This is a genomic window from Micromonospora sp. NPDC049559 (assembly GCF_040676675.1).
Taxonomy (GTDB): Bacteria; Actinomycetota; Actinomycetes; order Mycobacteriales; family Micromonosporaceae; genus JBFAPK01.
This window is the reverse complement of record NZ_JBFAPK010000027.1, coordinates 1-56,032: the sequence shown is the minus strand read 5'-3', so window position 1 is coordinate 56,032 and position 56,032 is coordinate 1. Positions and strand designations below refer to the sequence as shown.

51 protein-coding genes (1 of these 51 cut by a window edge) are annotated in these 56,032 nt (G+C 74.6%); 26 read left to right on the top strand and 25 right to left on the bottom strand.

Annotation, left to right across the window (positions count from 1 at the left end):
• Window positions 1-1,206, top strand: the 3' portion of a protein-coding gene (locus AB0J86_RS25740; protein ID WP_363860168.1) for a D-alanyl-D-alanine carboxypeptidase. It extends 81 nt beyond the left edge of the window; the window shows 1,206 of its 1,287 coding nt (coding positions 82-1,287); its start codon lies off the left edge, out of view; it ends in the stop codon at window positions 1,204-1,206.
• A gap of 13 nt (window positions 1,207-1,219) precedes the next feature.
• Here the strand turns inward: AB0J86_RS25740 and AB0J86_RS25735 are convergent, their stop codons facing one another.
• Complete coding sequence (locus AB0J86_RS25735) at window positions 1,220-2,776, bottom strand: carboxylesterase family protein (protein WP_363860167.1); 1,557 nt, start codon at window positions 2,774-2,776, stop codon at window positions 1,220-1,222.
• A 178-nt stretch (window positions 2,777-2,954) separates the two neighbouring features.
• On the opposite strand from AB0J86_RS25735, the gene AB0J86_RS25730 reads away from it, so the two are divergent.
• The 3 genes from AB0J86_RS25730 to AB0J86_RS25720 all read left to right on the top strand — a co-directional run bounded on the left by AB0J86_RS25730 (window position 2,955) and on the right by AB0J86_RS25720 (window position 5,618).
• Window positions 2,955-3,911 (top strand): ABC transporter ATP-binding protein, encoded by a 957-nt coding sequence (locus AB0J86_RS25730; RefSeq protein ID WP_363860166.1) that lies wholly within the window; start codon window positions 2,955-2,957, stop codon window positions 3,909-3,911.
• Between the two features lie 83 nt (window positions 3,912-3,994).
• Window positions 3,995-4,786 carry an ABC transporter permease gene (locus tag AB0J86_RS25725; protein ID WP_363860165.1) on the top strand — a complete coding sequence of 264 codons (792 nt, stop codon included), beginning with the start codon at window positions 3,995-3,997 and terminating at the stop codon, window positions 4,784-4,786.
• 25 nt (window positions 4,787-4,811) lie between these two features.
• Entirely contained in the window at window positions 4,812-5,618 is an 807-nt protein-coding gene (locus AB0J86_RS25720; protein ID WP_363860164.1) for an ABC transporter permease, read from the top strand.
• Window positions 5,619-5,706: 88 nt separating this feature from the next.
• Here AB0J86_RS25720 and AB0J86_RS25715 read toward each other — a convergent pair whose 3' ends face one another.
• A complete protein-coding gene (locus AB0J86_RS25715) occupies window positions 5,707-6,951 on the bottom strand; it encodes a citrate synthase family protein (protein ID WP_363860163.1) in 1,245 nt (414 codons plus the stop codon).
• A 67-nt stretch (window positions 6,952-7,018) separates the two neighbouring features.
• Here AB0J86_RS25715 and AB0J86_RS25710 point away from each other — a divergent pair, with 67 nt between their 5' ends.
• Together AB0J86_RS25710 and AB0J86_RS25705 are read left to right on the top strand one after the other, a co-directional pair.
• On the top strand, window positions 7,019-8,125 hold the full coding sequence (locus AB0J86_RS25710) for a citrate synthase 2 (protein ID WP_363860162.1): 1,107 nt from the start codon (window positions 7,019-7,021) through the stop codon (window positions 8,123-8,125).
• Window positions 8,126-8,226: 101 nt separating this feature from the next.
• The gene (locus AB0J86_RS25705; protein ID WP_363860161.1) at window positions 8,227-8,880 is read left to right on the top strand and encodes a M23 family metallopeptidase; all 654 of its coding nucleotides are present in this window, start codon (window positions 8,227-8,229) and stop codon (window positions 8,878-8,880) included.
• 41 nt (window positions 8,881-8,921) lie between these two features.
• Here AB0J86_RS25705 and AB0J86_RS25700 read toward each other — a convergent pair whose 3' ends face one another.
• Complete coding sequence (locus AB0J86_RS25700; protein ID WP_363860160.1) at window positions 8,922-9,872, bottom strand: NADP-dependent oxidoreductase; 951 nt, start codon at window positions 9,870-9,872, stop codon at window positions 8,922-8,924.
• Between the two features lie 49 nt (window positions 9,873-9,921).
• Between AB0J86_RS25700 and AB0J86_RS25695 the strand changes: the two genes are divergently transcribed.
• Window positions 9,922-10,548, top strand: coding sequence for a TetR family transcriptional regulator (locus AB0J86_RS25695; protein WP_363860159.1), 627 nt, complete (start codon window positions 9,922-9,924; stop codon window positions 10,546-10,548).
• A 32-nt stretch (window positions 10,549-10,580) separates the two neighbouring features.
• On the opposite strand, the gene AB0J86_RS25690 is transcribed toward AB0J86_RS25695, so the two are convergent.
• Window positions 10,581-11,054 carry a molybdenum cofactor biosysynthesis protein gene (locus tag AB0J86_RS25690; protein ID WP_363860158.1) on the bottom strand — a complete coding sequence of 158 codons (474 nt, stop codon included), beginning with the start codon at window positions 11,052-11,054 and terminating at the stop codon, window positions 10,581-10,583.
• Window positions 11,055-11,199: 145 nt separating this feature from the next.
• Here AB0J86_RS25690 and AB0J86_RS25685 point away from each other — a divergent pair, with 145 nt between their 5' ends.
• Window positions 11,200-11,916 (top strand): hypothetical protein, encoded by a 717-nt coding sequence (locus AB0J86_RS25685; RefSeq protein ID WP_363860157.1) that lies wholly within the window; start codon window positions 11,200-11,202, stop codon window positions 11,914-11,916.
• 158 nt (window positions 11,917-12,074) lie between these two features.
• Here the strand turns inward: AB0J86_RS25685 and AB0J86_RS25680 are convergent, their stop codons facing one another.
• Window positions 12,075-13,502, bottom strand: a complete 1,428-nt coding sequence (locus tag AB0J86_RS25680) for an aldehyde dehydrogenase family protein (RefSeq protein WP_363860156.1) — start codon at window positions 13,500-13,502, stop codon at window positions 12,075-12,077.
• Window positions 13,503-13,735: 233 nt separating this feature from the next.
• Between AB0J86_RS25680 and AB0J86_RS25675 the strand changes: the two genes are divergently transcribed.
• Window positions 13,736-14,569, top strand: coding sequence for a helix-turn-helix transcriptional regulator (locus AB0J86_RS25675; RefSeq protein WP_363860155.1), 834 nt, complete (start codon window positions 13,736-13,738; stop codon window positions 14,567-14,569).
• Window positions 14,570-14,628: 59 nt separating this feature from the next.
• On the opposite strand, the gene AB0J86_RS25670 is transcribed toward AB0J86_RS25675, so the two are convergent.
• On the bottom strand, window positions 14,629-15,732 hold the full coding sequence (locus AB0J86_RS25670; protein WP_363860154.1) for an aldo/keto reductase: 1,104 nt from the start codon (window positions 15,730-15,732) through the stop codon (window positions 14,629-14,631).
• 172 nt (window positions 15,733-15,904) lie between these two features.
• Between AB0J86_RS25670 and AB0J86_RS25665 the strand changes: the two genes are divergently transcribed.
• Entirely contained in the window at window positions 15,905-16,576 is a 672-nt protein-coding gene (locus AB0J86_RS25665; RefSeq protein ID WP_363860153.1) for a TetR/AcrR family transcriptional regulator, read from the top strand.
• Between the two features lie 55 nt (window positions 16,577-16,631).
• Here AB0J86_RS25665 and AB0J86_RS25660 read toward each other — a convergent pair whose 3' ends face one another.
• Window positions 16,632-17,249 carry a TetR/AcrR family transcriptional regulator gene (locus AB0J86_RS25660; RefSeq protein ID WP_363860152.1) on the bottom strand — a complete coding sequence of 206 codons (618 nt, stop codon included), beginning with the start codon at window positions 17,247-17,249 and terminating at the stop codon, window positions 16,632-16,634.
• A gap of 136 nt (window positions 17,250-17,385) precedes the next feature.
• On the opposite strand from AB0J86_RS25660, the gene AB0J86_RS25655 reads away from it, so the two are divergent.
• Both AB0J86_RS25655 and AB0J86_RS25650 read left to right on the top strand, forming a co-directional pair.
• Window positions 17,386-18,099 (top strand): SDR family oxidoreductase, encoded by a 714-nt coding sequence (locus AB0J86_RS25655; RefSeq protein WP_363860151.1) that lies wholly within the window; start codon window positions 17,386-17,388, stop codon window positions 18,097-18,099.
• A gap of 333 nt (window positions 18,100-18,432) precedes the next feature.
• Window positions 18,433-20,112, top strand: a complete 1,680-nt coding sequence (locus AB0J86_RS25650; protein WP_363860150.1) for a cellulose binding domain-containing protein — start codon at window positions 18,433-18,435, stop codon at window positions 20,110-20,112.
• A 61-nt stretch (window positions 20,113-20,173) separates the two neighbouring features.
• On the opposite strand, the gene AB0J86_RS25645 is transcribed toward AB0J86_RS25650, so the two are convergent.
• From AB0J86_RS25645 to AB0J86_RS25600, 10 genes are all read right to left on the bottom strand, one after another.
• Window positions 20,174-21,511, bottom strand: a complete 1,338-nt coding sequence (locus tag AB0J86_RS25645) for an ABC transporter substrate-binding protein (RefSeq protein ID WP_363860149.1) — start codon at window positions 21,509-21,511, stop codon at window positions 20,174-20,176.
• Between the two features lie 51 nt (window positions 21,512-21,562).
• A complete protein-coding gene (locus tag AB0J86_RS25640) occupies window positions 21,563-22,387 on the bottom strand; it encodes a carbohydrate ABC transporter permease (protein ID WP_363860148.1) in 825 nt (274 codons plus the stop codon).
• Entirely contained in the window at window positions 22,384-23,376 is a 993-nt protein-coding gene (locus AB0J86_RS25635) for a sugar ABC transporter permease (protein WP_363860147.1), read from the bottom strand. Before AB0J86_RS25635 ends, AB0J86_RS25640 begins: the two co-directional genes overlap by 4 nt.
• 18 nt (window positions 23,377-23,394) lie before the next feature.
• Window positions 23,395-24,099: a glycerophosphodiester phosphodiesterase family protein gene (locus AB0J86_RS25630; RefSeq protein WP_363860146.1), complete on the bottom strand. Its 705-nt coding sequence runs from the start codon at window positions 24,097-24,099 to the stop codon at window positions 23,395-23,397.
• A gap of 262 nt (window positions 24,100-24,361) precedes the next feature.
• Window positions 24,362-25,210, bottom strand: a complete 849-nt coding sequence (locus tag AB0J86_RS25625; RefSeq protein ID WP_363860145.1) for an inositol monophosphatase family protein — start codon at window positions 25,208-25,210, stop codon at window positions 24,362-24,364.
• On the bottom strand, window positions 25,207-26,211 hold the full coding sequence (locus AB0J86_RS25620; RefSeq protein ID WP_363860144.1) for a 2-hydroxyacid dehydrogenase: 1,005 nt from the start codon (window positions 26,209-26,211) through the stop codon (window positions 25,207-25,209). Before AB0J86_RS25620 ends, AB0J86_RS25625 begins: the two co-directional genes overlap by 4 nt.
• 46 nt (window positions 26,212-26,257) lie before the next feature.
• The gene (locus tag AB0J86_RS25615) at window positions 26,258-27,736 is read right to left on the bottom strand and encodes an FGGY family carbohydrate kinase (RefSeq protein WP_363860143.1); all 1,479 of its coding nucleotides are present in this window, start codon (window positions 27,734-27,736) and stop codon (window positions 26,258-26,260) included.
• Window positions 27,723-28,511 (bottom strand): DeoR/GlpR family DNA-binding transcription regulator, encoded by a 789-nt coding sequence (locus AB0J86_RS25610; protein ID WP_363860142.1) that lies wholly within the window; start codon window positions 28,509-28,511, stop codon window positions 27,723-27,725. Before AB0J86_RS25610 ends, AB0J86_RS25615 begins: the two co-directional genes overlap by 14 nt.
• Window positions 28,508-29,173: a histidine phosphatase family protein gene (locus AB0J86_RS25605; protein WP_363860141.1), complete on the bottom strand. Its 666-nt coding sequence runs from the start codon at window positions 29,171-29,173 to the stop codon at window positions 28,508-28,510. Before AB0J86_RS25605 ends, AB0J86_RS25610 begins: the two co-directional genes overlap by 4 nt.
• A 19-nt stretch (window positions 29,174-29,192) precedes the next feature.
• A complete protein-coding gene (locus tag AB0J86_RS25600; protein WP_363860140.1) occupies window positions 29,193-30,692 on the bottom strand; it encodes an FGGY family carbohydrate kinase in 1,500 nt (499 codons plus the stop codon).
• A 252-nt stretch (window positions 30,693-30,944) separates the two neighbouring features.
• Between AB0J86_RS25600 and AB0J86_RS25595 the strand changes: the two genes are divergently transcribed.
• The 5 genes from AB0J86_RS25595 to AB0J86_RS25575 all read left to right on the top strand — a co-directional run bounded on the left by AB0J86_RS25595 (window position 30,945) and on the right by AB0J86_RS25575 (window position 36,655).
• The gene (locus tag AB0J86_RS25595) at window positions 30,945-31,886 is read left to right on the top strand and encodes an inorganic phosphate transporter (RefSeq protein ID WP_363860226.1); all 942 of its coding nucleotides are present in this window, start codon (window positions 30,945-30,947) and stop codon (window positions 31,884-31,886) included.
• On the top strand, window positions 31,883-32,518 hold the full coding sequence (locus tag AB0J86_RS25590) for a DUF47 family protein (RefSeq protein ID WP_363860139.1): 636 nt from the start codon (window positions 31,883-31,885) through the stop codon (window positions 32,516-32,518). Before AB0J86_RS25595 ends, AB0J86_RS25590 begins: the two co-directional genes overlap by 4 nt.
• Window positions 32,519-32,592: 74 nt before the next feature.
• Window positions 32,593-34,302: a hypothetical protein gene (locus tag AB0J86_RS25585; RefSeq protein WP_363860138.1), complete on the top strand. Its 1,710-nt coding sequence runs from the start codon at window positions 32,593-32,595 to the stop codon at window positions 34,300-34,302.
• A 209-nt stretch (window positions 34,303-34,511) separates the two neighbouring features.
• Window positions 34,512-35,858, top strand: coding sequence for a hypothetical protein (locus AB0J86_RS25580; protein WP_363860137.1), 1,347 nt, complete (start codon window positions 34,512-34,514; stop codon window positions 35,856-35,858).
• A gap of 131 nt (window positions 35,859-35,989) precedes the next feature.
• Window positions 35,990-36,655: a hypothetical protein gene (locus AB0J86_RS25575; protein ID WP_363860136.1), complete on the top strand. Its 666-nt coding sequence runs from the start codon at window positions 35,990-35,992 to the stop codon at window positions 36,653-36,655.
• A 73-nt stretch (window positions 36,656-36,728) separates the two neighbouring features.
• Here AB0J86_RS25575 and AB0J86_RS25570 read toward each other — a convergent pair whose 3' ends face one another.
• Window positions 36,729-38,003 carry a phytase gene (locus AB0J86_RS25570; RefSeq protein ID WP_363860135.1) on the bottom strand — a complete coding sequence of 425 codons (1,275 nt, stop codon included), beginning with the start codon at window positions 38,001-38,003 and terminating at the stop codon, window positions 36,729-36,731.
• Window positions 38,004-38,192: 189 nt separating this feature from the next.
• On the opposite strand from AB0J86_RS25570, the gene AB0J86_RS25565 reads away from it, so the two are divergent.
• The 5 genes from AB0J86_RS25565 to AB0J86_RS25545 all read left to right on the top strand — a co-directional run bounded on the left by AB0J86_RS25565 (window position 38,193) and on the right by AB0J86_RS25545 (window position 43,455).
• Window positions 38,193-38,978, top strand: a complete 786-nt coding sequence (locus AB0J86_RS25565) for a hypothetical protein (RefSeq protein WP_363860134.1) — start codon at window positions 38,193-38,195, stop codon at window positions 38,976-38,978.
• Window positions 38,975-39,670: a DUF4129 domain-containing protein gene (locus AB0J86_RS25560; protein WP_363860133.1), complete on the top strand. Its 696-nt coding sequence runs from the start codon at window positions 38,975-38,977 to the stop codon at window positions 39,668-39,670. Before AB0J86_RS25565 ends, AB0J86_RS25560 begins: the two co-directional genes overlap by 4 nt.
• Window positions 39,667-41,034, top strand: a complete 1,368-nt coding sequence (locus tag AB0J86_RS25555; RefSeq protein ID WP_363860132.1) for a DUF4350 domain-containing protein — start codon at window positions 39,667-39,669, stop codon at window positions 41,032-41,034. The genes AB0J86_RS25560 and AB0J86_RS25555 overlap by 4 nt, the downstream gene beginning before the upstream one ends.
• Before the next feature lie 95 nt (window positions 41,035-41,129).
• Window positions 41,130-42,050 (top strand): MoxR family ATPase, encoded by a 921-nt coding sequence (locus AB0J86_RS25550; protein WP_363860225.1) that lies wholly within the window; start codon window positions 41,130-41,132, stop codon window positions 42,048-42,050.
• A 13-nt stretch (window positions 42,051-42,063) separates the two neighbouring features.
• Entirely contained in the window at window positions 42,064-43,455 is a 1,392-nt protein-coding gene (locus AB0J86_RS25545) for a DUF58 domain-containing protein (protein WP_363860131.1), read from the top strand.
• 46 nt (window positions 43,456-43,501) lie between these two features.
• Here AB0J86_RS25545 and AB0J86_RS25540 read toward each other — a convergent pair whose 3' ends face one another.
• On the bottom strand, window positions 43,502-44,503 hold the full coding sequence (locus tag AB0J86_RS25540) for a stage II sporulation protein M (protein WP_363860130.1): 1,002 nt from the start codon (window positions 44,501-44,503) through the stop codon (window positions 43,502-43,504).
• A 100-nt stretch (window positions 44,504-44,603) separates the two neighbouring features.
• Here AB0J86_RS25540 and AB0J86_RS25535 point away from each other — a divergent pair, with 100 nt between their 5' ends.
• A complete protein-coding gene (locus AB0J86_RS25535; RefSeq protein WP_363860129.1) occupies window positions 44,604-45,638 on the top strand; it encodes an RDD family protein in 1,035 nt (344 codons plus the stop codon).
• Window positions 45,639-45,699: 61 nt separating this feature from the next.
• Here AB0J86_RS25535 and AB0J86_RS25530 read toward each other — a convergent pair whose 3' ends face one another.
• Window positions 45,700-46,266: a helix-turn-helix domain-containing protein gene (locus tag AB0J86_RS25530; protein ID WP_363860128.1), complete on the bottom strand. Its 567-nt coding sequence runs from the start codon at window positions 46,264-46,266 to the stop codon at window positions 45,700-45,702.
• Window positions 46,267-46,368: 102 nt separating this feature from the next.
• Here AB0J86_RS25530 and AB0J86_RS25525 point away from each other — a divergent pair, with 102 nt between their 5' ends.
• Complete coding sequence (locus AB0J86_RS25525) at window positions 46,369-47,292, top strand: NmrA family NAD(P)-binding protein (RefSeq protein WP_363860127.1); 924 nt, start codon at window positions 46,369-46,371, stop codon at window positions 47,290-47,292.
• Between the two features lie 70 nt (window positions 47,293-47,362).
• Here AB0J86_RS25525 and AB0J86_RS25520 read toward each other — a convergent pair whose 3' ends face one another.
• Complete coding sequence (locus AB0J86_RS25520) at window positions 47,363-48,271, bottom strand: aminoglycoside phosphotransferase family protein (RefSeq protein WP_363860126.1); 909 nt, start codon at window positions 48,269-48,271, stop codon at window positions 47,363-47,365.
• A 114-nt stretch (window positions 48,272-48,385) separates the two neighbouring features.
• Window positions 48,386-48,583, bottom strand: coding sequence for a hypothetical protein (locus AB0J86_RS25515; RefSeq protein ID WP_363860125.1), 198 nt, complete (start codon window positions 48,581-48,583; stop codon window positions 48,386-48,388).
• 581 nt (window positions 48,584-49,164) lie between these two features.
• On the opposite strand from AB0J86_RS25515, the gene AB0J86_RS25510 reads away from it, so the two are divergent.
• Complete coding sequence (locus AB0J86_RS25510) at window positions 49,165-50,454, top strand: hypothetical protein (protein WP_363860124.1); 1,290 nt, start codon at window positions 49,165-49,167, stop codon at window positions 50,452-50,454.
• Between the two features lie 52 nt (window positions 50,455-50,506).
• Here the strand turns inward: AB0J86_RS25510 and AB0J86_RS25505 are convergent, their stop codons facing one another.
• The 3 genes from AB0J86_RS25505 to AB0J86_RS25495 form a co-directional block, all read right to left on the bottom strand.
• Window positions 50,507-52,408, bottom strand: coding sequence for an FtsX-like permease family protein (locus AB0J86_RS25505; protein WP_363860123.1), 1,902 nt, complete (start codon window positions 52,406-52,408; stop codon window positions 50,507-50,509).
• A gap of 3 nt (window positions 52,409-52,411) precedes the next feature.
• Entirely contained in the window at window positions 52,412-53,182 is a 771-nt protein-coding gene (locus tag AB0J86_RS25500; RefSeq protein ID WP_363860122.1) for an ABC transporter ATP-binding protein, read from the bottom strand.
• Window positions 53,183-53,332: 150 nt separating this feature from the next.
• Window positions 53,333-54,478, bottom strand: a complete 1,146-nt coding sequence (locus AB0J86_RS25495) for a right-handed parallel beta-helix repeat-containing protein (protein ID WP_363860121.1) — start codon at window positions 54,476-54,478, stop codon at window positions 53,333-53,335.
• A gap of 173 nt (window positions 54,479-54,651) precedes the next feature.
• Between AB0J86_RS25495 and AB0J86_RS25490 the strand changes: the two genes are divergently transcribed.
• The gene (locus AB0J86_RS25490; protein ID WP_363860120.1) at window positions 54,652-55,920 is read left to right on the top strand and encodes an Nramp family divalent metal transporter; all 1,269 of its coding nucleotides are present in this window, start codon (window positions 54,652-54,654) and stop codon (window positions 55,918-55,920) included.
• The last annotated feature ends 112 nt before the right edge of the window (window positions 55,921-56,032 follow it).

The following is a 56,032-nucleotide window of genomic DNA, read 5'->3' as shown; positions in this document are numbered from 1 at the left end:
GGCACCCCGTCGAACACCGCGGCGAGCGCCGTGCCGGGCACCCCGCCGGACACCGCGGCGAGCGCCGTGCCGTGCCCGTACGTCCGGAAGCCGGCGATCCCGCCGACGCCGGCGTCGCCGGCCCAGGCGCCCGCGCCCGCCGTGGGCGGCCCCCAACTCGGCACGAAGGGGTTGGCGGTGCCGCCGGAGGCACCGGCGCCGCCCGCCGTCTCGGCGATCTCGTGGGTCGTGGCCGACCTCGACACCGGAGCGGTCCTCGGCGGCTGCGCGCCGCACCTGCGGCGCCGGCCGGCCAGCGTGCAGAAGCTGCTGCTCGCGGCGACCGCGCTGCCCAAGCTGGACCCGGACCTGGTCGTCGAGGCGACCGCCGGGGACCTGGACCTGCCGGCGGACAGCTCCGCGGTCGGGATGGTCCTCGGCGGTCGCTACCCGGTCTCGACCCTCTGGTACGGGCTGCTGCTGCAGTCGGGCAACGACGCCGCCAACGCGCTGGCCCGGGTGGCCGGCGGGGCCGGCGGGGTTCCGGCCACGGTGGCGGCGATGAACGCGGAGGCGCACCGGCTGGGCGCCGACGACACGCACGCGGTCACCCCCTCCGGCCTGGACGCCCCGGACCAGTTCACCAGCGCGTACGACCTGGCGCTGATCGCCCGGGCCGACTTCGCCCGGCCGGACTTCGTGCGGTACGACACCAGGCTGCGCTTCCAGTGGCCGGCGCAGCCGCCGAAGCACCCGAAGGGCTTCCAGATCCAGAACGAGAACAAGCTGCTGACCAGCTATCCGGGGGCGTTGGGCGGCAAGACCGGGTTCACCGACGACGCGCGGCACACCTACGTCGGAGCGGCCCAGCGCGGCGGCCGGCGGCTGGTCGTCACCATCATGGGCGCGGAGATCGTGCCGGCGCGCGCCTGGAAACAGGGCACGATGCTGCTCGACTGGGGATTCAAGCTGCCGGCCACGGCGTCCGTCGGGCGTCTCGTCACGCCGGAGGAGGCGGCCGAGCTGCACGCGCCGGCCGCCCGGCCCCCGGGGACGGCGGCGACCGCGGCCGTCCCCGCACCGGCGGCCTCGGCGAGCGGTACCTCCGTCCGCCGGCTCGCCGTGGTCGCGCTGCTCGCCGCCGGGCTGTTGCTGGTCGGCGCGGTCGGGCTGCTGGTGATCCGCCGGGCGGCGCGCCGTCGCCGGGTGGTCGCCGGGCGGGGTTGACCGCCCGGCCCGCTCAGGAGGGGTACTCGGCCCAGAACCCGCAGTGGTGCTGGGCCGCGAGGTCCACCGGGCCGACCGCGTCGGGCGCGAGCGACTGGGCGAGCCGCGACGGCCAGCGGGGCAGGCCCGGCCGTTCGGGGTCGCCCGAGGCCGCGAAGGCGGTCCAGTAGCGGATCATCTGGTCCGCGAGGCGGCGCTGCGCGGCGGTGAGCGTGACGCCGTCCATGTCGAACAGGTACGGCAGCTCCGCACCGTGGTAGGCGCCCATCGGGAACGGCGGCGGGGCGGGCAGCGCGAAGATCTGCGGCGCCGCACGGTCGGCGAACAGGTAGTGCCGGTACGGTGCCCGCGCGGCGATGGCCCGACCGGCGACGAGGCTCGGACAGACGTACGCCCGGTCCGTGACGATCGCCGCCCAAGCCAGGCTCGGCGAGCCGGCCTCGGCGTACCGGGCGGCGACCTCGCCGGCCCGGTCGCCGAACGCGGTCGTGAGGAGCCACTGGTAGGTCGGGTCGTCGATGCCGCCCGGGAAGAAGGTCGCGACGAAGAAGCGCCCCTCGTCGCGGGTGTGCCCCGCGAGCACCGGCACCCGGTTGAAGTGTCCGGTCCGCAGCGCCTCCGCCGGATGTACCGGCAGCAGCGGGGTGTCGAAGGCGGGGCTCCAGTAGACCGCCGGGGTGGCGAGCAGTTCGGTCGCGGTCCGGGCGCGCAGGCAGGCCAGGTTGTCGCAGCGCAGGCCCTCGGTCGCCGTACGGGCGCCGAGGCTCTCCGTCAGGGACCGGGGCTTCCAGGTGTCCTCGGCTGCGCCGGCGACCGGAAGGATGACGGCGACCGGGTTGGCGGTCGTGCACGAGCCGCTCTGCAGGATCGCCCGGTCGAAGAGACCGGCCGCGAGCGGCGAGGCGAGTTGGGCGCAGACGCCGTCCCCGCCGGCCGACTCGCCGAAGAGCGTGACGTTGGCGGGGTCGCCGCCGAAGAAGGCGGCGTTGCGCCGAACCCAGCGCAGCGCGGCCTGCTGGTCCTGGAGGCCGAAGGTGCCGGAACCGGTCAGCCCCGGATAGCCGAAGAAGCCGAAGATGCCGAGCCGGTAGTTCGGTGTCACCACGATCACGTCGCCGGTGGCGGCGAGCCGGCGCGGGTCGGAGTCGCTGCCGGCGCCGGAGCGCATCCCGCCCCCGTGCAGCCAGACCATCACGGGCCGCGGCCGGGGCGCCGGATTTCGCGGCGTGGTCACGTTCAGGTACAGGCAGTCCTCGTTCTCGCTGCGCGGGATGCCGACCACCGGGTCGCCGAGCTGCGGGCACCTCGGGCCCGGGACGGTGGCGTCGCGCACGCCGGACCACCGGGCCGCCGGCTCGGGCGCCCGCCAGCGCCGCTCGCCCACCGGCGGCGCCGCGTACGGGATGCCGCTGAAGGTGCGGGTGTGCGCCTCGACCGCGCCCCGTACGGGTCCGCGGTCGGTGGGGACGACGGCCCCGACCGCCGCGCCGGCCGAGGCCGGGGTGGCGAGGGCGGAGGTGAGGAGCAACGCCGCGGCGATGGACGTCGCGAGAAATCGACCGGCTGGCACGTGGACATCGTGTCAGACGGGCGCATATATCGATGGCCGTCGGGCGGCCGGGCCGGCCACGGCATCGACGCGGATCGCGCCGACGATCCTTCCGGACGCGACGGCTCTTCGGATAACCTGCCGGCACGTACGAGGTGCGAGTCGGTACACGGGGGTGCGCCGGATGACGGAGGGCGTGATGACGCGCGAGACCGCGCCGGTGCTGATCGAGGCGAGGGGCCTGACCAAGGTCTACGGCCGCCCGGGCGGGCCCGGGGGCCTGACGGCCGTGGCCGGGATCGACTTCGAGGTCCGCCACGGCGAGGCGTTCGGCGTGCTGGGCGCCAACGGTGCCGGCAAGTCCTCGACCATGCGGATGATCGCCTGCGTCTCGCCCGTGAGCGGCGGGAGCCTGCGCATCCTCGGCCTCGACGCGACCCGGGACGGCCCGGCGATCCGGGCCCGCATCGGGGTGGTACCGCAGGACGACACCGTCGACACCGACCTGACCGTACGCGAGAACCTGCTGATCTACGGCCGCTACTTCGGCCTGCCCTGGCGGACCCTGCGGCAGCGCAGCGACGCGCTGCTGGAGTTCGCCCGGCTGTCGGAGAAGGCGGACGAGGCGGTCGACGCGCTCTCCGGTGGCATGCGGCGCCGGCTGACCATCGCCCGCGCGCTGATCAACCAGCCGGAGATCCTGCTGCTGGACGAGCCGACCACCGGCCTGGACCCGCAGGCCCGGCACCTGCTCTGGGAGCGGCTCTTCCAGCTCAGGCAGGAGGGGGTGACGCTGCTGCTCACCACGCACTACATGGACGAGGCCGAGCAGCTCTGCGACCGGCTCGTCGTCATGGACGGCGGCCGGATCGTCGCGGAGGGAACGCCGGCCGGGCTGATCGAGCGGTACACCACCCGGGAGGTGCTGGAGCTGCGCTTCGGCCCGCAGGAGCGGCAGGTCTGCACCGAGAAGGCGCGCGGCCTGGTGGACCGGGTGGAGGAGCTGCCCGACCGGCTGATGCTCTACACCGACCACGGCGAGGAGACCCTCGCGGCCGTGCACAGCCGGGGAATCCGGCCGCTGACCGCGCTGGTGCGCCGGGCCAGCCTGGAGGACGTGTTCCTGACCCTCACCGGCCGTTCGCTGGTCGACTGACCCGCACCGGCCGTTCGCCGGTCGACCGAACCACACCGGCCGTTCGCCGGTCGACCGACCCTCCGCCCCGGACGAGGAGCACGATGCGTACCGCGACCACGCTGCTGACCTCACCGCCCTTCCGCGAGCTGGGCTACTGGCTCTACCGGTACCGCCGCACCTGGCGCGGCAGCATCGTGATCAGTGTCGCCAACCCGCTGCTCTTCCTGACCGCGATCGGGATCGGTCTCGGCCAGCTCGTCGACACCGGCAGCGCGTACCTGCACGGGGCGTCCTACCTGGAGTTCGTGGTGCCCGGCATGCTGACCGCGGCCGTGATGCAGACCGCGTACCTGGAGGCGGCCGGCCCCGTGCTCCAGTCGGTACGGTCCCGCGGCAGCTACCGCGCGGCGGCGACGACGCCGCTCGACCCGGCCGACATCTTCGCCGGCCACCTCATGTACTGGACCCTGCGGGCGGCACAGAACGCCCTGCTCTTCACGCTGATCGCGGCGGCGTTCGGCGCGGTACCGCCGGTCCGGGTGGTGCCGCTGGTGCTCGCCGCGACGCTGGTCGGCTGCGCCTTCGCCGCCCCCACCGCCGCCTGGGCGGTGACGGTGCGCCGCTCGGCCAGCCTCAACACCATGTTCCGCTTCGTGGTCCTGCCGCTGTACATGCTCTCCGGCACGTTCTTCCCGGTCGAGCAGCTGCCGGGGTGGCTGCATCCGGTCGCCTGGCTCACCCCGCTCTGGCACGGCGTCGAGCTGAGTCGGACGCTGGCGCTCGGTACGGCGGTCCCGTCGGCGACCCTGCCGCACCTGGGCTACCTGCTGGCCATGGCGCTCGGCGGCGTGCTCGTGGCCCGCCGCACGTACCGGCGCCGGCTGCACGTCTGACGGTCCGCGAGCAGAGGAGTCCACCATGACGGCGACGACGGCTCCGCCGCTGGTCGACCGCGTCCGTGCCGGCGGCGGCGCCCGGGCGATGGTCGAACGCAACCTCATGATCTACCGCCACACCTGGCCGATGCTGCTCGCGGAGATCTTCGAGCCGCTGCTCTACCTGACGGCCTTCGGGCTGGGCGTCGGGGCGCTGGTGGGCGCGGTGCCCGGACTGGACGCGGCCGGGGTCAGCTATCCGCGGTTCGTCGCGCCGGCCCTGCTCGCCACGGCGGCGATGAACGGGGCGATGAACGAGACGACGTTCAACATGTTCGGCAAGCTGAAGACGGACCACACGTACGAGTCGATCCTGACCACGCCGATGACGGTACGGTCGGTGGCGTTCGGCGAGATCTGCTGGGCGCTGCTGCGCGGCACCCTGGTCAGCTCCGCCTTCCTCGTCGTCGTCGCCCTGCTCGGCCTGGTCCGTACGCCGTGGGCGCTGCTGGTGGTCCCGAGCGCGCTCCTGATCGGCTTCGCCTTCGCCTCCGTCGGGCTGCTCGCGGTGACCCTGCTGCGCACCTGGCAGGATCTGCAGCTCATCCAGCTCGTGATGCTGCCGATGTTCCTCTTCTCGACCACGTTCTTCCCGCTGGAGATCTACCCCCGGCCGATCCAGGTCTTCGTCGAGTGCCTGCCGCTCTACCAGAGCATCGAGCTGGTCCGGGGCGTCTTCCTCGGCTCCCCCGGTCCGCGCCTGCTCGTCGCGGCGGCCTACCTGGCGGTGCTGGGGGTGGTGGCCCTCGCCGCGGCCCTGCGCCGGCTGGAGCACACCCTGCGGACGTGAGCCACCCGGGCCACCCCGGACGCCGGGCGGCCGTCAGTCGCGCGCCCGGGCCGCCCCGGGCGCCGGCCCGCCGTACGACCGGCCACGGCTAGTCGCGCGTCCGGGCCGGCCGGGGCAGCCGCCCCGCGTACCGGCCGCTCGGCCGGAACCGGCTGGGCTGGTCGTCGTACTCCTCGAGCGCGTGGGCGATCCAGCCGGCCGTACGGGCGATCGCGAAGATGGTCTCCCCCGCGCCCGCGTCCATCCGGTTGGTCAGCGCGAACGCCGCGAGCGCGAAGTCGACGTTCGGCGCGCCACCCGAGCGGCGCGTCACCGCCGCGGTCACCTCGGCGACGACGTCGCGGACGCGCGGGTCCGTGGCCGCCGGCCCGCCACCGGGCGCCGACCCGAGCAGCTCCAGCAGGGTCGCGGCCCGAGGGTCGCCGCCCGGGTAGAGCGGGTGCCCGAAGCCGGGTACGCGACCGTCGGCGCGCAGCCGGTCGGCGACGGTGCCGACCGGATCGCCGGACCGGACCGCGTCGGCCAGCATCGCGTACGCGAGTTCGCTGGCCCCGCCGTGCAGCGGGCCGTCCATCGCCGCCAGGCCCGCGCTGACGACCGCGTACGGGTGTGCGCGGGTGGACGCCGCGACCCGGGCCGCCAGCGTCGACGCGGCGATGTCGTGGTCGGCGAGCAGGACGAGTACGGCGTTGAGCGCGTCGAGCCCGGCCTCGGTGGGTTCGACGGGGCTGAGCCGCCGCCAGAGGGTGGCCGCGAACGGGAACGCGCTGTCGGCGTCGCTCCCGTCGGCCCGCGCCGGCAGCGCCGTGACCATCGTGTCGAGCATCGTCCGGCCCGTCGCGATGACGGCGGCCGGGGTGGTGTCGAAGCGCAGCCGGTCCGCCGCCGCGACCGCGGCCACGATCAGCCGGAGTCGGTCGGTCAGCCGGGCGGTCGGCGGCAGGGGCGCGGTCACGGCCTGCGCGAGCGCCCGCAGTTCGTCGTCGGGCGCGAACGGGACGTGGCGCAGCTCGCCGGTCCACAGCAGCGTGGCGACGGCCTCGTACGACGCCGTGCGGGCCAGCAGCCGCGCGTCCCGGCCCCGGTAGAAGAGGGTGTCGCCGGTGATGAGGGTGATCCCGGTGTGGATCGCCGGAGCCTCGGGAGCGGGCCCCGGCCGCCGTCTGCCGGCGGCGAAGGCCAGCACGTCCGCCTCGGCGAAGAGGCTCTCCTTGCCGTCGCCGTTGCGGCGGCTGCTCAGCAGCCCCCGGCTGACGTACGCGTAGACCGTCTCCCGCTTCACGCCGAGACGCCGGGCCGCCTCCTCGGTCGTCAGCAGCCGCTCACCAGCCATGTGGCGATGCTCCCATATTGACTGAATCAACGTTGACAGTACCCTGTCGCACCGCGAGATTGAAGCGATGCTGAACGTGAAACCGGGTCTCGCCGACGCCGTCGTCTTCGACACCCAGATCGCGGAGCCCGACCGGGCGGGCGGATCCCTGCGCTACCGGGGCATCGACGTCGAGAAGTTGATCGGGCACGCCTCCTTCGCGGACGTCTGGGGGCTGCTGGTCGACGGTGACTTCGCGCGCGGGCTTCCCGCCGCCGAGCCGTTCCCCCTCCCCGTACACTCCGGCGACGTCCGGGTGGACGTGCAGTCGGCGACGGCGATGATGGCCCCGTACTGGGGCCTCCGTCCCTTGATCGACATCGACGAGGCGCAGGCCCGCGAGGACCTGGCCCGCACCTCGGTCATGATCTTGTCGTTCGTCGCGCAGGCGGCCCGCGGAACGCGGCTACCCGCCATCCCGCAGCGGCTGGTCGACCGGGGCCGGACCAGCACCGAACGCTTCATGATCCGATGGCAGGGCGAGCCGGACCCGCGCCAGGTCGAGGCGATCGACCGGTACTGGGTCTGCGCCGCCGAACACGGGATGAACGCGTCGACCTTCACCGGCCGGGTGGTCGCCAGCACCGGCGCCGACGTCGCCGCCTGCCTCTCCGCCGCCGTCGCGTCGATGTCCGGCCCGCTGCACGGCGGCGCCCCGTCCCGGGCCCTCGGCATGGTCGAGGCCGTGGAGCGCGGCGGCGACGCCCGCGCGTACGTCCGGCGGGTGCTGGACAGCGGCCAGCGCCTGATGGGCTTCGGCCATCCGATCTACCGGGCCGAGGACCCCCGGGCACGGATCCTGCGCGCCGCGGCCAGGGATCTGGGCGCGCCCCGCTACGAGGTCGCCCTCGCCCTGGAGCACGCGGCCCTGGCCGAGCTGCGGGAACGCAAGCCGGACCGGGTCCTGGAAACCAACGTCGAGTTCTGGGCCGCGATCGTCCTGGACTTCGCCGGCGTACCGGCGGACCTGTTCACTCCGCTCTTCACCTGCGCCCGTACCGCCGGCTGGAGTGCGCACATCCTCGAACAGAAGCGGCTCGGGAAGATCATCCGCCCGTCCGCGGACTACGTCGGCGCGGCCGACCGGTCACCCGCCGACCTGCCCGGCTGGGACCGGGTCCTGGCCCGGCGGTAGGACCCGCCCGGAGAACGGCGGCGGGGCCTCGACGTGCGGATCCTCGGGCGTACGGGGATCCGGCGTCGAGGACCTTGCCGCCGTCTGCCATCCTCGGGCCGGTGACGACCGGCGACCCGACCAGACTCCCCCGCCGCCACCGCCGCCGTGGTGGCCGCGTCGCGCTCGCGCTCGGGGTCGGCGCGACCCTCGTCGTCCTCGCCGTGGGCGCGGTGGTCGCGGTGCCGCTGCTGCTGCCCCCGGGCCCGCGCCCGCTCTTCCAGCTGCCCGTGCCCTGCGGCGAGACCTGGCAGCTCGGTACCTATCCCGGCCACGACGACTACGACGTCGACATGTACCCGACCCGGGGCGAGGCGTGGGGCCGGCCGGTGCTCGCGTCGTACGCCGGCAAGGTCACCGAGGCGGGCATCAACGGATCACTGGGCGAGCGCACCCCCGACAACCCGGACGGCGCGCGCGGGCGCGGCGGCGGTTACTGGGTGAAGATCGACCATGGTGGCCGGTGGGAGACGCAGTACCTGCACCTGCTCGAACCTCCACTGGTCGAGGTCGGTCAGCGGGTGGCCCAGGGCGACCAGATCGGGCGGGTGGGCAGCACCGGCAACTCCGGCGCGCCGCACCTGCACTACGAGCAGCGCCAGGGCTGGGAGAAGGTCGAGACCCACTTCGACGGCGTACCGTCCGGGATCACCCACGACGACCGCGAGTACACGGTCAGGCGCGAGAGCAACAACTGCCCCCCGGGCCGGCGGTAGCCGCCGGTCGGCCGCGCGGGCCGCCGACCGGGGGCCTCGGCTCAGTTCACCAGCACGATCCGTCCGCGGGCGTGGCGGCTCTCGCTCAGCTCGTGTGCGGCCGCCGCCTCGGCCAGCGGGAACGCCGCCGCGACCGGCACCCGCAGCCAGCCCTGTTCGGCCAGCCCGACCGCGATGTCGAGGCCGTGCAACGCCAGCGGATCGGCGGCGGCGCCGACCGCCGCGCCCGTCTCGTCCGCCGGCGCGCCGTGCGACATGTGTACGCCGTGCGCCGCCGCGGCGAAGTCGGCGATCGTCACCACGCGCGCGGCGTCCCCGGCGATGGCGATCAGGTCGGGCAGTGCCCCGCCGGCGCAGTCGAAGACCGCGTCCACCCCGTCCGGTGCCAGCGTGCGGACCCGTTCGACGAGCCCCGCCCCGTACGTCGTCGGCTCCGCCCCGAGGGAACGCAGGAAGTCGTGGTTGTGCGCGCTGGCCGTACCGATGACGGTGGCGCCCCGGGCGACCGCGAACTGGACGGCGAGGCTGCCCACCCCGCCGGCCGCGCCCTGCACCAGCACGGTGTGCCCGGCGCCGACCGCGAGCCGGTCAAGGACCCGGGTGGACGTCTCGACGCCGCCCGCGGCACCGCCCGCCTCCGCCCAGCTCCAGGCGGCCGGTTTGCGCGCCCAGCCGGTCAGGACCGCGTGGTCGGCGTTGGCGCCGCGTACGGTCATGGCCGTCACGCCGAACACCTCGTCGCCGAGGCGGACGCCGGACACCCCGTCGCCGACCTCGTCCACCACGCCCGCGGCGTCGAACCCGGTCCGGTACGGCAACGTCAGGGGCACCACGTCACGCAGCCGCCCGGAGCGCAGGAGGGTCTCCCCCGCCGAGAGTCCGGACGCCCGTACGGCGATCCGGATCTCCCCCGGTCCGGGGTGTGGCTCGGCGACCTCGGCGAGGTGCACGACGCTCGGCGGGCCGTACTCGGTGAATTGCACAGCTCTCATGCGTCGGACCGTAACGGAGCACCCCGTCCGTTTGGCTAAAGTGAGAGCGGTGACGGCCCAAGTGATTCGCACACTGCGCTCGGACGCCCGCGACAACCGGGAGCGCATCCTCGCGGTGGCCCGCCTGGCCTTCGCCACCGAGGGCCTCGACGTGCCGATCCGGGAGATCGCCCGGCGCGCGCAGGTCGGCGTCGCGACCGTCTACCGGCGCTTCCCGACCAAGGAGGCGCTGCTCGCCGAGGCGTTCGCCGAGCAGATGGCTCTCTGTTCGGCGGTCGTCGAGGAGGGCCTGGCGGCGGCCGACCCGTGGCACGGGTTCCGGCTGGTGATCGAGAAGCTGATGGAGATGCACGCCCTCGACCGGGGCTTCTCCCGCGCGTTCACCTCGCGGCTTCCCCAGACGGCCGGCTTCGCCGCCGATCGGGACCGCGCGCTGCGCCTGATGCTCGAACTGGTCCGGCGCGCGAAGCGGGCGGGCGGCCTGCGGACGGACTTCGTACTGGAGGACGTCATCCTGGCGCTCATGGCGAACGAGGGGATCCGCGCCGAGTCACCCGAGGTACGGGTGGCGGCGGCGCGACGCCTCGCGGCCCTGATGATCCAGTCGTTCCAGGCGGACCCTGTGCCGGCGCGGCTGCCACCGGCGGTCCGGCTGCCCCTCTCCGCGCCGGCCTAGCGCAGGACGGTGGCCTAGCGCAGGACGGTGGCCTAGCGCAGGACGGTGGCCTGCACCGGGCCGACGCGCAGCACCCCGTCGTCGAGCGGCCGGCACCGGACGCCGCCCTTGCCGCGCAACGCCCGCCAGGCGCCGGGGCCGATGGCGACGTCCATCCAGGCGCACGGGTGCGCCCGGCGGTTGACCCGCAGCCGGACCGGCCCGTCCCCCGAGTCCAGGACCAGCACCGTCCCGACCAGGTCGTCCACCTCGATCCCGGCGACGAGGACGTTGCGCCGGACCTGGCGCAGGTCGGCACCCGGGGGCAGCGACTCCCGCGCGATCACGGTGACGCTCGCGTCCCGGTGCGCCGGGCGGCCGAAGTACCGGTCGCCGACGATGCCGAGGTCCGCCCGGATCCGGATCTCCTCGACGAGCTCGTCCGGTGGCGCCGGCGCGGGACCGTCGGCCGGCCGGCCCTCGTATCGGTGCACCGGCGAGGCCAGCAGTTGGACGATCTCCGCCATGCTGCCGAGTCTAGGAAGCGGACGGTGGTCCATCCGCCGGGTTCGTCGTGGGCCGGCCCGCCCGGGTCGCGGCGCCGACCGCCCCGTCGCCGGAGGTCTTGTAGCATTGCCGCGTTCTCCAGTCCGGCCGCGGAAACGAGGCGACATGCGATGGCTCCGGCTTCTGCTGGGCAGAAGGCAGGTCCAGCTCGACCCGGAGCGGCAGGAGGCGTTGCTCGCCGACGTCCGGAACCGGTTCGGCGCGCACGCACAACTCCGGTTCGCCGACCAGGTCGACGCGGTCACCCGCCTGCTCGACGGTGACGACGGGCTGGTCGTGGCGGCCCGCATCCTGCGCGAGTTCACCAACGAGGTGCAGGCGGACCTCCTCGCCCAGGCCGGCGAGCTGTACCGACGCACCGGTCGCCGGCCCGTGGTCGACCGCCGCAACTACCGGCAACTGTGGAAGACGGTCGGGCCGCAGCTGCGCTGGCCGCTCTTCGCGCTGCCGTGCGGCCTGCACCCGTACGCGCAGGTGGCCGCGGCCGTCACGGTGCTCGGCGACCGGGCGTCCCGGCTCGTCCGGGTGACCGACCCGAAGGCGCCGCTGGCCCACCTGTTCGAGGTGCTCGACCTCACCGCCGCCGGCTGGGAGTACGGCCGGGTCCGGGTGGACGTCGACGCGGCCTCGCTGGCCAACCGGCTGATCACGAGCGCCCGACAGATCCGGGCGGCCATGGACGACGAGCCACCCCGGCTGCCGCCCCCGGTCCGGGAGCTGATGCGGCGCAACAACAGCGTCGACGTCTACGACCTCGGCGGCAACCGGGTGGTCGGCGCGATCAACCTCGGCGCGGAGCTGCGGCCGGCCCTGCTGGTCTGAGCCGGCGCACGGCGGCGAGGATCGCCCGGCCGGCGGCGTCCGCGCCGGCGTCCTCTGGGGTCGATCATTGACTTGTGGTCGGGAGCTCCTCCGCTTTCGCGGCTTGTGCGACGGCGACCACTCCATGATCGACGGAGAAGGGCTCCGGGCCCGGGGCGTCACCGCTGGATGGCCTTGGTCTCCAGGAACTCCTCAAGGCCGGCGCGGCCGAACTCGCGGCCGTTGCCGGACTGCCGGTAGCCGCCGAACGGGGCGTACGGGTTCCAGTGGGCGCCGTTGACGTCGATCTGGCCCGCGCGCAGCCGCCGGGCGACGGCGAGGGCGTGTCCGGGCTCGCCGAAGACACCGCCGGTGAGGCCGTACACCGTACCGTTGGCGATCTCGACGGCCTTGTCCTCGTCCGCGTACGGAATGATCGTCAGTACCGGGCCGAAGATCTCCTCCTGGGCGATCGTGGCGTTCGGGTCGACGGCGGCGAAGACGGTCGGCCGGACGTACGCGCCCCGCTCGAAGCCCCGGGGCCGACCCGGTCCACCGAAGACCAGCTTCGCCCCCTCGGCGATGCCGCGCTCGATGTAGCCGTCGACCCGTGCCCGGTGCGCCTCGGAGGCCATCGGGCCGACCCGGGTGGCCTCGTTCGTCGGGGCGCCCAGGGTCCATCGCGCGGCGGCGTCGACCACCAGCTCGACGATCTCGTCCTGCCGCGACGCCGGTACCAGCATCCGGCTGAACGCGCCACAGACCTGGCCGCCGTTGGCGAACGCCCGCGCCACGGCCGCCTCGACCGCCGCCGGCAGGTCGGCGTCGTCGAGGAGCACGCCGGCCCCCTTGCCACCCAGTTCGAGCGCGACACGCTTGACCGTGCCGGCGGCGACCGCGGAGATGCGCCGGCCGACCCGGGTGGAACCGGTGAAGGAGATCATGTCGACGTCCGGGTGCGCGGAGACAGCCTCGCCGACGACCTCACCCGTGCCGTACACGATGTTGAGGACCCCGGGCGGCAGCCCCGCCTCGACGGTGGTCTCGGCGAGGACGCGCGCGGTCAGCGGAGCGATCTCCGACGGCTTGAGGACCACGGTGTCGCCCGCGATCAGGGCGGGAGCCAGCTTCGACATGATCTGCTGCAACGGGAAGTTCCACGGGGTGATCGCGCCGACGACGCCGATCGGCTCGCGGACGACCAGCGAGTTGCCGACCTCCTCCGACCAGGCGAAGCCCGTGGCGAGGTCGGCGAAGGCCCGCGCGACGACGACCGGGAACGTGGCCTGGGCCGCGCGCGACAGCGCGATCGGGGCGCCCATCTCGGCCGTGAGCAGTTGGGCGACCTCCTCGGCCCGCCGTTCCAGGGCGTCGGCGACGCGTCGCACCACGGCGGCGCGCTCGGCCGGCGGGGTCGCGGCCCAGCCGGGGAACGCCGCCCGCGCGGCGGCGACCGCGCCGTCGACGTCGGCGGCGGTACCGGCGGGAAGCTCCGCGATGATCTCCCCGTTGGCGGGGTTCACGACGGAAATCGTTTCGGTGGCTCCGGCGGGGACGATCCCGCCGTTGATCCAGTGTCCGGTTGCGTGGTCGGTTCGGATGTCCATGGGTCGAGTCTCGGCAGGCCGTACCGGCGTAACCAGGTACAGGTCGTCCGTGGCTGCGCCGGCCGTCCGGCCCGGCCGTGGCGCGTGTCCAGGTACCGCCGGTCCCTGGACGGCGGCCCGCCCGACGCGCAGCCTGTGCGATGCGGCGGACCGGCGGACCCGTCGCGGAAACACCGCCGACCAGGTCGTTGTTGACCAGGAAGCCGTGGTGACCGGGAGAGGGGAGTCTCGTCATGGACCGGACGCGTCTCGCCGAGTTCCTCCGGAGCAGGCGGGAGGCGCTGCAACCGGAGGACGTCGGGCTGCCCCGTGGGCGGCGGCGCCGTACGGGTGGGCTGCGCCGCGAGGAGGTGGCCGCCCTCAGCGACATGTCGACCGACTACTACAGCCGCATCGAGCAGCAGCGCGGTCCGCGCCCGTCGGAGCAGATGCTCGGCGCGATCGCCCGTGGCCTGCGTCTCTCCCTGGAGGAGCGGGACCACCTGTTCCGGCTCGGCGGCTACCCGGTTCCCCGGCGGAGCCTGCGCAACGACCACGTCAACCCGGGGATGATGCGCGTCTTCGACGGTCTGGCGGACGTTCCGGCCCAGGTCGTGACGGATCTCGGCGAGACGTTGAAGCAGACCCGGCTCGCGATCGCCCTGCTCGGCGACGAGAGCGGATACACCGGGCTGGCGCGCAGCCTGCACTACCGGTGGTTCACCGACCCAACCTCCCGCCTGATCTATCCGGAGAGGGACCACGCGCGGCACAGCCGGCTCATCGCGTCGGACCTGCACCGCGCGTACACCCGCGACGGCAGGGACTCCCGCGCCGGCACGATCGTCGACGCCCTCCTCGCGCGCAGCCCGGAGTTCGCCGGGATCTGGCGCGAGCATCCGGTGGCGGGCCCGTACTGCGCGCCCAAGCGGATCCGCCATCCGCGGGTCGGGCCGCTCGAACTGCACTGCCAGATCCTGGTCGACCCCGACCAGTCCCAGTCCCTGCTGGTCTACACCGCCACGCCCGGCAGCGAGAGCCACGAGCGGCTGCGGCTGCTCTCGGTCGTCGCCGGCCAGGGGCTCTGAGGTACCCCGCGCCGCGCCGCCAGCGCCCCGCGCCGTCACCGCCCACCGCGCCGGTGGGCTCAGCCGACCGGCCGCGCGGCGCCGTTCCACACCGGGGGCGCGTACCCGGCCGGCTTGTCGCCGATGCCGAGCCCCGGGCTCACGACCCAGGACTGGTACTCGGGCGTGAACATCCGGTACGGCGCCGCCGGCTCCGGCGCGCCGGCCTCGTCGAGCCGGTGGCGCGCCTCCGGCGGGATCTCGAAGTCGAGCGCGGCGAGGTTGGCCGTCAGCTGCTCGGCGCTGCTCGCCCCGATGATTACCGAGCCGACGGCGGGCTGGGTGGCCACCCAGTTGATCGCCACCTGGGCCATGCTCCGGCCCAGCTCGTCCGCGACGCGCTCCAGCGCGTCGACCACGCGCCAATCGCGGTCGGTGACCGGCCATCCCGCGGTCCCGCCGCCGCCGAGCCGCCCGGCGCCGGTCAGGCCCTGCGCGGTACGCCGGTACTTGCCCGTAAGCAGGCCGCCGCCGATCGGGCTCCACGCGGTGAGCCCCAGACCGAGGGACTGCGCCATCGGTACGAACTCCGGCTCGATCGCGCGCGCGACCAGCGAGTACGGCAGCTGCACGTTGATCATCGGGGCCAGCGCGTGCGCCTCGGCGTAGCTCTGCGCCCGGGCCGCGTACCAGGCCGGTACGTCCGACAGCCCGGCGTACCGGATCTTGCCGGCGCGTACCAGGTCGTCGAAGGTGCGTACCACCTCCTCGGCCGGGGTGATCCGGTCCCAGGTGTGCAGCAGGTACAGGTCGAGGTAGTCGGTGCCGAGCCGGCGCAGCGAGGCGTCCAGGGCACGGATGATGTGCTTGCGCCCGTTGCCGCTGGCGTTCGGGTCGGCCGGGTCGACGGTGTTGGTGAACTTGCTGGTGAGCACGATCCGGTCCCGTACCCCGGCGGACGCGATCAGGCGGCCGAGGATCCGCTCGCTCTCCCCCGCCGTGTAGAAGTCGGCCGTGTCGACGAAGTTGCCCCCGGCCTCCAGGTAGCGCCGGAAGATCGGCTCGGCCTCCGCCTCGGTCTTGCCGTACGCCCCGTGGAAGCCGTCGGTGCCGAAGTTCATCGTGCCCAGCGCGAGCCGACTGACCCGGAGCCCGGACCGGCCGAGCAGGTAGTACTCGTTCATGTCTGTAATTCCCCAGAATGCTCGTCGGAATGGTCGTCGTGGAGCTTCGGCCGGTCCGACCGTGGACCGCCCGGACCACCACCCTGCTCCGCAAAAAATGGACCCGCAAGTCCAGAATCCCCGGCCCGGTCGCCCGGGTAGAGTGGACCGGCTAGTCCAAGAAAGGGGTGACATGAAGGCCCTGACGCCCAAGGGCGCCGCGACCCGGCAGCGGATCATCGAGGGCGCGGCGGCGGAGATCCGCGAGCGCGGCGCCGCCGCCACCACCCTCGACGACGTACGCGCCCGGACCGGCACGAGCAAGAGCCAGCTCTTCCACTACTTCCCCGACGGCAAGGAGGAGCTGCTCCTGGCCGTCGCCCGGTACGAGGCCGACCGGGTCCTCACCGACCAGCAGCCGCAGCTAAGCGACCTCACCTCCTGGCCGACCTGGTCGGCCTGGCGCGACCGGGTGGTGGCCCGCTACCTCGGCCAGGGCAGGAGCTGCCCGCTCAACGGACTCGTCTCCCAGCTCGGCCGCACCACGCCCGGCGCGCAGGCGGTGCTGACCGAGCTGCTGCACGCCTGGCAGGCGGAGATCACCGCGGGGATCCGGCACATGCAGCGGATCGGCGAGGTCGACCCCGGACTGGACGCCGAGCGGGCGTCCGCGGCGCTGATCGCCGGCATCCAGGGCGGCGTCATGGTGATGCTCGCGACGGGCCGGATCGGGCACCTGGAGGCGGCGCTCGACGTGGGCATCGACAACCTCCGGGCGAGCCGACGCGACAACGTGGTCTCCGGTTTGCCGGACCGCCGTCTGAATCCCGCCTCGGCTCGACATGATCGACAGGAAACGGCCTAACCCGCGGGTCACCGCGAGCTTCCGGCCCGCGATGGTCAGAGCTTGCGGACGACCGTCAGCGGGACGCCGAACCGCTCGGCATCCGGGCGCCCAGGAGGGCGAGACAGTTCGCCCACATGGCGTCGAGGCGGTCGGCGTCGTTGTAGAGCTTCGCGAAGAGCACCTGGCCCTCGAGCTGCGCGACGATGGCCCGCGCCGCCTCGGTGGCGTCCACCACCCCGACGTCCCCTCGCTCGCGCGCCTCGTCCACGACCGCCCGCACCATCTCGACCTGACTCTCGAAGATCTCTTGTAACCGGGCCCGGATCGACTCGGTCTGGTTGCTCAGTTCGAGCGTGAGGTTGCCGAAGAGGCAGCCCGAGACGGTCCCACAGCTGCGCTGCCCGGCCCGCTGGACGTCGGCGGTCGCCTCGAAGAGCCGGCGCAGCCGGTACAGCGGTTGCTCGTCGCCGCCCAGGACCACCGCCCAGTCCCGCCGCTGCGCGTTCCACTGCTCGTCGATGACCGCGAGCGCCAGGGCCTCCTTCGACTCGAAGAAGTAGTAGAAGCTGCCCTTCGGCACCCCGGCGGCCTTGCAGATCTCGGCCACCCCGAGCGCGGAGTACCCACGCTGCTCGATCAGGCGTTGCGCGGCCGCGAGGATCTTCTCTCTGGCGTCACTCGTCCGTCCCACGCAGCCAGTTTACGACCGGTCGTCTATCTACCGCCAACCCCCGACTTGGCAAATACTAGACCGGTCGCCTAGCGTCGTAGCCGACCGGTCGCCTAAAGGCCGGCCACGCCGCAAACCTCGCACGAAAGGTCCTGTCATGAACACGCGGGAACAGAAAGTCGCGATCGTCACCGGAGCATCCCGGGGTATCGGGTCCGGACTGGCCGAGGCGTACCGGAAGCTGGGGTACGCGGTGGTCGCGACCTCGCGGAGCATCGACCCGCTGGACGACGCCGACGTACTCACGGTTCGGGGTGACATCGCCGACCCGGCCACCGCCGACCACGTCGTCGACGCCGCCGTCGAGCGGTTCGGCCGCGTCGACACCCTCGTCAACAACGCCGGCATCTTCATCGCCAAACCCTTCACCGAGTACACCGACGACGACTTCGCCCGCTATGTCGGGGTGAACCTGGCCGGGTTCTTCCGGGTGACCCGCCGCGCGCTCCCACACCTGCTGCGGTACGGAAACGGACACATCGTGAGCATCACCACCAGCCTGGTCGACCACGCGAACTCGAACGTGCCGTCCGGACTGGCGTCGCTGACGAAGGGCGGCCTGCAATCGGCGACGAAGTCGCTCGCGATCGAGTACGCCACCCGCGGGGTCCGGGTCAACGCCGTGTCGCCGGGCATCATCAAGACCCCGATGCACGCACCGGAGACGCACGGCGCCCTCGCCGGGCTACACCCCGTCGGCCATCTGGGGGAGATCTCCGACATCGTCGACGCGGTGGTGTTCCTGGAGAACGCGCCCTTCGTGACCGGCGAGATCCTGCACGTCGACGGCGGGCAGAGCGCGGGCCACTGACCCGCGAACCCGGGCCCGCCGGCCACCGGCTTTCGGAAAAATTCCGGGAGCCGACGGCGCCCCGCCGTCGGACCGCGTCCGCGCGCCCGGCGCCACGCCGCGACGCCCGCGCGGCCCGTACCCCGCGAGGACGGGCCGCGCGGCCGGTGCCGGCGACAGTTTGCCATGCTCAGCCGCGCCCGCCCGATACCACCGGGCGGCGATCGGCGGGGTGGGCGCCGCTTCGACATCACATTGACACGTTTCACTGTCCTGACCGAAACTTATCAGTGTGACATCCGTGATCATCAATCACTGTCGTCGCCTCCATCACCCCACCTATGAAGGAGAGCAATGGTGATCACCCACTCGAACCGCTCCAGGTTCCGATCGACCGTCGTCGTACTGGCGGTGGCGGCGCTCGCGGTCACCGGAGCGGTAACGGTAGGAACGAGAACGACCGTCGCCCAGACCACCCCCGCCGGCCTCGCGGCCGCGGGCCCGGTGGAGGACGAGGGAGCGGACTGCCCGGTCAACGTCCCGGGCTCCTTCCCCGCCAACTCCCGGCTGCCCGATCCCTTCCGGAAGTTCGACGGCACGCGCATCACCAGCAAGTCCGACTGGCGCTGCCGCCGCGCGGAGACCAGGGAGCTGGCGGAGCGGTACGTCTACGGCGACAAGCCGGCGAAACCGGCCAGCGTCACCGGTACCGTCTCGAACAGCAGCATCACCGTGAACGTGAGCCAGAACGGCAGGAGCGCCAGCTTCTCCGCCGGCGTCCAGCTGCCCAGCGGTACCGGGCCGTTCCCGGCCGTCGTCGTCGTGGGCGGTCTCGGCGCGGACACGGCCACCATCAGGAGCGCCGGCGCCGCCATCATCAGCTACGACCCGCTCGCGGTCGGGCGGGAGGGCACGCCCCGCAACAACAAGCAGGGCGCCTTCTACACCATCTACGGCGCCACGAGCAGCACCGGACTGCTGGCCGCCTGGGCCTGGGGCGTGAGCCGGATCATCGACGTCATCGAGCAGTCGGGCGGCAACATCCTCCGGGCCGACGCGATGGGCGTCACCGGCTGCTCCCGGTACGGCAAGGGCGCGTTCGCGGTCGGCGTGCTCGACCAGCGGATCGCGCTGACCATGCCGATCGAGTCCGGTACCGCCGGCGTCCCGGCCTTCCGCGCGGTCGCCGGGGAGAGCGGCGCCCAGCCGCTGAGCAGCGCCTACGGCGAGCAACCCTGGCTCGGTGACGCCTTCGGCTCCTACACCGGCAACCCGAACGGGCTCCCGCTGGACACCCACCAACTGGTCGGCATGGTCGCGCCGCGGGGGCTGTTCATCATGGAGAACCCCCACGTCGACTGGCTCGGCGCCCGGTCCGGGAGCGTGGCGGCCCTGGGCGGCGCGGAGATCTACAAGGCGCTCGGCGCCGGGAGCAACATCAGCTACTGGTCGGACGTCCAGGACGGCACCCACTGCGCCACCCGCTCCGAGTGGCGGACCCCGTTGCAGCAGAACATCCAGAAGTTCCTGCTGAAGACGGGGAGCGCGGCGGGGGTCTTCCGGATCTCCAGCCGGAAGTCCGGCAACCTGGCCGAGTGGCGGGACTGGCAGACTCCGACCCTCACCGACGGGCCGACCACCCCGCCCACGACGCCGCCGACGAACCCGCCCACCACCCCGCCGAACACGACGCCGCCCACCACCCCGCCGAACACGACGCCGCCCACCACCCCGCCGGCCGGTGCCGGCTGCTCGGCGGCCCTGTCGCTGAACCAGTGGACGGGCGGCTTCACCGCCACGGTACGGGTCACCGCCGGCTCGTCGCCGGTCAACGGCTGGACGGTGGCCGCCACCCTGCCGTCGGGCGCCAGCGTCACCAACGTCTGGAACGCCAACCGCAGCGGCACCACCGGCACGGTCCAGTTCACCAACGTCGCCTACAACGGTTCCCTCGCTCCCGGCCAGTCGACCGAGTTCGGCTTCCAGGGCAGCGGTACCGGCACGGGCATGACCTCCGCCTGCACCGCCCGGTAGGTTCCGACGCCCGGTGAGCGGGCCCGCCCCGTGCCGGGCCCGCTCACCGGCGCACGCGGCGTCAGCTGTGCCGGGCGACCGCGTCCCGTACGCTCTCCGCGCTCTTGCGCAGCTCCTCGGCGACCGAGGAGAAGACCTGCTGGGCCGGCTGGTTGTCGGCGTAGATCTTCTGCAGCCCGCCGTAGATGGACTTGTTGGCGTTCGGGACCAGCAACCGGACCGGGTCCTGCGCCTGGGTCTTCGGCAGCTGGTCCACCGCGATCTTGTAGCCGGGCCGGTCGGTGAAGAGCTTGAGCATCTGCGGGGTCTGCTGGGCGGCCTTCGTCGACGGCAGGTATCCGGTGTCGATCGACCACTGCGCCGCGTTCTCGGGCTTCGCGGCGAAGCGGATGAACTCGAACGCCGCCCGCTTGCGCTCCTTCGGCGGGCCGGCGAGGACCGCGAGCCCGCCACCGCCGGTCGGGCAGCCGAACGCCTGCTGCTCCGGCAGGAACGCCGCGCCGTACGCGAACTTCGCCTCCTTGTCGAGCGCGCCCAGCACGCCGGTGGAGTCCTGGAGCGTGGCGATCAGGCCGTTGGTGAAGTCCACCCTGGGGCTCTTCGCCATGTAGGCGAGCTTGTCGACGTGGATCAGACGCCGCTGCCACTCACCGGCGGCCACCGCCCCGCCGGCGTCGATCGTGACGTCCATGCCCTTCGAGTAGTTGCCGCCCCACTGCCACACCGCGCCCTGGAACATCCAGTCGCCGTCGACCTGCGGGTACGCGTGCAGCTTCGGGGCCCGGCCGCCCACCGAGACCCGCTGCAGCGCCGGTCCCCACTCGCGCAGCTCGTCCCAGGTCTTCGGGCCCCGGTCGGGCAGGCCGGCCTTGGCGAACATGTCCCGGTTGTAGTAGAAGAGCGGCGTGCTCCGGCCGAAGGGCACCCACCACACCTCGTTCTTGACGGTGCCCTCGGCGATCAGCGAGTCCACGTACTCCGCTGGGGAGAAGCCGTTGTCGAAGTAGCCGGTCAGCGGCTCCAGCGTGTCGTTGAGGTGGAACTTGTGCCAGGTCACCTCGGAGAAGACGCAGAGGTCGGGGATCTGCCGGGCCTGCAGGCCGGCGGCGAGCTTCTGCGCCACCTCGTCGTAGGTGCCCTGGAACTGGGCCTCCAGGTAGATGTCCTGCTGCGACTCGTTGAACCTGCCCACCAGCCTGGTGAACGCGTCGGCCGGCACCCCGGTGTACGGGTACCAGACCACCACGCGCTGCCGCTTGGCGTACTGCTTGGGCACCTCGCCCTTGGGCTGGCTGAAGGTGCTGGCGCCGTCGCCGCCGCCGCAGCCGAGCGGGGTCAACGCGAGGGCCGCGCCGCCGGCCAGGCCGAGCAGGCGGCGACGGCTGAGGGTACTGGACATGGGTTGCCTCCCGGGTTCGGCGGGTGGGGTGAGCGGGGTGGGGTGAGCGGGTCAGCCCTTGACGGCGCCCTGGGTGAGGCCGGCGACGATGTACCGCTGGGCGACGAGGAAGACGGTGAGCACCGGAAGCACGACGAAGACGGTGCCGGCCATGACGGCGCCCCAGTTGACGTACCCGTCGGCGTTCTTGAGCAGCAGCAGGCCGACCGGCAGGGTCCGCATCGTCTCGGTGTTCGTGACGATCAGCGGCCAGATGAAGTCGTTCCACTTGCCGACCAGCGACACGATCGTCACCGTGATCAGCATCGGCCGGGAGAGCGGCAGCACGACCCGCCACAGGATGCGCGGGTGTCCGGCCCCGTCGGCGCGGGCCGCCTCGATGATCTCGGTGGGGATGGTGAGCAGGTGCTGGCGCAGCAGGAACGCGCCGAACGCGGACGCCGCCCCGGGGATCACGATGCCCTGGTACGTGTTGATCCAGCCCAGGTCGGCGACCGTGAGGTAGTTGGCGAGCAGGGTGACGTGGCCCGGCACCATCAGCGCGCCGAGCAGCACGGCGAAGAGCACCCGCTTGGCCGGGAACCGCAGGAACACGAAGGCGTACGCGGTGAGCACCGCGTTCGCCACCTCCAGCAGCGTGCCGGCCGCCGTCGTGACGATGGAGTTCAGGTAGAACTGGCCGAACGGGGCGGCCCGCCACGCCTCGGCGTAGTTGCTCCAGCGCGGGTCGGTGGGGAACCAGACCGGCGGAAACGTGTTGATCTCACCGGGCTGCTTCAGTGAGGAGGTGAAGAGCCAGTACAGCGGGCCGACCATGACGACGCCGACGAGGGCGAGCAGCACGTACAGGCCGAACCGGCGCAGGCGCGTGGTCACCGGTAGTGCACCTTTCGCTCGACGTAGCGGGTCTGCAACAGGGTGACCGCGAGCAGGATCGCGAACATCACCATGGCGCCGGCGGCGGCCGGACCGGCCTGGAAGTCGCTGAATCCCTTGTCGTAGACGTACCAGGAGAGGATCGTGGTGGCCTCGCCCGGTCCGCCGCCGGTCATCATGGCGATCACGTCGAACGCCTGGAACGACGAGATGATCGTGGTGACCATCAGGAAGAACGTCACCGGCGACAGCAGCGGCAGGGTGACCCGGCGGAACACCTGCCAGCCTCCGGCGCCGTCCAGCGCCGCCGACTCGTACAGGTCCTTGGGCAGGTTCTGCAGCCCGGCGAGGTAGACGATCGCGGCGAAGCCGATGCTCTTCCAGAGGTAGACGATCATCACGGCGGGCAACGCCCAGCCGGAGTCGGTCAGCCAGCTCGGCGAGGTCGCGCCGACCAGCTCGAAGACGAACCGGGACAGCCCGTAGTTGGGGTCGAAGATGAAGACCCAGGCCAGGCCGACCGCGGCGCCGGAGAGCACGTGCGGCGCGAAGACCATCGTGCGGACCACTGCCCGGCCGCGCAGCCGCTGGTTGAGCAGCATCGCCACCGCCAGGCCGAGGGCCAGGCTCCCGCCGACCACACCGACCATGAAGTACGCCGTGGTGCGCAGCACCCCGGGGAACTCGTCGCCGGTGAGCAGGTCCACGTAGTTCGCCGCCCCGACGAACCGCTTGACCGGGCTGATCATGTCCCACTCGGTCAGGCTGAGGTAGGCGTTGTAGATCACCGGCCAGTACGAGAAGACCGCCAGCAGCAGGAAGTTCGGCGCGACGAAGGCGAGGAAGAGCGCGTACTCGCGCAGCCGCCGGCCGCGCCCGCCCCGGCTCGCCCGGCCGGGGCGGCGTACCCGCCCGGCCCGTACCGCGTCGACCCCACCGGCGGTGGGCCGGGCCCGTACAGCGGCGTCGCTGACCGGCACCGTGGTCACCTCCCCGTTCCCGTCGGGTCACTCGCCGGCCGCGACCGGCGCGGCCAGGCGCAGCAGCGCGTCGATGTCGTCGCTGACGATGCCGTCCACGCCGTAGTCGTACGCGGCGGCCAGGTCCGCCTCGGCGGCGAGCGGGCCGACCCAGACGCGGTAGCCACGCTCGCGCATCGTCGGCACGCCGGCCGCGTCGGCGACCCGCCAGCGGGGGCCGAAGTACTGGGGGCGCAGCGCGTCGAGCAGCTCCTGCGGGGGCGGGCCGGCCTCGGTCCAGTCCAGACCGATCACCGCGTCCGGCTCGGCGGAGCGCAGCCGCACCAGCGCCTCCCGGCCGCCGGAGCGGGCCGCCACGAAGATGGCGCGCTCGAACGCGTCGCCGTGCCGGCGCAGCTCCCGTACGGCGGGCTCGACGACGTCGTCGGTCTTGAGGTCGACCAGGAACGTCGTCTCCGGGAAGGCCACCAGCAGCTCGTCGAGGGTGGGCACCCGGTAGCCGTCGCCGTCGATCGCGTACACCTCGTCGAGGGTCAGCTCGGCGATCGCCGCCGGTACGCCCCAGAGCCGGTCCAGGCGGGCGTCGTGCAGCAGCGCGATCTTCCCGTCGCGGGTCAGCCGCAGGTCGAATTCGAGCGTGTTGGCGCCCTTCTCGACCGCGGAGCGGAACGCCGGCATGGTGTTTTCGCGGTGGACGAGCGCGTCGCCGCGATGCGCGATCGTCAGGAACATCGAGACTCCTCTGCGTCGGCCCGCGTTCTTAACGCTCGAATGCGTTGCTATCACGGACGGAGTTAACACATACAGCGGGTAGTTAACACGATGGACACCGCGCCGGCAAGTGCCTGATTCCGGCCGACATACCGGAGATCACCAGGCCGGATGCGGACCGTGTGCGCGGCGCGACGGGGAGAAGCCGGGCGGCCGGGAAGACGTTGCCGCCCGTTCAGCGAGATGTTAAAAACCAGGTCTGTTAAAACCGGCCCGCCGTGCGTTAACAGGCCGGCGGGGTCGGCGCCGGTACCAGGGCCAGGATCTCGTCGAGCACGGGCGAGGTGGCGGCGATGGTGGCGGTCGCCGCGAGGCCGTGCTCGCTGCCGTCGCGGTCCACCACCCGGGCCCCGGCCTCGCGGGCCAGCACCACCCCGGCCGCCACGTCCCAGGGCTTGTTCGAGAACATCACCAGCGCGTCGAGCCGGCCGGCCGCCAGCCAGGCCAGGTCCACCGCGGCCGTACCGAGCATCCGCAGCCGCTGGGCGCGCGGCACCAGCGCGGCGGTCATCGCCAGCCGCTCGCGGTTGAGCGCCGCGGCGCCCGTACCGACCGCGTAGTCGCCGAGGGCCACCACCGCCTCGCCGAGCCCCGCCGGCCGGCTGGCCGTCAGCCGCTCTCCGTCGGCGTACGCCCCGGCGCCCTCGACCGCCCAGTACCGCTCCCCCAGCAGCGGTACGTCGATCACGCCGAGGACCGGCCGGCCGGCGCGCAGCAGGCCCAGCGAGACGGCGACCAGCGGTATCCCGTGCACGAAGTTGACCGTGCCGTCCACCGGGTCGAGCACCCAGACCAGCTCGGCACCGGCGTCCCGCGGGCCCTCCTCCTCGCCCAGGAAGCCGATGCCCGGGGTCTCCCGGCCCAGCCGCTCGCGGACCGCCCGCTCCACCGCGAAGTCCACCTCGGAGGCCATGTCCCGGTCGCCCTTGGCCGTCAGCGTCCCCGGCCGGCCGCCGCGCAGCAGCTCGGCGCCGAGGTCCACCGCCGCCATGGCGACCGGCAGCAGCGCGGCCAGTCCGTCCGGGTCGGCGGGCCGGTCCGGGTCGGGCGGGACCGGTCCCCGCGTCCTCACCGGTCCCGCCCGGCGAGGAACTCCGCGACCGCGTCCGCGGCCAGCGCGGCGGCCCGCTCGGCGGTCTGCCGGGTGGCGCCGGCCAGGTGCGGCGTGCACACCACCCGCGGCGCGGTCCGCAGCCGCGAGCCGGCCGGCAGCGGCTCGGCGTCGAAGACGTCGAACGCGGCGGCGCCGAGCTGCCCCGACTCCAGCGCGTCCACCACGGCGTCGTAGTCCAGCAGGCCGCCCCGGGCGGTGTTCACCAGCACCGCGCCGCGCGGCAGCCGGGCCAGCTCCTTGGCGCCGATCATGCCCCTGGTCTCCGGCGTGAGCCGGGCGTGCAGGCTCAGCACCGTCGAGCGGTCCAGCAACTCGGGCAGGTCGACCGGGTGCGCACCGTCCAGGGTGGCCGGGTCGGCGTACGGGTCGTGCACGATCACCTCGGCGTCGAAGGCCCGCACGATCCGGCCCACCCGGCGGCCGATCGCGCCGTAGCCGAGCAGCCCGACGGTGCTGCCGGCCAGCTCCGAGCCGACCTCGTCCAGCGCGTACAGGTCGCTGCGCCAGGCGCCGTCGCGCAGCTCGGCGTGCCGCTGCGGAATCTGCCGCAGCGCGGCGAGCAGCAGCGCCACCGCGTGCTCGGCGGCGGCGATCGCGTTGCGCCCCGGCGTGGTGCGAACCTCGACCCCGGCGCGCGCCGCCGCCGCCAGGTTGACGTTGACCGGGCCGCCCCGGCAGACCACCACGAGCCGCAGCGCGTCCGCGGCGTCCAACACCCGCTCGGTGAACGGCGCCATCTGGGTCACCGCCACCTCCACCCCGGCCAGCGCCGCGATCAGTTCGTCCTCGTCGCCGGAGGCCTCGTCCACCTCGGCGACCGGACCGAACGGAACGATCGGCCAGGGCAGCGTGAGCGTGCGCGCGGCGGGCGTACGGCCGAGCCGGGCCCGCAGCGCGTCGCCGACCAGCTCGGGGGTGACGAAGTGGTCGCCGGCGATGAGGAACTCAGGGGATGTCACGTGGTCACCTTCCAGTGCGAGCCGGTTCGCGGATGCGCCCGGCCGGTCAGGTCGTCGCCAGCGGTGTCGCCGGGCGGTCCCAGCCCGGTCGGGCCAACGCGATGTGTTCCAGGTAGCGGTCGTAGTCGCGCTCGTACCGGTCGCGCACGGCCGGGTCGGGCTCGTGGCGCCGGCCCGCCGGCTGCCAACCGGGCCCGGTCGGCTCGGCCTCCCCGGTCGCCGCCAGCGCCGCCAGCGCCGCGCCGCGCGCGCCGATCTCCTCGCCGGCCAGCACCCGGACCGGCCGGCCCAGCGCGTCGGCGAAGATCTGCGCCCACCGCGCCGAGCCCACGCCGCCGCCGCAGGCGGTCAGCTCGCCGCCGAGCGCCGCCGCGGTCAGGCAGTGCCGGGCGCTGAACGCGATCGCCTCGCAGGTCGCCCGGACCAGGTCGGCCGGTTGCGTACCGAGGTGCAGCCCGTCCAGCCGGGCCCGGGCCCGGGGCGCCACGAACGGCGCCCGCTCGCCGGACTCGGCGAAGAAGGGCAGCACCGTCAGCCCGTCGGCGCGACCGCGCTCCAGCAGCCCCGGCAGGTCGGCCACCGTCGCGCCGACCAGGCGCAGCACCCAGTCCAGCGCGGCCGTGCCGACCATCGCCGGCAGCGCCCGCAGCCACCGGCCCTCCTGCCAGGTGCTCAGCGTCAGGCCGCACGGCTCGCCGGTGGTGTCAACCCGGTCGCGCAGCACCTGGCAGGCGAGGGTGGTGCCGACGATGAGCAGGCCGGCGCCGACCGTACGGACGCCCGCGCCCCAGGCGGAGGCGGGCAGGTCGTACGGCGCGCCGACCACCGGCGTACCGGCGGGCAGCCCGGTCGCCGCGGCGGCCTCGGCGCCCAGCGGCGCGTGCGGGGCGGGCCGCACCGGGGCGAGCAGGTGCCGGCGGTGGGCCAGGCCGCAGCGGGCGATCAGTTCCTCGTCGTAGTCGCGGGTGTGCGGGTCGAGAAACGGCGCCGAGGCGTCGGAGGGATCGGTGGCCCGCAGCCCGGTGAGCCGCTGCACGACGACGTCCTTGCAGTACGCGGCGGTCGCGGCCCGGTCCAGCGCCGCCGGCTCGTACGCGTCGAGCCAGGCCAGCAGCGGGCCGGCCGAGCCGGGGAACGGGTGGTTGCCGGTGCGCCGGTACGCCGCCTCGGTGACCCCCTCGCGGTCCCAGCGGTCCAGGATCGGCGTGGCGCGACCGTCCAACCAGGAGATCGCCGGCCGGATTGATCGCCCGTCGCGGTCCACCAGCCACAGCCCGTCGCCCTGCCCGGTGACGCCGACCGCGGTGACCGGCGCCGCCACCCGCTCCCGCAGCTCGCCGAGGACCTCGACCACGGAGTCGACCACCCGCTCGGTGTCCTGCTCGTAGCGGCCGTCGCCGGCCCGGTCCAGCACGGTGGGCCGGGCGGCGCGGGCCAGCGCGGCGCCGGCCGCGTCGAAGGCGACCGCCTTGGTCACGGTGGTACCGACGTCGACGCCGATCGTGACCGGCTCAGGCGAGCTCATACCTGACCCCGTGTTCGCGCATCTCCGACAGCGTCTCCTCCGGTGCCCTCGCGTCGGTCAGAACCAGGTCGAAGTCGCGCAGCGGCGCCAGCCGGTGCAGCGCCGCGCGGCCGAGCTTGGTGTGGTCCACCATCAGCACGCTGCGCTGCGCCGACTGGATCATCGCCCGCTTGACCAGCACGATCTCCTGCTCCTGGTGGTACGCGTAGCCGCCGGAGACCGCCGAGGTGGAGGCGAAGAGCAGGTCCACCCGCAGCGCCTCGATCGCCTCGACGCAGGGCACGCCGAGGAACGAGTCGTGCGTCGGGTAGTACTCCCCGCCGAGGGCGAGCAGGCGCACCCCGCGTACGCCGGAGAGCAGCTTGATCGTCTCCAGGAAGTTGGTGATCACGGTGAGCGGGCCGGCGTCGTCCTCCAGCAGCCGCGCCACCTCCAGGGTGGTGGTGGAGTCGTCGAGCATCACCGCCATCCCCGGCTCGATCAGCGCCCGGGCCCGGCGGGCCAGGGCCAGCTTCTCCTCCCGGGCCGCCCGCAGCCGGAACGACACGTTCGACTCGAAGACGCTGGACGGCTGCGCGCTCACGCCGCCCCGGAACTTGCGGACCACCCCCTGGCGTTCCAGCTCGTCCAGGTCGCGGTGGATGGTCATCAGGCTGACGTGGAACATCTCGGCCAGGTCGGTGGCGGAGACCGAACCGTGCTGGAGCACGTATTCGGCGATCTCCCCCTGGCGCTGTGCGGGCCGGCTGCGCTCGGGAGAATCGGTAGCGCTCATGTCGTCCTCGGTTCGGCGGCGTCGTGGTCGTCCCATCCTCGGCACAACGGCACGTTGTACGCCAGCAGCGCCACCGGTTCGGCCCCGGCCGTGGCCGGCAGGCGCAGCGTGGTGGTCGCGGCGGGGTCCAGCGCGGGCAGCCGGCGGCGGTACTCGGCCAGCGGCACGCCCAGCACCGCGCAGGTCACCAGGCGGATCAGCGTGTTGTGCGCGACCACCAGCACCCGGCCGCCCGGGTGGTCGGCGGCCAGCGCGGTGAGCGCGTCGAGGGCGCGGGCCACCGCCTCGGCGGGCGGCTCGCCGCCGGGAAAGTGGTACGTCGCCGGATCGGCCTCGAACCGGGCCACCAGCGCGGGATCGGCCTCGCGCAGCTCGGCCAGCGTCCGGCCCTCGGCGACGCCGAAGTCGAGTTCCCGCACCCGGGGCTCGACCAGCGGCACCAGGCCGGTGGCCGCCGCGGTCGGCGCGGCGGTCGCCACCGCGCGCCGCAGCGGGGAGCAGACCAGGGCGGTCAGCTCCGCGCGCGCCGCCCACCGGGCCAGCGCCTCCGCCTGCCGGACGCCGACCTCGTCCAGCGGCACGTCGCTGCGGCCGGCGTACCGGTTCGGGTGGTGCCACGGCGTGCGCCCGTGCCGGGCGAGGACCACGGTGGTACGGGTCACGGCAGCTCCTTGGTACGGCTCACGGCAGCTCCTTCGCGTAGCCGGCGAGCCCCTCGTCGACGTACCCGCGCGCGGCGAGGGCGTCGACGAACCGGGCGAACGGTTCGGCGAACCGTTCCGGCGCGCCCGGTCGGGGCGGTACGACCCGGTCGACGCGTACCATCCGCCGGGCGGTCGGGGTGAGCGGGGCGTCGCCCGCGGCGGCCAGCACCGCCATGCCGAACGCCGGTTCGGCGGTGCGCGGCAGGGTCACCTCCCGGCCGAGGACGTCGGCGCGCAGCTGGCACCAGTAGCGGCTCCGGGTCGCCCCGCCGGTCAGCGACAGCGCGCCGGTCACGTCGGCGCCCAGCCGCCGCAGGTGGGCGTAGCAGAGCCGTTCGACGTACGCGACGCCCTGCAGCAGCGCCGCGTACCGCTCCGCGTCGTCGGCGAACGTACCCAGCTCGAACGGCTCGGCGCCCGGCCGTACGAACGGGAACCGCTCGCCGCGTCCCCGCAGCGGGTACACGAGCCCGCCGGCCGGCTCGTACCGGGCCGCGGCGCGGTCCATGCCGTCGCGGTCGACGCCGGGAAACCGCGCCTGGAGCGCGCCGGCGCCCACGTTGGACGCCCCGCCCGGCAGCCAGCCGCCGTCGGGGTGCCGGTGCGAGTAGACCGCACCGGCGGGGTCGGCCAGCCGGTCCGCGGTCACGCCCTTGATCACCAGGGTGGTGCCGAGCACGGAGTTCCAGCTGCCGGCGGCGAGCGCGCCGGCGGCGATCTGCGCCGCGCAGCCGTCGGTCATCCCGGCCCGCACCGGTACGCCGACCGGCAGGCCGGTGTGCGCGGCGCCGGCCGGGCCGACCGCCCCGATCCGCGTCCCCGGGCGGACCACCCGAGGCAGCACGCCCGCGGGGAGGCCCAGCTTGTCGAGCACGTCGGTCGGCCAGGTGCCGGCCCGAGGGTCGTACCCGGTCTTGAGCGCGGTGCTCCAGTCCGTGGCGACCGGACCGCCGGCCAACCGGGTCGCCAGGTAGTCGCCGCAGTGCAGCAGCGAGACCCGGCCGGCGGCCAGCTCCGCCCGCAGCGGCTGCGGCGAGTGCCGGGCCAGCCAGAGCAGCTTGGGCAGCGCCCAGGACGGTTGGGTGGCGTAGCCCAGCGCCTCCCACAGCTCGGCGCCGGCCGCCGCGACGTCCTCGGCCTCGCGCCGCGCCCGCGCGTCGTCGTACATCAGGGCCGGGCCGCGGGCGGCGCCGTCCGGGCCGGCCAGCAGGAAGGTGCCGGAGGTACCGCAGATCGCCAGCGCCTCGACCCGGGCCGGGTCCACGCCGCGCAGCGCCTCCCGGAACGCCGCGCCGAGCGCCCGCCACCAGTCCTCCGGGTCCTGCTCGTGCCGCCCGCCTGCCCGGTCGCTGGCCAGGGCCCACGCGCCCCGTCCGGCGACGGCGCCGTCGGCGTCGACGAGCAGGACCCGCAGGCTCTGCGTGCCGACGTCGACGCCCGCCCAGAGCGGCCCGGCGGCCGGCTGGTCGCTACGCATCGAGATTCGTACTACGCATCGAGGTTTACCGCCTCCACGGTGAGCGCAAGTGAACAGGCGCAAACGTTAACTTAACATCGCCGTGACGCCGGACTCCAGCCCACCCCACGCACATCTTCGCTGGCCGCACGGTTTTCGGCCGGGCGACTACGTGTTATGGCCGGTCAACGGGGCCCGTCCCGACGGTTGTGAAGTTAACGGCTCGGGTGTTAACTAACTCCGTCGTGGAACCCGGGAGGTGTCGTGGCGGCGATGGCCGGCGTACTGCTCTTCGCCCTCTTCGCCGGCTTCAACGACGCCGGCGCGCTCGTCGGACTCGGCCTGCGCGCCCGGCCCGGGGTACTCGCGGCCATGGCCGTACTGGTGGTGGCGGTCGTGCTCGCCCCGCTCGCCGTCGGTACGGCGGTCGCGGCGACGCTGACCGGCCGGCTGGCGTCCTTCGGCACGCAGACCGGCCGAGGACCGCTGCTGGTCGGCATCGCCGCGGCCGTCGCGGTCACGGCGGCACTGGCCGCCCGGGGACTGCCGACCAGCCTCACCCTCGCCCTCGTCGGCGGCATCGCCGGTGCCGGTACGGCGGTGCGCGCCCCGGTCGACTGGGCGGTGGTCGGCGGGGTGCTCGCGGCCGGCGCGCTCGCGCCGCTCGCCGGCGGGCTGGTCTCGGCCGCGGTCGCCCGGCTGCTGCGGGCCGCGCCCGCGCCGTCCGACGCGGGCCGCCGGCTGCGCTGGTCGCACGCGGCCGCGTTCGCCGCCGTCTGCCTGGCCTACGGCGCCAACGACGGCCAGAAGCTGCTCGCCGTCTACGCGGCCGTGCACGGGGGCGCCCCCGACCGGTACGCGACCGCCCCGGGCGCGCTCGCGCTGCTCGCCGGCGGCTTCGCCCTGGGCGGGCTGCTCGGTCTGCCCCGGGCGGTCGCCTCGATGGGCGGCGGGCTGACCGCCCTGCGGTCCGACGCGGTGGTGGTCACCGAGCTCTCCGGCGCCGCCGTGGTCCTCGGTACGGCCGCCGCGGGCGCGCCGGTGAGCATGACGCAGTCCATCTCCGGTGCGCTGGTCGGCACCGGACTGTTCGCGGGAACCAGGAGGGTACGGTGGCGCGGCGTGCTGCGACTCGGACGGGCGTGGGTGCTGACCCTGCCGGCGGCGTTCGCCGTCGCCGCGGCGGGCTGCCTGGTCCCGTCGGCGCTGCGGTGACGGGCGGACTGGGCCGGCTGCTGCGCGACCTCACCGGCCGCACCGATCGTACCCTCGCCGACCTCGTGGTCGCGCAGGTCACCACGGCGGCCAGCGGCGCGGACGTGGCCCGGGCCGTGGCCGGGGGCGCGGTCGATCCGAAGGCGGCCCGGGAGCGGATGGCCGAGGTGGAGCACGAGGGCGACGCCCTGCGGGCCCGGCTGGTCGCGGCGCTGCGCCGCAGCGTCAGCTCGCCGATCGACCGCGAGGACCTGTTCCGGCTCTCCCGGTCGGTCGACGACGTGCTCGACGCGCTGCGGGACTTCGTCCGCGAGACGGACCTGTTCGCGGTACCCCCGCAGCCGGTCTGCGGCCCCGTGCTGGAGGCGCTCGCCGCGGGGCTGGACCACCTCGCCGAGGCGGTACGGCTGCTGCCGGCCCGGCCCCGGCTCGCCGCCGACCGGGCCCTGACCGCGAAGAAGTGCGGGGTACGCCCCGCGTACCAGCGCGCGGTCTGCGCGCTGCTGGACCGGCGGTTGGACGCCGACGTGATCAAGGCGACGCTGCTCCTCGGCCGGCTGGACGTGGCCGGTCAGCAGCTCGCCGCCGCGGCCGACGCGCTCGCCGACGGCGTCGTGAAACGGTTCCAGTAGGCCAGCCCGCTCGCCGGCCCGGACCGGCCCCGGCGGGGACGGGCGGTGTCGTACGCCGTGGGTAGGGTCGCCGCGTGCCAGCCGACCTCGCCATCACCGCCGACCCCGCCACCGCCGCCGACCTCGCCGCGCGCGCCCGCGCCGCGCTGGACCGGTTCCCGCCGGCGCCGGCCGGCGGGCGGGTCGACCCGGCCGACCGGATCGAGTGGGCGGCGGCCCGGTTCGACGGCGGCGACCCGGCCGGCGCGGCCGAGGAGCTGACGAGGGCCCTGGACGGCTGGCTGCCGGAGGACTTCGCCACGGCGGCGCCCCGCATTCTCCACGGCGAGCGGGCGCTGGAGGTGGCGACCGCCGCGCTCGGCGGCGAGCACCCGTACCGCACGTACGTCAGCGGGCGCAACGGGCCCGAGCACGCGGTCGCCGGCACGCTGGCGCGGCTCGTGGCCGGTACGCCCGACGCGGAGGAGACGCTGCTGCGGACCGTCCTGGCGGTACGGCCGAACGAGGAGGGCATCCCGCGTCCGGCGGCCCACCTGCGGGTCGCCCGGATCTCGGCGGCCCTGGCGGTGCTGGCCGAGGCGCACGCCGACGAGCCCGAGCACCTGGACCGCTGGTCGGCCCTGCTGGACGACGACGACCGGCCCCGCCTCGCCGCGGCGGCCGCCCTGCTGGGGCCGCTCGGCCTCGCCGAGACCGAGCGGCGCTGCGGCACCGTGGCAGAGGTCGACGGCGAGCGGCTCGTCGCCGCGTTCGCCCGGGCCGGCCGGTTCGACGACGCACTCACGCTGGCGACCCGGCTCGGCCCGGACGCGCAGCAGCGCGCGCTGCTGGCGCTCGCGACGCCCGGGCTGCCGGCGACGCGCGCCCGGGCACTGGTGGCGGCGTTCCGCAGCTGCCCCAAGCGCGGCCGGGAACGCGACCACCAGATGATCTACCAGCACCGGTTCGCGCGACTCTTCCTGGCGCTGGAGCGGGTCGACGACGCGCTCGCCGTACTCGGGCGGATGCGGGACTGCCGCTACTCCGGGTACGGGCCGGGCCCGCTCGCCCGGGAGGTGGCGCGCTGGCTCGACGGTCGGCGCGAGCAGGCCACCCCGCAGCGGCTCCGCGCCGTGCTGGCGGTGCTCGCCGACCCGCGGGTCATCCCGCAGGAACTGGCCGCCGTCGTCGCCGACGTCGTACCGCTCGTCCACGCCCTGGCCGACGAGCCGCTGCGCGCCGAGATCGTCGATCGGCACGTACCGGAGCTGCGGGCGCGCCTGCGGCGGACGTCGTGGCCGCTGCTGGCCGACGTGGGGCTCGGGGCCGCGCTCGTCGCGACCGGGGACGTCACCGCCCTCGACCCGCTGTTCGCGCGGGCGGTCGACGGCCCCACCGGCGGGCGGCCGAGCCTGGCCCTGTCCCGACTGGCCGTCCGCGCCGGCCTTCCGGCACGCGATCGCCCGCTCTTCACCCGCCTGCTGGCCGCCGACCTCGCCGAGGGGCGCCCGCGGGTCGAGGTCGTGTTGCCGGTCCTCGACGCCGAGGCCCTCGCGGTCGTACCCGACGCGGTGGCGGCGGCGCGCGGCGACCGGCACGGCTGGCTGGTCGCCGCCGTGGCGCGCTTCGCCGACCGGATCGGCGAGCCGGCGCTGCTCGCCGCCATGCTCGACGCGGCGCCGGACCCGGAGAGCGCGCGGACGGCGGCCGGGCGGGCGGCGATGGCGCTCGCCCGGCGCGGCTCGCTGGCCGAGGCGCTGGAGATCGCCGCCCGGTGCGGCCTGGCCGAGGGCGAGCCGAGGTAACCGTCAGCCTCGCGCTCGACGACCCGCGGCGTGACCCGAATCACAGCGGGGCGGCAATCCGGCGCGCGCCCGCGAAGCGACCGACTGGACGTGACGCATGGCTCCCAGCTCGACGCCACCGGCCCGGCCCGACGGGCGCGGCCGGCCCGCGTCGGCGCGCTCCACCCCGCGTACGCCGTCACGCCGGCCCGACGCGGGAAGGTGAACCGGTGATCCTCCGGCTGGTCCTCCTGGAGTTGCGCCGCACGCTGGTCCTCTGGCCGCTACTGGCGGTGGCGCTCGCGACCCGGGTGCTCTTCGCGGACGGGATGGACCCGGTCTGGCCCGGCCTGGTCAACGAGTCGATCCTCGGCCACCGGATCAACCTCTCTCTGCTGTGGCCGCTGGTCGCGGCGGTCGGCGCCGGCGTCGGCCGCCGGGACCGGGCGGCCGGGGTGAGCGAACTCGTCGCCGGCACACCCCGCCGCCCGTGGAGCCGCCTCGCGCCGACCGCCACCGTGGTCGGCCTCGCCGTGGCCGGGGCGTACCTGGTCACCCCGGCGGACCGCCTCTTCCTCGCCGCGCTCGACCGGCAGACGTACTGGCCCGCCGGCTGGCCGTGGACACTGCTCGTGGGCGCCGCCGGGATGGTCGCGGCGGCGCTGCTGGGCCTGGCGCTCGGCCGGCTGCTGCCGACCCGCAAGCTGCTCCCGCTCGTCCTGCTGCTGGCCGTCGCGCTCGCGTGGCTCGGCGACCTGGCCTCCCGTGGCCGCCACAGCCCCCTGTTCCTGCTCCTGCCGACGTACCTGGAGAGCGGCGCGGACCTCCCGGCGTTCACCACGGTCGCCGGGCGGACGAACCTCGGCCAGGCGCTGTGGTTCGTGGCGCTGGCCGTGGCCGGATACCTTCTCTACGCCCGGCCGCGACCCGCGTCCCGCCGGGCGCTGCTGCCGGCCGTCGCGGTGCTGGTCGCCGGCCTGGTGGGCGCGCTGGTGACGCTGCCGTCGGCGGACCGGGCCGCCCGGTACGACACCCGGGCCGCCGCGCCGGTCTGCGCCGACGGGCTGCCCCGGGTCTGCGTCGCCCGGGCGTACGCGAAGGTGCTGCCCGAGCTGACCGGTCCGGCCCGGGAGGCGCTGCGCGCGCTGGGCCGGCTGCCGGACCCGCCGTCGGCGGTCGCGCAGGAGACGCACTACCCCGGGTTCCAGGGGACGCAGCCGCCGGAGACCGTGCTCGTACGGCTGACCCTCGACGGGCGGGGCAGGCTCGTGACCGGCCCGCGGCCGATGGTCGAGGAGCTGCTCGACGGGGCCGGGACGCTGCGGTGCGGGTACTCGGCCGACGAGGCGACGGAGACCCGGGTGAGCGCCGCCCGGGCCGTCGCCGGCGCCTGGCTGCTCGGCCGCACCGGCGCGCCGGCCGCGTACCTCGCCGCCGACCAGCCGGCCACCGACCGGGCCTGGGCGGCGTTGCACCGGCTCACACCAGAGGAGCAGCGGGCCCGCGTGGCGGCGGTACGGGCGGCCGGCCTGCGCTGCCGCGACGACGTCTACGAGGTCCTGCTGGGCACCGCCTGAGCCGCGACCTCCCACACTCGAAGGGTTGGGAGTTCTTAAAGAACATTTAGGGATGTGATCGAATCCGCCCGCCCTCCCCGGCCGTATCCATCGGTGCTGCGACCGGGCAGCCGAGATCGAGGGAGCGGAGCATGTACGGGAGAAGCAGGACGACCGGCCGGGCGCGGAGGCTGTTCATCGGTGGCGCGGCGGCGGCTCTGCTCGCGGGCGCGCTGGCGGTCGGTACCGGGCTGAGCAACGCCGGTGAGAGCTGCGCCGGCCTGGACACCGCGCTGCGCAACAACCTGAACTTCATCGCGGGCCAGCGGGCCAATCCGGACGCCCTCTCCGAGGCGCGCATCGCGAACCGGCAGGCCGTCGTCGACCTCATCCAGCAGCGCCGCGCCGCCGCCGGCTGCACCGGGAGGGTGGTGGCCGACCCGGTCGCCCCCGCGCCCGCGAATCCCACCCCGGCCGCACCGGCGGACCCCGCCGCAGGCGCACCGGCCGGCGGCGGATCCGGCACGGCCCCGGCGAGTGGCGGGTCGGGCACCGCACCGGCCGGCGGCGGCGAGGTCGTCTGCCGGGGCTCGACCGTGACGCTCTTCAACGAGGACGCCGCGCCCGCCGCCTCCAGCGGTACGTTTCCCATCGGTACGCTGCTGCGCGTCACCAACCTGGACAACAACCGGAGCACCACGGTGCGGGTGACCAGCCCGTCGGGCAGCTGCGTGCTGCTCAACAACGCGGCCTTCGAGCAGGTCCGGGAGCCGGGCAAGTTCCTGATCCGACGCGCCGTGATCGAACGGGTCGGCTGAGCCCGCGCGCCGGCCGGGCGGTCCGTCCACCGCGGTACCGTCCGGCCGGCGGGCCGCCCTCGGCGTGCTCCGGCTACCGGCGCAGGAAGCCCGCGTCGAGGAACTTGAAGTCGGTGTTCGGTCGGGGCTCGCCGTCCTCGCCCGGCTCGTCCGGCGTGTTCTCGCCGTCGTGCACCACCAGCAGGCCGCCCGGGTACCCCGGCAGCGGGGTGGAGACCACGTCCGCGCCGTCGCACTCCTGCGCGCCGTCGACCCGCTCCCCGTCGACCACGGCGAACCGGCTCAGCGGACGGTTGGTCCGCCGGTCGTAGGTGTAGAACGTGTCGTCGCCCTGGCTGGAGACGAGCAGCGTGCCGTCGCGCTGGCCGGTCCGGAGGATCGTGAGCCCCTCCACGTCGGCCGCTATCCGGCCGCCGAAGCCCGGGTCGGCCGCGTAGTCGACCACGCAGTCGTCCTCCTCGGGGTCGAACGCGGCCGGCACGCCGTACTCGCGGGTCCGCTCGACCGACCGCGGCTCGCCGGCGAACCGGCCACCCCGGATCGGCACCCGCCACAGGCCCACCGTCTCCTGGGCCAGGTACGCGACCCCGTTCGCCGCGTCGACCACGCTCCCCTCGACCTGCGGCCCGTCGCCCGGATCGGCGCAGGGCGACCAGTGCCGGCCGTCCGGCAGGGTGAACTCCGACGGCAGAACCAGCCGGTCGACCCGCTGGTACGAGACCGCGGCGCCCCGGGCGACCAGGCGGAACACGCCGACCTCCGGCGTGCTGCGCCGGCTGACCACCGCGTACGTGCCGCCGTCAGGATCGGTGTACGCGGCCAGCCCGTACGCCGTACGCTGCTCGTTCACCTCGGCCTGGTCGCGGCTGAACGCGTACGGGACGTCCGCGGCGGTCACGTCCGCCAACCCGCCGGTCGACGGGTCGATCCGGTAGAACCGCAGCTGGTCGCGGCCCCGGTCGGTGACCACGGCCAGGTCGACCGACCGGCCGCCGAGCCGGAAGCCGGGCACCAGGTCCACGTTGTTGAACCGGCCCGCCTCGTCGTCCGGACCGGGCGCCGGCGGGGTGGCGATCGCCTGACGCTCGTGTCCGCGCAGGTCGTAGACGTGCAGTCCGCCGTTCTTGGCGGTGGTGATCACCCGGGTCTCGCCCGGGCGCGTCGGGTGCACCCAGATGGCCGGGTCGTCGGCGTCGGCGTCACCGCCCGCCGCGTCGTCGTACAGCGCGGGCGTCTCGAGTACGGCCTCGACCGGCCGGGGCGCGTCCCCGGCGGGCGCCGCGGTCGCGGCGCCGGCCGGCAGGGTCAGCAGTACGGCCACCGCCGGCGGAAGGAGAAGTAGTCGCATGGCAGCCGACCGTAGGCGCCGCGGAGTGACGGATCCTGAACGCCCGATGAACTGACGCGTTCCGTCCCATGGGCCCCGGGGGACACGGACGCGGCGGCGGCATGCCACGATGGGGCCCGGTCACGTGGCTTGCGGGGGCGGGGGCTCTTGTTCGGAGAAGGCGCGACGAGTGCGGTACCGCTGCGGCCGATGACCGTCGGCGAACTGCTCGACGCGGCGATGGCGCTGCTGCGTACCCGCGCCGCGCCGCTGCTGGGCTGGGGCTTCCTGGTCGCCCTGCTCGAACAGGTCGTGCTCTTCCCACTGCGGCAGCTCGCCGACGTGGTGAACGTGGTCTTCCCGGCCGAGGACCGGTGGGGCTGGTTCTGGCTCCTGCTGGTCACCGGGTTCGCCACCGAGGCCGCGTGCATCGCGCTGCTCGGCGGGCTCAGCTCCGCCGCCGCGCCGCGCGCGCTGCTCGGCCCCGCCGCGCCGCTCCGGCCGGCCCGCCCGTTGGCCACCGGGGTGGTGGCGGTCGTCGCGGCGCTCGTCTGCGGCCTGGCCGCCGTGTCGGTCGTGGCCTGGCCGATCGCGTACGCGCTGCTCGGGCTCGCCGTGCCGGCGGTGGTCCTCGACCGTCTCGATCCCGGCCGGGCGCTGCTGCGCTCGATCGGGCTGGTCGTCCGGTCGGGGCTGCGGGCCGGCGGGATCCGCCTGCTCGGCTACACCTCCTGGCTGCTCATCCGGCTCGCCACCGGCATCGGCAGCTACGCCGCGCTGGGGCTCTTCGTCGACACCGGGGTGGCCTGGCGGGACCATCTGGTGCTGGGGCTGGCCTGGCTGGCCGTCAACGCCGTCGCGTACCCGGTGCTGGCCTGCCTGGACACGGTGTTGCACCTGGAGACCCGGATGCGCAACGAGGGGTTGGACATCGCGCTGCGCCGGGCGACGAGCCGTGGCGTCTCCGCCGAGGGCGCGCTGGCGGTGCCCCGGTGAGCCGTTTCTGGAACGAGTTCGTGGCCGACCTGGGCGATCTGGTGATCGGCGGGGTGGCGATGCTCGGCCTGCTGCTGTTCCTGCTGACCGCCCTCGTCGCCGTGCTCTGGTACACCTGGCCGGCCTGGCTGCCGTCCCGCCGGCGCGCCCGGGTCCGGCGCGAGCGGCCGGCCCGGCGGCGCCGACGGTTCCGGTTCCGCTGGCCACGGCTGGGCCGGCTGCGCTGGCGACCGCGCTGGCGGTGGCGTCGCCGCCCCCGGCCGGAGCCGGTGCCGGCGCCCGAACTGCCGGACGACGAGGTGCCGCAGGTCCCCGCCGCGGTGCTCGCGCTGAGCGCCGACGAGCTGGCCGCGGCCGGCCGGTACGCGGAGGCGGTCCGGGAACGGCTGCGCGCCGTCGTCCGGGACCTCGCCGAGCGGGGCGTGCTCGTCCACCGTCCCGGCTGGACGGTGACCGAGCTGGCCCGGATGGCCGGGCGGGCGCGTCCGAGCACGGCGGAACCGCTCGGCACGGCGTCGGAGATCTTCTCGGAGATCTGGTACGGCCTGCGCCCGGCGACCGCCGACGACGACCGGGCCATGCGCCGCCAGGCCGAGCGGGTGCGCGCCGCCCTCGACCCCGAACCCCCGCGCGCGGCCCTCGGCGCCGAGCAGGCGGGCGGAGCCGAGCAGCCCCTGGTGGACGCCCCATGACCGCCGCCACCGTGCCAGCGCCGAACGCGCCCGCCGCCGATGGCGCGGGCGGAGCCGTCCCGCCGGCCCCGCAGGTTCGCGGCGGCCGTCGGCGCCGCCGCTGGCACCGGCTGGCGGTCCCGTTCCTCGGGCTCGCCCTGCTCTACCTGGTCACCGGCGTCGCACACGTACTGGAGGAGCCGAACCTGCGGGCCGCCGGCACCCTCTCCCCCACCGGCTCCGGCGCCGACGGCTCCAGCCGGCTGGCCGAAACGCTCACGGCCGCGGGCGTCACCGTCCACCGGGTCGGCAGCTCGGCCGAGGCCCGGCGCGTCCTGGGCGGGCTCGGCCCCGGCCGCGCGACCGTCTTCGTACCCGCGCCGGACTTCGTCGACCCCCGCTTCCTCGGCACGCTGGAGGACGCGCCGAACGGCCACCGGGTGGTCCTGGCCCGGCCCGGCCGGATCACGTCGGCCTCCCTCGGCCTCGACACCGGCCCGACCCGCTGGGCCACCCGGACCGTCGCCCCGGGCTGCGGGACCGATTTCGCGGTCGCGGCCGGCCCGGCCGCGGTGCTGCGCTCGCGGTACGGGGCCGACCCGGAGTACCTGGAGTTCAGGTGCTACGACGGCGGCCTGACCGGCATCCGGCTCGGCGGCTCGGAGCTGCTGGCGGTCGGCGCCACCGACCCGTTCCGCAACGGGCGAATCGGCGAGGCCGGCAACCGGGCGCTGGCGACGGCCCTGCTCGGCCGCGACCGGGACCTGGTCTGGCTCGACCTGCACAGGCCGGAACCCCGCCCGCGGGCACCGCTGCCGCGACCCCGCTACGACCAGCCGGAACGCGGCGGCGGCACCGGCGGCAACCCGATGTGGACGGCGTTCCCGGCCGGCCTCTGGGCCAGCCTCGGCCTGCTCGGCCTGCTCGGGCTGCTGATCGCCGTGGTCCGGGCCCGCCGGCTCGGCCCGCCGGTCGCCGAACCCCTGCCGGTCGTCGTACCGGCCACCGAGACCGTGACGGGACGGGGTCGGCTCTACCACCGCATCCACGCCCGGGAGGCGACCCTGGAGGCGCTGCGGAGCGCCGCGCTGCGCCGGATCGCGCCCCTGGTCGCCCCGGCCCGCGGGCTCCTCGCGCCGCACCGGGCCGTCGCGAGCGGGTGGGACGACGAGCTGATCGGGTACGTCGCGGACCGCACCGGCCGGCCGGTCGACCAGGTCCGGGCGATACTGCGCGGGCCGGCGCCGGCCACCGACGAGGAGCTGCGGTACGCCGTCGCCGACCTGGACGACCTGGTCGCCGCCGTGCTGGCGGTCGGGGCGCGCCGGACGGGCGACGGCTCGGGCGACCCGGACGGGTCAGTCGAATCTGGAGGAGAACTGTGACAGAGACAGCGGCGCCGGCCGGCCTCGGCGGGGCCGGGTCGGCGGCACCGACCGGCGACCCGGCCGAACACGCGGCCCGGCAGGCGCTCGGCCAGTTGCGCGCGGAGGTCGCCAAGGCGGTCGTCGGGCAGCAGGCGACCGTGACCGGGCTGCTCATCGCCCTCCTCTGCCGGGGACACGTGCTGCTGGAGGGCGTGCCGGGGGTCGCCAAGACGCTGCTCGTCCGCGCCCTCGCGGCGGGGCTGTCGCTGGAGAACAAGCGGTTGCAGTTCACCCCGGACCTGATGCCCGGCGACGTGACCGGTTCGCTGGTCTTCGACGCGCGTACCGCCGTCTTCGAGTTCCGCGAGGGTCCGGTCTTCACCAACCTGCTGCTCGCCGACGAGATCAACCGGACCCCGCCGAAGACCCAGGCCGCCCTGCTGGAGGTGATGGAGGAGCGGCAGGTCTCGGTCGAGGGCAACCCCCGCCCGCTGCCGGATCCGTTCCTGGTCGCCGCCACCCAGAACCCGATCGAGTACGAGGGGACCTATCCCCTGCCCGAGGCGCAGCTTGACCGGTTCCTGTTCAAGCTGACCGTACCGCTGCCGACCCGGGACGAGGAGTTCGGCGTGCTCCGGGCACACCACCAGGGCTTCGACCCGCGCGACCTGACGGCGGCCGGGGTCCGGCCCGCCGCCACCGCGGCCGACCTGGCCGTCGCCCGGCAGGGCGTGCTCCGGGTGCGGGTCGCGGACGTGGTGCTGGCGTACATCGTGGACCTCTGCCGGGCCACCCGGGCCACCCCGTCGCTGGAGCTGGGCGCCTCGCCGCGCGGCGCCACCGCCGTGCTCAACGCCGCGAAGGCGAACGCCTGGCTGGTCGGCCGGGACTACGTCACCCCGGACGACGTCAAGGCGGTCGCCCGGCCGGCCCTGCGGCACCGGGTACGGCTGCGCCACGAGGCGGAGATCGAGGGCGCCACGGCCGACGCCGTGCTGGAGGCGCTGCTGACCGCGGTGCCGGCGCCGCGGTGACGGCGGTGCCGCGATGACCTGGCGGGTGCCGGCCCTGCTCGGCGGGCTCGGGGCGCTCGCCACGCTGCTGGCCGCGCTGGCCGGGGCCTCGACCGGCTGGTGGCTCTCGCTGGGCGCCGTCACCGGCGTGGTGCTGCTGCTGACCGCGCTGGACTGGCTCGCCGCCGCGCCGGCGGGCGAGGTGCGGTTGGCCCGCTCCGGCGCCCGGCGCGTCCGGCTCGGCGAGAGCGCGCGGGTCACCCTCACCGTCACCAACACCTCCGTGCGTACGCTGCGCGGGCTGGTCCGCGACGCCTGGGTACCGTCGGCGGGGGCCGGCGCGCCGTACGCCCACCCGATCCTGCTGGACCCGGGCGAGTCGGTCGACGTGGTCACCACGCTGACCCCGACGCGGCGCGGGGACCGACCCGCGGCGCGGGTGACCATCCGCTCGTACGGTCCGCTGGGGTTGGCGTTCCGGCAGACCGGCCGGCGCCGGGCCGCGGCGCTCACCCCGCCGTGGACCCTCACCGCGCTGCCGCCGTTCGCCTCGCGCCGGTTCCTGCCCGAGAAGCTGTCCCGGCTGCGGATCATCGAGGGGCGCGCGGTCACCCGGGGTCGGGGGCAGGGCACCGAGTTCGACTCGCTGCGGGAGTACGTGGTCGGCGACGACGTGCGCTCGATCGACTGGCGGGGCACCGCCCGGCGGGAGCACGTCGCGGTGAAGACCTGGCGGCCCGAGCGGGACCGGCGGGTGCTCTGCGTCATCGACACGGGCCGCACCAGCGCCGGCCGGGTCGGCACGGTCGCCCCGGTCGCGGACGGGCCGGTCTCCGGCACCACCCCGGACGGCGTGGCGGCCGGCGAGCCCCGGCTGGACGCGGCGATCGACGCCGCGCTGCTGCTCGCGACGCTCGCCACCCAGGCCCACGACCGGGTGGACCTGCTCGCGGTGGACGCCGAGGTACGCGCGCGGGTCCCGGCTTCGACCGCGCGCGACCAGTTGGCCCGCCTGACCCGGGCCCTGGCCGGTCTGCGACCGGCGCTGGTCGAGACCGACTTCGCACGGGTCGTGGCCGAGGTGCTGCGGATCGAGCGCAAGCGCGCCCTCGTGGTGATCTTCACGACGCTCGACCCGGGTGCGCTCGGCGACGGGCTGCTGCCGGTGCTACCGCGGCTGGTGGCGCGGCACACGGTCATGCTCGCCGCGGTGCACGACCCGTCCCTGGAGGCGCTGGCCGCGGCCCGGGACGGTACGGCCGCCCTGCACACGGCCGCCGCCGCCGAGCGGAGCCTCGCCGAGCTGGACCGGGTCCGGGCCGCGCTGAGCCGGTCCCACGTGCACGTGGTGGACGCGCCGGTGGAGACCTTCGCCTCCGCCGTCGCGGACCGGTACCTCGCCCTCAAGGCCGCCGGCCGGCTCTAGGGGTTCGAGGCGGAGCCGCCGGCCGGCCCGGGGCGGGCTGGACCGGTCAAACGGTGGGGGCCAGCACCTCACGGTCGAACGCGCCGAGGTCGCTGGCCCGCCCCTGCCGTACGGCGAGCGCGCCGAACCAGGTCACGTAGCCGAGGAAGGCGAGCCAGACCAGCGCGCCGATCGCGAGCTTGACCACGGTCGGCAGCGGAGACGGGGTGATGCCCGCCTCGACCGCCCCGCTCAGCAGCAGCACCGGGGTCAGCCCGAGCGCGACCACGACCGCGGAGCGGCCCGCCACCGCGACGGCCTGCGCCCGGGTACGCAGCGGGCCGGGCGCGATCCAGGCCCAGCCGATCCGCAGCCCGACGCCGGCCGCCACGAAGACGCAGGTCAGCTCCAGCAGGCCGTGGACGAGGAGCAGGCCGTAGAAGACGTCGGCCCGGTCGTTGCCGACCATGATCCCGCCGGTGAGGCCCAGGTTCAGCACGTTGCTCCAGAGCAGGTAGAGCACCGGCAGGACGAGTACGCCCGAGGCGAGGCAGAGCGCGCTGACCCAGGCGTTGTTGGTCCAGACGGCGAAGCCGAAGTTCTCCGGCGCGTTGTTGCTGTAGTAGGCCTCGAAGTCGTGCTCGACCAGGCTGTTGATCTCGGCCGGGGAGAGGAACCGCAGCGCCACGTCCGGATCGCTGGCGACGATCGCGATGAGCACCGCGGCCAGGCCGACGAACCCGGCCGCGACACCGGCGCACCACCGGCCCGCCCGGTAGACCTCACCCGGAAACGAGACGGTGAAGAACTGGCCCAGCGTCGCCCAGCGGAAACCGGGCGCGGGGCTGAGCCGGGCGCGGGCCCGGAGCACGAGCTGGCTCAGCGTCGCGACCAGGTCCGGGTCCGGCGAGCGGCTCTGCACGATGGAGAGGTGCGTGGCCGCCCGGCGGTAGAGGAACACCATCTCGTCGACCTCGGCCGCGGTGAGCTTGCGGCGGGGTCGGGCGAGCAGGATGCCCAGCCGGCGCCACTGGGGCCCGTGCTCGGCGGCGAAGGCGTCCAGATCCACGGCGGCTCCCCGTACCCACGGTGGCGAATGGCGGCGACACCGGTTCAGGTGGGCGGTCACCGGTCCGCGCTGCATCGTACCCATCGGCCACACTGTGCGGGTGACCCACGACGCCCCACCCCCGTCCGCCGGTACCGCACAGTTCGTCACGGGTGAGGCCGTGCGGCTCGACCCGCGGGTCGCCCGGCTCGGCTCCCGGATGCTGGCCAGGGCCGTCGACCTGGTGCTCCAGGTCCTGCTCTTCGTCCTGCTCTGGATGGTCGCCGGCCTGCTCGTGCTGATCCTCGGCGAGACCGGGCTGCTCCGGTACGACGAGGCGCTGTTCGAGGGCATCGGCGTCGTGGTGCTCGTCGCGGTCGTGGTCGGGTACCCGGTCACGATGGAGTCCGTCACCTCCGGGCGGACCCTGGGCAAGTACCTGCTGGGGCTGCGGGTCGTCCGCGAGGACGGCGGTCCGGTCCGGTTCCGGCAGGCTCTGACCCGCGGCCTGGTCGGCGCCGCGGTCGAGCTGCCCGGCCTGTTACCGCCGCTGACCTGGCTCGCCTGCATCGTGACGATGCTGGTGAGTCCGTCCGGCAAACGGTTCGGCGACTACGCGGCCGGGACGCTGGTCATCCACGACCGCGGCGTCACCACGTGGGGCTGGTTCGTCCGGATGCCGCCCCCGCTCGCGGCCTGGGCGGCCACGCTCGACCTGGCCGGTCTCGACGACGACCTCGCCCTGGCCGTCCGGCACTACCTCGCCCGGTACCGCCGGCTCCGCCAGCCGGCCCGTGACCAGCTCGGCAGCCGCCTCGCCGCGGAGGTCGCCGCCGTGACCCGACCCCTTCCGCCGCCGGGGACACCGTTCTGGGCCTATCTCGCGGCGGTGCACGCCGAACGGCAGCGGCGCGCGCTGCACCGGCTCGCGGCGGTGCGGGCCCGGTCGGCCGCGGTCTGGCCGGAGCTGGCCGAGGCGACCTCCCCGTGGGCCGTCGCCGGGCCGGCGGCACCGCCCGTACGCGGGCTACCCGCGCCGCCGCTTGCCGGGCCGCCGGCGCCGTTCGTACCCGGACCGTCCGCGCCGGTGGTCGTGCCGGCGCAGCCCGGTCCGACCCGTCCCGAGCTGCGCTCCCCGGCGCCCCCGGCGGGCTGAGCGCTTCCCGCTGCCGCGCCGACGGTGCGCCCGGCTCGGCTCCGCCGGTCGCGCGCCGCGGTCAGCGCCGCGGGCTCAGTCCCGCCACGGCCAGCCGGAACAGCCGGTCCGCCCGGACGGCGTGGTCGGGGTGGTGCTCGGTGGCCAGGACGATGCCGACGATCAGCGTGATCAGGTCTGCCACGGTCACGCTCGTGGCCACCGCGCCGTCCCGGGCGGCGCGCTGGAGCAGCGGGCCGGCCGCCTCCTCCAGCGCGGCGGAGCAGGCGTTGTCGTGCACCGGGTCGGACCCGGCACCGTCGTAGGTCAGCGCGGCCGCCAGCCCCCGGGCGGAGACGCAGTAGGCGACGACCTCGCCCAGCCACTCCAGCAGCGCGTCCCGGCTGTCGCCCCGGCCGGTCAGCTCCCGGGCGCGGACGCTCAGCGCCTCGATCCGTTGCCGGGAGACCGCCTCCAACAGGGCGCGGCGGGTCGGGAAGTGCCGCCGTACGGTGGCCGAACCCACGCCCGCGACGCGGGCGATCTGTTCGAGGGAGGCGGCGGCGCCGTTCGCGGCCACCTCGTCCTCGGCCACGGCGAGGATGCGCGCGTAGTTGCGCCTCGCGTCCGCGCGCTGGTGATCGGGCATGGCGTCAACTCCAGGATTGCTAAGTGGCGGACCCCGCCATATCGTACCGGGGGTAGAAACGGCGGGTCCCGCCGTTTCGTCCGAGCATCCCCGAGGAGCACCATGTCCACGACTCCCGTGCCCGTCCTGGTCACCGGCGCCACCGGCCGGCAGGGCGGCGCCGCCGCCCGCGCCCTGCTCGCGGCGGGCGTCCCCGTCCGCGCCCTCGTACGCGACCCGGGCACCGACCGGGCCAGGGCAGTCGAGGCACTCGGCGCCGAACTGGTCACCGGCGACCTGCACGACCGCGACTCCGTGATCCGCGCCGCCGAGGGCGCCCGCGCCGTCTTCTCCGTCCAGATGGCCGACCTGACCGCGGCGGGTTTCGACTTCGCCGGGGAGACGGCCCAGGGCGTCAACCTCGTCGAGGGCGCGAAGGCCGCCGGAGTGCCGCAGTTCGTGTACACGTCCGTCGCCGGCGCCGGCCAGCACACCGAGGTGCCCGGCTGGGTCGACGGCCGCTGGCCGATGGTGGAGTCCAGTCTGGGCGCCAAGAGCGCGATCCAGGACCGGGTCCGCGAGGCCGGCTTTCCGCACTGGACGATCCTCAAGCCGGGCTTCTTCATGGAGAACTTCCTCCCGGCCATGGCGTTCCTGTTCCCGCGCGGCATCGAGGGCGGCCTGGTGAGCGTCCTGAAGCCCGAGACCCGGCTGTCCCTGGTCGCGGTGGAGGACATCGGCGCGGCGGTCGCGGCGGCCATCGCCGCACCGGAGCGGTTCGACGGCGTCGAGCTGGAGCTGGCGAGCGACTACCTGTCCATGACGGAGATCGCCGAGGTCCTCTCCCACGTCCTGGGGACTCGGCTGTCCGCGCCGGAGATGACCGAGGAGGAGGCCCTCGCCGCCGGAATGCCGCAGATGGGCGCCGCGCACGAGTGGATGAACGTCGCGGGCCAGCCGGGCCGCCCACGGTACGCGAGGGAGCTCGGCATCCCCCTCACGAGCTTCGACGCCTGGGCGCGCAAGAACATGCGGCCCGGGGCCTGACCCGCTCGCGCCGGTGGGCCGGTCGCTGGTGCTCCCTCGCCGACCACGGCACCCGGCGTGGGGCCAGATCTCAGCCGAGTTGGTCGTGGTCGGCGAGAACCTCGGCGATCACGCGCTCGTTGGCGGCGGCTCGCGCGGGGTCGACCTCGATCGACTCGGCCAGCACCAGCAGCGCCTTCCACAGGGCCCAGCCCCGGGCCCGCGCCCAGGTACCGTCGTCCTGGCCGACCGCCCGGCGGAAGGCGTGCCGGGCCTCGCCGGAGAACATCGTCCAGGCGATCACGAGATCGCAGGCCGGATCCCCGACGCCCGACGTACCGAAATCGATGACGGCGGCGAGCCCGCCGTCGACGACCAGCAAATTTCCGCCGGCGATGTCGCCGTGGAACCAGACGGGCTCGCCGTTCCACCGGGCGGCCAGGGCGGCCTCCCAGACGGCGGCGGCGCGCGCCGTGTCGACGTGGCCGGCGAGCGTGGCCAGGTACCGGCGGGTCTGCGCGTCGTAGTGTGCGGGCGAGGCGCCCCGGTGGAAACTGTGCTCGCCGGCGAGCGGTCCGCCGGTGGGGTCGCAGCGTTGGAGAGCGCGGATGAACTCCGCCACCGAAACCGCGAACCGCGGGAGGTCGGCGATGGGCGCCCGTTGGGCCGTCTCCCCCGGCAGCCAGCCGCGCACCGACCAGGGGTAGGGATAGCCCTGGCCCGGGACGCCAACGGCCAGCACCGGTGGCACCGCGACCGGTAGGGCCGGCGCCAGCCGGGGCAGCCACTCGTTCTCCTTGGCCACGGCGGGTACGTATCCGGCGGCGGTGGGGAGCCGCACTGTCATCTCCGCACCGAGCCGGTACGTCCGGTTGTCCCACCCGTCGACCTCCACCGGCGTCACCGGCAGGTCGCTCCAGTGCGGGAACTGCGCGGCGATCAACCGCCGGACCAGCGCGGCGTCGATGCCGGCCCGGCCGTCCGCGAAACTCGTCGACACGGCGAGATCATCACCCACCGGGGCCGGGTCCGGCCAACGGATTCCCGCCCGCGCGGCACGGCCAGCACCCCACCGCCCGGGTCGCCTGCTCCGCCCGGACACCGTCGCGGCGGTTCACCGGCCTCTGCGGCTCCGTACGACGGCCAGCAGCGCGACGAGCACCCGACGCGCGTCGGCGCGGCGGTCGGGCTGCGGGTGCAGCGTGGCGACGAGCACCGCCACCGCCAGCAGCATCAGGTACGCCACGGCCGGCGCGGCCACGGCGAGCGCCATCGCCGGCGGGGCGTCCCCGAGGAACTGCAACGACGGCACGGTCACTCCCGGCGCCGCTCGACGGCCCGGCCGGCCGTGGCGACGAGTTCGGCATCGGGGGTCGGGGACCGACGGCCGAGCGGCAGGGACCGGCGGCCGGGGGCCGGGGGCCGACGGGCGAGAGCCAGCGCCCGGCGACCCGCGGCCGACCGCAGGCGGCCCGGGGTCGAGGGCCGGCGACCTCCCGGAGCCGGTTCGGGCGGGCGGGGCCGCGCGGAGGCGGCCGGGGCGGGCGGCCCCGGAGCCACCGGGCCGCTCACCCCGCTGATCTCGTACGTCAACGCGGACATGAATGCACCGTAGAGCCCGCCTCTGACAATTAGTAGTTACGACACTACTTTCAGTGACAATATTTGATCACTACACCCTGGAGCACACCTCGGCGGCCACGCCGAGAGGCATTGACGTCTATGGATTAATCCCCTACCCTCGGCCTGGAAAGCGCTTTCCTGTCGTCGTGACCGGGCCGCGACGCCGGAGAGATCCATCCTCCCGCCACACGTGGAATGGTTCACCGGTGCGACGTTCGTAGGGCAACCGCGGAACCTTCCGTGGCGGGTCATCCTGACGGGAGTAGTCCCTTGACCCCAGCACCTCGACCTGCCCGCGACGGCCGGCACCGGCCGTCTCCGATAGCCGTACTCGCCGTCCTGGCGATCGTCGCCACCGGCGCGGCCAGCCCCGCCAACCCGGCCCACGCCGCGAGCGTCGCCGACACGAACTCCGCTGCCGGGACCGGACCGGCCGCCGGCGGCGCGTACGACGGGAGCGGCCCGAGCGGGGCCCGGACGCTGGTCGACCCCGGCCCCGGCACCCTCGCCGAATGCGGCAGCGGCTCCTTCAACGCCGAGGCGGTGCTCAGCGGCGGCACCTGGACCGCCCGCAACGGCGGCAGCACCGTCTACACCGGCGGCGACCTGCGCGCCGCGGTACAGGCCGCGGTCAACAGCCTCTCCGCCGGGCGTACCGCCAAGCAGCGCGTGGTCGTCCGGGGCTCCGGTTCGATCAGCGCCGGAGCGCGGATCTCGCTGCCCAGCTACACCGTCATCGACGTCTGCGGCACCATCAACGTGACGGGCTCCGGCTCCGGCGACCAGGCGCCGATCTACTCGCGCGGGACCACCCAGATCGAGGTGCAGCACCTCACCCTCACGGGCAGCCCGCTGTACGGCATCTTCATGCGCAACGTCACCAACGTGATCCTCGGCCAGATCGACATGCGGCTCTCGGGCGGTCTCGGCGTACGCATCGACAACCGCGGCGACACCAGCCAGTGGACCCGCAACGTACGCATCGACAACGTCTACGTCTCGGGCGCGCGCTCGCACGCGGTGGAGACGTACGGCGTCGACGGTCTCACCATCGGCACCGTGACCGCCCGCAACGTGGGCGAGTCCGGTCTGCTGCTCAACCAGACCATCAACGCCACGGTCACCACGGTCGACGCCGAAAACGCCGGCGCCGGCACGGGGTACGCCGCCTTCCGCATGGCCAACCGCAACGGTCGGGTCGGCTCCGGGTACCCGACCAACGTCCGGGTCGGGACGGTACGGGCCCGCGGCGGCGGGCGCGGCATCTTCTGCGTCTCGGAGAGCGGCGGGGCGGCCATCGACCGGGTCGACATCGCCAACACCGGCAACAACGCGGTGCTGATCGAGAACTGCTACAACGTGAACCTCGCCGCCAACGGCGGCACGATCAGCGGCGGCGGTGAGGTCCGGCTGGCCGAGCGCACCGAGTTCCCCGGCAACGCCGACCTCACCCTGCGCAACTTCACGCTGGTCAACAACCGGATCGTCGAGAACCCCTGCGCCGACCGGTTGACCATCTCCAACGTCACGTTGAACAACTCGACCATCAGCCGCTGCTGACCCCACCGGTCCCCGGGTCGGGGCGCCCCGTGACGCCCCGACCCGGGCGGGTTCACTCGCGCGCGGCGACGAGCCGGATGGCGGGCGTACGGGTGGCGGCCAGTGTGGTCAGCACGCTGGCCGCGCCCACGACCAGGGCTGCGCCGAGCGCCACCGCGCCGAGCAGTCCCCAGGGCGGGCTGGCCGCGCTGATCCCGATCATGTCCTCGACGGCGAAGGCGATGCCGGCCACGGTGCCGGCGGCGGCCAAGGCACCGAGGAGCACGCCGATCACGACGACGGCCAGCGACTCCCCCAGCGCCGCACGCACCACCTGCCCGCGGGTCAGGCCGGTGACCCGGGCCGTCGCGAACTCGCCGCGCCGGTCCGAGGCGGAGATCACCACGGCGTTGACCATCGCGAGGACGGTGTAGAGCATCGCCATGCCGAGCAGCGCCACCATCACGTCCAGGCTCTGGCGCTGCTGGTCGTCGGCGTACGCGTCGATCCACTGCTCGGCGCCGGTGACCTGCCCGAGGGCGGCGAGCCGGCCGGCGACCGCCGGCGGGTCCGCCGCCTGTACCGCGTACCGGCGAGGGCCGGCGTCGGGCATGAATTCGGGCGGCAGCAGGAAGTACGGCCCCGCGAGGGTGTCCGGCAGCAACGCGACGACGCGCAGCCGGTCGGGTCCGCCGTCGAGACGTACCGGCAGCGTGTCGCCGACCCGCCAGCGCAGTTCCGGAGCGTAGCCGGGGCTGACGGCGATCGACGCGCCGCGCAGGTCGGCCAGGTCGCCGGCGGTGACCGCCGTGCGGTGGGTCCGGGCGTACGCGGCGGGGTCGACGGCGAGGCCGTCGGTGGCCTCGTAGGAGAGCCCGCCGTCGCCGTCGTCCAGGGCGAGGTCGAACACGACCGGCGCTTCCTCGGAGACCGCGCCGATTCCGGGTACCCCGGCCAACCGCGCGCCGACCGGCCGGTCCGCGTCGAGTACGAGGTCCGCGCGCAGGTCGCGGGCGACCTCCTGCCGGCTCGCCTCGGTCAGCGTGCCCATCGTCCCGGCCATGCCCACCACGAACGCGACCAGCACCATGATCGGCGCCGCGGTCGAGGCGCTGCGGCGCACGTCGGCGCGCAGGTTGGCGTGCGCGAGCGTGCCCAGCCGGCCGCGGAAGACCAGGCCGAACGGCCAGCTCACCAGCGGCACGACCAGCGGGGCGAGCACCGCGAACGCGGTGACCAGCGTGAACGAGACGAAGATGGAAAGCGGCAGGGCCGCCTCACCGCCCAGCGCGGGCACCAGGACGAGCAGCGCGACGCTGCCGGCCAGGAAGATCGTGCCGACCACCCACCGGGCGGCGGTCATCACCCGGGCCGCGCCACCGACGTCGCGCAGCGCCTCCAGCGGCCGGACCCGCGAGGCCCGCCGGGACGCGGCCAGCACGCCGAGCACGGCGATGCCCACGCCCGTACCGGCGGAGACGGCGAGCACCCACGACCGCCACTGGCCCGCGAAGCCGGCCGGAACGAACCCGAAGCCGCACAGCATCGCGGCCTGCAACCGCATCACCGGCAGCCCGACCAGCGCGCCGAGGGCGGAGCCGACGGTACCGAGCAGGAGCGCCTCGCCGACCAGCAGCGTCCGTACCTGCCCCCGGCCCGCGCCGGTGAGCCGGAGCAGGGCCAGGTCGCGGCGGCGCTGGGCCACGGTGAACGCGAACGTCGAGCTGACGATGAAGACCGCGACGAAGACCGACAGCCCGAGCGTCATGCCGAGCAGCGAGAGCGCGCCGGCGTACCCGTCGCGCAGCGCGCGCTCCTCCGCCGGGCTCAGGCCGGGCGGCACCGTGGCGGTGGCCGCCGAGACCAGGGTCAGCAGCGACGACTGCACGAGCGCCACGCCGAGGCAGACGGTGACGATGGCGCCCACGAAGGTCGGCCAACGGTCGCGGAACGTGCTCCACGACATGCCCAGCATGGCCTACTCCTCCCACCGCGCGAGCCGGTCGGCCACCTGCCGGGTGCTCGGCCGGTCGAGCCGGTCGACCAACCGCCCGTCGCCGAGGAAGACCACCCGGTCCGCGCTCGCCGCGGCGGCCGGATCGTGCGTGACCATGACGATGGTCTGCCCGCTGGTGTCGACCATGGCGCGCAGCATGCTCAGCACGGTGCGTGCGGAGCGGGTGTCCAGCGCCCCCGTGGGCTCGTCCGCGAAGAGCACGGCCGGCCGGGTCACCATCGCGCGGGCGATCGCCACGCGCTGCTGCTGGCCGCCGGAGAGCTCGGCGGGGCGGTGCCGAGCCCGGTCGGCCAGGTCCACCGCCGCGAGCACGTCGCGGACCACCTGCCGGGGCGGCCGCCGGCCGGCCAGCCGCAGCGGCATCGCCACGTTCTGCTCGGCCGTGAGGGACCCGATCAGGTTGAAGCTCTGGAAGACGAACCCCATGACGGTACGGCGCAGCCGGGTCAGCTCGGCGTCCGAGGCGTCCGTGATGTCCCGGCCGGCGACGCGTACCCGGCCGGCGGTGACGCGTTCCAGCCCGGCGGCGCAGTGCAGCAGGGTCGACTTGCCGGATCCGGACGGGCCCATCACTGCCGTCCAGGAGCCGACCGGAAACGAGATGTCCACGCCGTCCAGTGCGCGCACGGCGGCCCCTCGGGCCCCGTAGACCCGGGTGACGCCGTGCAGTTCGACCGCCGGGGCGACCGCTCCGGGGGCCTCCACCGGCGGGTACGAGACTTTGCTGTCCACGTACCCATTCCAGCCGGCCCGGGGGCGCCGGTCAGTAACGCCCGCAGGCATCTTGCGGGTGGGGCTGGCCGTACCATCTGGGGTCTTGCTCCCCTCCATTCGGGCCGCACGCCCGGTTGGCGACGGCCCGGGGGGAGATCACCGAGCCGGTCAGCCGTTGTAGCCGGTGCGCAACCGCTGGTCGCCCGCGGGGATGGCGCACGGCGTACCGCCCGCGTTGGTGAGCCCGTCCGGGCTCAGCGACCAGGTGGGGAGGCTGCCGGTGCCGGCGTAGTTGGTGCCGAGCGTGTTGTTGAAGAACCGGTTGTGGTACGACGCGCACTGCCGTTCGATGCCGTTCGCCCGGGCGCAGGCCGTGTCGCAGAACTCGTCCCGGTAGTGCGAGGCGCGACCGGTACGGCTGAAGGTGTTGTACTCGACGGTGTTGTAGTTGCTCATGTTCCGGATCTTCACGGGATCGCCGCTGACGTAGCTGAACGCGTTGCGGTTCAGCTGGTTCGACGAGCTGAAGTGCGTGACGTAGAGCCCGTGGATGTAGCCCCCGTCCGGACTGGCGTTCTCGACGTTGACGAAGTGGTTGTTCTCGATGCGGTTGCCCGACGAGTTGGTGAGCACGATCGCGCCGTAGCCGTACGAGCCGCCGGTCCACCTGCTGCCGAGGTGCGTGAAGACCATCCCGAAGACGGTGTTGCCGTTGAGCCCCTCGCCGGCGCGCACTCGCAGCGGCGGATCGTACGTCTCGTCGGTGACGTCCCGTTCCGAGTCGCCGTAGATGGAGATGCCGCCGGCCGAGTAGTACTCGACCTGCAGGTAGTAGAAGCGCAGGCCGGACGCACCGCCGCCGTAGAGCGGGTCCGCGGGATCCCGGGGCAGGCGCGGCTGGAGCCAGTAGCCGCTCGGGTAGCTGCCGTCGGCGTTGCGCTGGTTGCGGAAGACGGGCCGGCCGGCGATGCCGTCCTGCCCCTCGCCGTACTCGTAGTCGACGGGCAGGAACGAGATGGTGTGTCCCGGCACGTAGAACCGCCAGGTGTGCATCGGGGGCGCGGTGTAGGTGCCCTGCTTGACGCGTACCTCGACGTCGACGGTCGGCTTGGCGGCGACGAGCACCTCCTGGACCCGTACCAGGGAGCGCACCGGCGTGGCGGCGGCGAGCCCGTCGTTGGCGTCGGACCCGTCGGGCGCGAGGTAGACGGTGAAGATCTCGGCGGCGTGCGCCGGGGTCGCGGACAGCAGCGGGGTGGCGCAGATGACGAGCGCCGCCGCGGCGGCCAGCCGGCCGCGTCTCCTGTTGCGCATGGTCTTCCCTCCGGGTGCCGGCATTCCTGGGACATCGAGGACCGTACCGGCTCCGTACGACGGTCCGGGCCCCGCGGGCCGGCCCACCGACGGGCCCGGAGGGCTCTACCGCGCCGGAAAAATCCCGCGATCACGTGATGTAAGGGCACGGCCGGCGCGGCCAGCATCGGGACATGACGACCACGACCACGACCTCCGCGCCGAGAACCGACACCCGTCGGCGGGCGGGCGGCGGCTGGCGCCGGATGACCCCGATGCTGGGTCCCGCCTTCGTCGCCGCGATCGCCTACATCGACCCGGGCAACGTCGCCACCAACCTGACGGCCGGCGCGACCTTCGGATATCTGCTCGTGTGGGTGGTGGTGGCGGCCAGCCTCGTGGCGGTCCTGGTCCAGTTCCAGGCGGCCAAGCTCGGCCTGGCCACCGGCGAGAGCCTGCCGCAGCTGTGCCGGCGCCGGTTCCCGCGCTGGGGCAACCGGCTGCTCTGGGTGCAGGCCGAGGTCGTGGTGCTCGCCACCGACCTCGCCGAGTTCGTCGGGGCGGCGATCGGGATGCGGCTGCTCTTCGGCATGCCCATCGCCGCCTCCGCGGTGCTGACCGCCGCCGCCGCGCTGCTGCTGCTGGAGCTGCGCCGGCGCGGCCGTACCCGCCCGTTCGAGCTGCTGAGCGCGGCCGCGCTGCTGCTGGTAGGCGCCGGCATCGGGTACGACCTGCTGGTCGTCGGCAACCAGGCCCCGCAGGAGTTCCTCGGCGGCCTCGCGCCCCGGTTCGACGGTACGGACTCGGTGGTGCTCGCGCTGGGCATCGTCGGCGCCACCGTGATGCCGCACGCCGTCTACCTGCACTCCGCGATCGTGCAGCGTCCCGGGTGTTCGCCCGGTTTCGTCCGACGCCGGCCGGCGCTGGTCCGCCGCGCGCTGCGGTTGGACGTCGCGGTCGGCCTCGGCTGCGCCGCCGCCGTGAACATCTCCATGATCGCTTTCGGGGTGGGCCTGGCGAACGCCACCGGCGGGACCTGGACCGGGGACCTGTTCGCCGCGCACGAGGAACTGGCCACCCGCGTCGGCGGAGCGGCGGCGCTCGCCTTCGCCATCGCCGTCCTCTCCTCCGGAATCTCGTCCAGCGGCGTCGGGACCCTCGCCGGGGACGTGGTGATGCAGGGGTTCCTCGCCCGCCGGGTGCCGCCCCACCTGCGCCGCCTGGTGACCATGGCGCCGGCGATGGCGGCGCTGCTCGTCGGGGTGCCGCTGACCACGCTGCTCATCGCCAGCCAGGTGGTCATCTCGTTCGGCGTACCGGTGGCGCTGTTCCTGCTGGTCTTCTTCTGCCGCGACCGGGTCGTGATGGGGCCGCTCGTGAACGCCCGGCTGACCACCTGGGTCGCGACGGGCGCGGGGGCGCTGGTCGCGGCCGCCGCGTGCAGCCTTCCCCTGCTGCTCTGAGCACCGCGGTACCGCCGGGGGGCGGGCGGGGGGGGGGGGGGGGGGCCCCGCCCCCCCCCCCGCCCGGGGCCCCCCCCCCCCCCCCCCCGAACGGCGGGAGTGTGTGGGTGGC

What these genes read in the sequence shown, in the direction of transcription:
- AB0J86_RS25690 (WP_363860158.1), bottom strand. Translation starts at nt 11,054, where the DNA reads ATGGCGGAGATCGTCCAACTGCTGGCCTCGCCGGTGCACCGATACGAG.
- AB0J86_RS25555 (WP_363860132.1), top strand. Translation starts at nt 39,667, where the DNA reads ATGACCGCCGCCACCGTGCCAGCGCCGAACGCGCCCGCCGCCGATGGC.
- AB0J86_RS25670 (WP_363860154.1), bottom strand. Translation starts at nt 15,732, where the DNA reads ATGAACGAGTACTACCTGCTCGGCCGGTCCGGGCTCCGGGTCAGTCGG.
- AB0J86_RS25530 (WP_363860128.1), bottom strand. Translation starts at nt 46,266, where the DNA reads ATGCCCGATCACCAGCGCGCGGACGCGAGGCGCAACTACGCGCGCATC.
- AB0J86_RS25490 (WP_363860120.1), top strand. Translation starts at nt 54,652, where the DNA reads ATGACGACCACGACCACGACCTCCGCGCCGAGAACCGACACCCGTCGG.
- AB0J86_RS25575 (WP_363860136.1), top strand. Translation starts at nt 35,990, where the DNA reads ATGTACGGGAGAAGCAGGACGACCGGCCGGGCGCGGAGGCTGTTCATC.
- AB0J86_RS25505 (WP_363860123.1), bottom strand. Translation starts at nt 52,408, where the DNA reads ATGCTGGGCATGTCGTGGAGCACGTTCCGCGACCGTTGGCCGACCTTC.
- AB0J86_RS25600 (WP_363860140.1), bottom strand. Translation starts at nt 30,692, where the DNA reads ATGCGTAGCGACCAGCCGGCCGCCGGGCCGCTCTGGGCGGGCGTCGAC.
- AB0J86_RS25680 (WP_363860156.1), bottom strand. Translation starts at nt 13,502, where the DNA reads ATGGACATCCGAACCGACCACGCAACCGGACACTGGATCAACGGCGGG.
- AB0J86_RS25665 (WP_363860153.1), top strand. Translation starts at nt 15,905, where the DNA reads ATGAAGGCCCTGACGCCCAAGGGCGCCGCGACCCGGCAGCGGATCATC.
- AB0J86_RS25675 (WP_363860155.1), top strand. Translation starts at nt 13,736, where the DNA reads ATGGACCGGACGCGTCTCGCCGAGTTCCTCCGGAGCAGGCGGGAGGCG.
- AB0J86_RS25545 (WP_363860131.1), top strand. Translation starts at nt 42,064, where the DNA reads ATGACCTGGCGGGTGCCGGCCCTGCTCGGCGGGCTCGGGGCGCTCGCC.
- AB0J86_RS25615 (WP_363860143.1), bottom strand. Translation starts at nt 27,736, where the DNA reads ATGAGCTCGCCTGAGCCGGTCACGATCGGCGTCGACGTCGGTACCACC.
- AB0J86_RS25715 (WP_363860163.1), bottom strand. Translation starts at nt 6,951, where the DNA reads ATGGCTGGTGAGCGGCTGCTGACGACCGAGGAGGCGGCCCGGCGTCTC.
- AB0J86_RS25710 (WP_363860162.1), top strand. Translation starts at nt 7,019, where the DNA reads ATGCTGAACGTGAAACCGGGTCTCGCCGACGCCGTCGTCTTCGACACC.
- AB0J86_RS25630 (WP_363860146.1), bottom strand. Translation starts at nt 24,099, where the DNA reads ATGTTCCTGACGATCGCGCATCGCGGCGACGCGCTCGTCCACCGCGAA.
- AB0J86_RS25685 (WP_363860157.1), top strand. Translation starts at nt 11,200, where the DNA reads ATGCGATGGCTCCGGCTTCTGCTGGGCAGAAGGCAGGTCCAGCTCGAC.
- AB0J86_RS25645 (WP_363860149.1), bottom strand. Translation starts at nt 21,511, where the DNA reads ATGTCCAGTACCCTCAGCCGTCGCCGCCTGCTCGGCCTGGCCGGCGGC.
- AB0J86_RS25525 (WP_363860127.1), top strand. Translation starts at nt 46,369, where the DNA reads ATGTCCACGACTCCCGTGCCCGTCCTGGTCACCGGCGCCACCGGCCGG.
- AB0J86_RS25730 (WP_363860166.1), top strand. Translation starts at nt 2,955, where the DNA reads ATGACGCGCGAGACCGCGCCGGTGCTGATCGAGGCGAGGGGCCTGACC.
- AB0J86_RS25720 (WP_363860164.1), top strand. Translation starts at nt 4,812, where the DNA reads ATGACGGCGACGACGGCTCCGCCGCTGGTCGACCGCGTCCGTGCCGGC.
- AB0J86_RS25650 (WP_363860150.1), top strand. Translation starts at nt 18,433, where the DNA reads ATGGTGATCACCCACTCGAACCGCTCCAGGTTCCGATCGACCGTCGTC.
- AB0J86_RS25595 (WP_363860226.1), top strand. Translation starts at nt 30,945, where the DNA reads ATGGCCGGCGTACTGCTCTTCGCCCTCTTCGCCGGCTTCAACGACGCC.
- AB0J86_RS25570 (WP_363860135.1), bottom strand. Translation starts at nt 38,003, where the DNA reads ATGCGACTACTTCTCCTTCCGCCGGCGGTGGCCGTACTGCTGACCCTG.
- AB0J86_RS25700 (WP_363860160.1), bottom strand. Translation starts at nt 9,872, where the DNA reads ATGAGAGCTGTGCAATTCACCGAGTACGGCCCGCCGAGCGTCGTGCAC.
- AB0J86_RS25610 (WP_363860142.1), bottom strand. Translation starts at nt 28,511, where the DNA reads ATGAGCGCTACCGATTCTCCCGAGCGCAGCCGGCCCGCACAGCGCCAG.
- AB0J86_RS25495 (WP_363860121.1), bottom strand. Translation starts at nt 54,478, where the DNA reads ATGCGCAACAGGAGACGCGGCCGGCTGGCCGCCGCGGCGGCGCTCGTC.
- AB0J86_RS25565 (WP_363860134.1), top strand. Translation starts at nt 38,193, where the DNA reads ATGACCGTCGGCGAACTGCTCGACGCGGCGATGGCGCTGCTGCGTACC.
- AB0J86_RS25655 (WP_363860151.1), top strand. Translation starts at nt 17,386, where the DNA reads ATGAACACGCGGGAACAGAAAGTCGCGATCGTCACCGGAGCATCCCGG.
- AB0J86_RS25725 (WP_363860165.1), top strand. Translation starts at nt 3,995, where the DNA reads ATGCGTACCGCGACCACGCTGCTGACCTCACCGCCCTTCCGCGAGCTG.